This window comes from Bacteroides sp. 1001302B_160321_D4 (assembly GCF_015667765.1).
Classification (GTDB): Bacteria; Bacteroidota; Bacteroidia; order Bacteroidales; family Bacteroidaceae; genus Bacteroides; species Bacteroides xylanisolvens.
In genome coordinates this window covers 1-57,671 of the sequence record NZ_JADPLO010000028.1, presented here as the reverse complement: position 1 = coordinate 57,671, position 57,671 = coordinate 1, and the positions used below count along the sequence as shown (strand labels likewise).

Genomic DNA, 57,671 nt, shown 5'->3' with positions numbered 1-57,671 from the left:
AATCGTCAAACGGCTATTCCAGAAATTCAAGTCCAAACCAAGGTTGAACTGTTTAGTTTCCTCCCATTTCAGATTGTCTTTACCGATACGGGTCGGAATAACGCCGCCCACTCCGTCATAGATAGAATTCGGAGAATAAGAATAAATATAATCATAATTTCCGATCGCTTCATTACCGGTGATACCATAACTTACACGAATCTTACCATCTTCCAGGAATTTCTTCGAGAACTTCATGAATTTTTCATCTGAGAAACGCCATCCCACTGACACTGACGGGAAATTACCCCATTTGTTTTCTTTCGCAAAACGAGAAGAACCGTCACGACGCATATTCGCTGTAAACAGGTATCTCCCCAGATAATCATACGTCACACGTGCAAAAACGGAAGCCATGGAGTGATTACTCAATGTAGATCCCGTAGAGGATAAATCCAGATTGGCAGCAAACGCGTTCATTGTATAAATAAAGTCGGTAGAGGAATTCAATCCCACAAAAGTTTCATTTTCATAACGCCATTGTTGAGCACTGACACCCACCATCGCGCTGAAATTATGTCCTTTTATCTTGCGTGCATAAGTGATGAAATCTTCATTCATCCAGTTCCAGTTGAGGTAATTATAAGAATACCCTTTATTCTGTTTCTGCCATTCATCAGTAATAAGACTAGGTTCGAGTTTTTTGCGCTTGTCCAAATAGAAGTTGGCATTTATATTGGCTCTGAACTTCAGGTACTTGTTGAATTTGATTTCAAAGAACTGGAAGAAGTTAGCCTTATAAGAATCCGTAAAGTCAGTGGTATAATTGACCTGTGCAATAGGATTCTTCTGACCATTAAACACCCCGACCAAAGAGCCATCCGGATAATAAGTATTGAAATAAGGACGACGAGTCAACACTGCGCTCAATAACGTACCTTCATTCAGACCTTTCTTTTTAGAATAAGTAAGAGAAATACGGCTACCCATATTCATCCAGTCTGTCGGTGAATAATCGGAGTTGATACGAGTATTTAATCTTTGGAAACCAGTATTGGAAATAATACCCTTCTCGTTATAATAACCGGTATTGATGAAATATTTCAGTTTCTTTGTACCGCCACCTACGCTGATATCCACCTGATCTTTCTGCGCAGTACTTGTAATCATGTCCAGATAATCATTGTCTACATTGAAGAATGAATTCAACGGATCATCCAGAATATCAATACTTTCATCCGGATTACCTCCGCCGTATGTTTCAAAATACTCTTTACGGTACTGGTCGTACAACAGACGCTCTTTACGATTTGCCTGTGGCACCTTATGAGACAATGTACCCCACGAGTGATTATACTTGATATCAATACGGGCTTTACCCTCCTGACCACTCTTGGTAGTGATAATAATCACACCGTTAGCCGAACGGGAACCGTAGATAGCTGCAGAAGCGGCATCCTTCAAAATCTCCATAGAAGTGATATCATTGGTATTGATACCATCGATACTTTCCAAAGGAACACCGTCTACAATATAAAGAGGAGTCACACCTTCGGCAGAGAAAGTGGAAGTACCACGAATTTTGATAGAAGAAGATTCACCGGGCTGTCCGGAACCGGACACCACCTGTACACCGGCAGTAGTACCCTGCAATGCTTCAAAAACATTAGTAGCCATTTTTTGCTCAATGGCCTCGCTTGAGATGGAAGTAATAGCTCCTGTGACATCACGCTTTTTCATCGTACCGTAACCCACTACCACCACTTCGTCCAATAGCTTAGAGTTCTCTTCAAGCATAATATTCATTGTTTTATCTTTCACTACCACATCTTTAGGGGTATATCCCATGAATGATACAGTCAAAGTAACTCCCTTCTTCGAAACATTCAATGAGAAATTACCATCTAAATCTGTAATTGTCCCATTAGATGTTCCCTTCTCCATCACATTGGCGCCAGGCAAAGGAAATCCTGTTTTATCCACAATAACTCCCTTCACTGCAAACCCGCCTTGAGCATAAGCCGGATTGACAAAGAAAAAGAGACTCAAGGAAATCAAAAGGAACGACTGAAGCAACCGCACTTTTGTCCTACTCTGCAAATTTTTCATAACTAGAATAAAATTAAATTGGTTAATTATCAAGGTTTTACTCACTACTTAATTAATTGGGAAAAATATATTGATTCTCTCCAATAAGATGCTATCTTTTATTTACTACATGGATATTTGTCTTTCATAATACTACACAATAATTATTATATTAGAATAAAGATTACACAGTACCCGGTCTACCAAATGAAAGTGTGTGCGGACACACCTAACCAAAGAAAACTCAAGTACAAGCTGGCATTATCCAACGCCACAAAAGTATCGCATTTGAATATATTGCACCCTATCGAATTGTTCGTTTTATCTAGTCTAAAAATTCAGATGACTTATTTTAATCACTTCACAGAGGGTTCGGAGGAGGTATTATGAGCTTTTCGGTATTGCGTAGGAGCAATATCAAAAAGTTCTTTAAAACATTTATTGAAGTATTGAGGATTTCCAAATCCTAACCGGTAAGCAATATCCGATATATTCATTTCCGGAGAATTCTGCAGAAAATATGCCGCTTTTTTCAGACGCAGATTCATGATAAAATTATTTGGCGTACTTCCCGTGATACCTTTTATCTTCTGGAATAAGACAGTACGTCCCACCCCCATCTCACGTGAGAAGACATCTACACTGAATTCGGGATTTTCCATATTATCTTCCACTACCTGTGTCGCTTGTTCGATAAACCTCTGATCGAGTTCATTCGTTGCAATCTTCTCCGCTTTGCTATCCAGCTGATGGGCATATTTATTCTGTAAAAGTCTGCGGGTATTAATCAGATTATTGCATTGCATCACCAGCCGCCGCATATTAAATGGCTTCACCACATAAATATCCGCTCCAATTCTTAATCCTTCCAACTCACGTTCGGGCGCACTAAGGGCAGTCAGAAGAACGACAGGGATATGACAAGTTTCAATATTGTTCTTAATTTTGGCACACAATTCCGTTCCGGGCATTCCGGGCATCATAATATCCGAAATAACCAGATCAGGCTGCATCATTTTTACTTTTTCATACCCTTCCTCACCATCACTTGCAGTTTCAACCGTGTACAATGGAGAAAAGATATCTACAAGGATATTTCTGATTTCTTCATTATCATCAATCACCAGTAATTTACAGTCAGTAGTCCCGCTTTCACTTTGGGCTGACTGCACCTCTTTAACCAGCAGTTCTTTGTCTTCCGAATAATAAATATATTCCTTATCCTGCTCCGGTTCAACCCGGGCGACAGAAGAATCAAAGTGAGCATCCCCTTTTTTCAGAGTGACCTTAAAACAAGAACCTTTTCCCAGCTGACTTTCTACTGTTATATCTCCCTGGTGGGCTTTCACAATACCCTGACTCAAAGCCAGCCCGATACCAGTTCCTCCATACTGTCCTATATTCTCAACCTGATAGAACCGCTCGAATATCTTAACATAGTCTTCCTCGGATATTCCCGCACCATTATCGGAAACGGAAAACATACATTCCTCCGTTCCATCAGCCAATTCCATACGGATAGTTCCACCGTCTGAAGTATATTTAAAAGCATTAGACAGCAAGTTATTAACCACCTTCTGTATTTGCATCCGGTCTCCCCACACGAGGCATTGCTCGCAGTCGGCATGCAAAACAAACGAAATATTCCTGTTAGCTGCCAATTCTTTGAACAATACATAATGCTCTTTGAGTAAAGAATATAAATCAAATTGAGAAACTTTCAATTTCAAAAGTCCCTGCTCCTGTTTCCGAAAATCAAGCAACTCCGTTATCAATGATTTCAGGTTACCGGCATTTTTATGTATATTCAGTAATTTCGAATAAGCATACGTAGACAACTTACCAGAATTCAACAACAGATCAACCTGCCCCAGGATAAGAGTAATAGGGGTTCTGATTTCGTGTGAGATATTAGTGAAAAAACGCAGTTTGGATTGGTTCATTTCTTCAATGTATTGTTTCTCACGAAGTTCAAAATCCAACGAGGTTTTCAAGAACAGCCGAATTCTATATTCTCTCACCACAAAGAATAGAATCGTCAGAATCACACACACATAAATTGTATAGGCCCACCAGGTGGCATAAAAAGGTGGTGTGATCGTTATATGAAGAGATCTAATTACTTCCGGAAAGTTCTTCAATCTGATCTCAAAAACATAATCGCCCGGAGATATATTTGTATAAGTAATATCATTCCCCAAACGATTCTCACTCCATTCGTCATTAGAACCTATCAACCGGTATTCTACCTCACCACCGCCAATATGCAGAAAGTTATCTGTCGAGAAACCGATAGAAAACACATTCTGCAAATAATTCAATTTAATCCGGTCGGTATAGGCAAAGGACTTATTTAGGATGCCGGTTTGATCGCCTGTGGTAATCTCCTTATTATTGACATACAAATGAGCCAACTCCAAATCATATATTTTCGGAGGATAGGACAAGCTACTTTCACGAATGGCAACCAGTCCGGTAGCTCCTCCCATATAAATATCATGATTGCGGGATACATGCATGGATTTCCTATTAACAAGAGTCAGCGGAAATCCTGTTTTAGAATTGAAGTTTATCACTTTCCCGTCTTTCTGTTCTAACACAGACAATCCATGTCCGGTACCAATCAATAAATTCCCGGAAGGAGTTTCGCCCAACACTCTGATATTTTCTCCCGATAATACGCTTTCAGGAGTATGCAAACGAAACAAATGCTCTTTCTTATCCAACAAGAAAAGCCCGTTGCCATGTGTTCCGACCCAAATGTTTCCCTTTCGATCCTCATAGATGACATTGACCAGCTCTTTTTGAGATCTGACCTGCTTCTTCAGACTTATCCTATACGTTTCAAAGCGTCCTTCATCAATCACATAAGCTACACAACCATCATCGGAAGCAAACCATAGCCGGTTTTTCGAATCAAGCAACAAAGTGTTATAATTATGTGTAAACAACTCCTTTTGATGAAACAACACTTCAGTTTTTAAGGTCTGTTTATCCAGACTAACAACTGCTGATGTTGTACCTACATACAATTTACGAGGAGTGTCGGCCAAGGCAAACAGAGCTTCTCCCACACTTTCCTCTCCGAGCGGTTCGAGGTCATATATATCATTCCGATAGTTATCAAGATGAAAACAGTTGACCTTGTTTGTAAAGTCAGCGGCAATCCACAAGCAGTTATTAGCCTCATCAAAAACGACATCTTTCAGATAATCCGTACTAAAATGATATCCGGTATGCGCATTAAAATGCTTGAATGTTCCTTGTTCCGGTTGATATAAATCCAGTCCTCCACCTTCTGTGCAAATCCATATATTTCCGGATTTATCTTCTGCCATAGCACCCACCACCGGAAAAGACAATCCGGTATCCGAAGCATGATAATGTACAAAATGTTGATATTCCGGTGAGAAGAAATTCACGCCGCCCCAATAGGTCCCCACCCAGACAGTTCCTTGTTTGTCCGTATAAAGAGAAGTCACCGAACGATTGGACATAGCCCCCACCCGGTTAGGATCCGCCTGATAATGAAATATTTTCCCGGTAGCCACCTCAATCTTACTCAATCCGCTTCTGTAACCTACCCATATATTCCCTTCCAAATCCTGACATAACGCTCTTGCCATATCATCCCGGACCGTGTAAACACTCTTGTTGTTATAATCATAATGATGTATGACTGCACCTTGAGGTGAAAAACAGAAAACACCATGATCCTGCGAACCAACCCAAATATTCTGATCGTTACTTTTTATCAGTTTCATCACCTTGATTCCGGGCAAATAAAGCGACATCGATCCACAAGTATCCACACGCATCACCCCGCCATCTTTCAAAGCAACCCAAAGATTTCCTTCCGAACCTTCTACCATTGTCGGCCCGGTGTCCGGCAAATGTACCTCCGCATACATTGGTTTCACGGAACAGGTATTCTTATCATACAAGAAGAGTTTTCCCCCTTCTGCAATCCACACTCCCAACTTTCCTTTGGCAAGAGTGGAAGGAGAAGACACCGGAAGAATATAATATTTCTCCGTTTCAAGGTCGAACTGGAAAAGTCCGGTAGAAGTCAAGAGAAAAAGACTCCCCTGGCCGTCCTCCACCATCTGGGTGACATATAGATTACCATAACTGATGGAATCGTTATGAAAATGATTAAAGACTTTGATATGATTGCCATCGAAACAATTCAGACCATCCAGCGTGGCAATCCATATACGCGACTTCTCATCCTGGCAAATATCGCTCACCGTTATTTGCGACAATCCATCCTCCACACCCAATGTCCTGAACTTATATTCCTGTGATTGAAGAGGAGATATAAATCCTAAAAGAGATAACAGAATAAGAAAATGGATCTTAGATAGTTTTTGTCCGCGCATATCAAGAATGATGGTTTATAGCACATTATCTTCGCCACAAAAGTAACAGTTTTTATGATATTCCCAAAATCAGAGCCAAATAACTAATAGATATGAACTTCATCCTATTCATTCTTCCCGCCCGAACGAACGATACTCCAACGGAGTAAGTCCCGTACGTTTCTTGAAGAAAGAGAAAAAATATTCGGTTGACTGGAAACCTAGAAAAAAAGAAATCTCTTTTACTGACTGGGAAGTTCCCACCAGCATTTGTTTAGCTTTACGAAGTTTCAATTCCTGGAAATATTTAGCCGGAGCATAACCTGTATACTCCTTAAAAACACGTCGAAACCATGAATAACTAATATTGAGTCGCATAGCCAACTCTTCCGGGTCCACATTGCCGGAAACATTTTCATTCATAATGATTTTTGCCTGTTCGATCTTCTGATCCACATCACTCATCTCGAAAACCTTATTCTTGGAGACGGAAAGAATCATCCCTATCATGTGGAGCACAATCCCGGAAAGATATTGTTGCGCGGAAATCTTATCCGCTTCGGCTACGGCAAGAGCACGGGAGAATAATGAGACCAACTCTTCATTAAGGCCAATTTCCAGTATTTGCTGTTTCTGCGACAAAAAAGCATCATCAACAATGGCGTCTATCATAGGCCCCTCGAAACCAATATAATATTCCGTCCAACCAGTCTGCCGCAACGGGCGATAAGTATGCCATTGTCCGGGAAACAATACCATCAGCCGACCTTTACAAACTTGCTTTTCAGAGGTAGAATCAGATGAAAACAAACCACGCCCCTTGGTAATATATACCAATTGATACTCACGAAGCACTCTTCCTTTTTCTGCATTAAAAAAGTAACCGGAAGGATGCTCTTTCAACGGATAAGGTGAATCAGGAGGAATGGATTGATAGCCGACGGTATTTACCCATAGCCCGAATTTACGGTCCATGTCATTTACAATCAGATATTTAAATTCTAATCCCAAACTATTATCCTCGATCATACCGATGTGTTTTCATGTAATTGAGTTGGACAAAAATAGGAATTATTTTCAGAAAAACACCACAGATTACACAGATTTACACAGATTTAATTCTTAAATATCGGCTTCCGATTAGAAAATAATCTGTGTAAATCTGTGTAATCTGTGGTGAAAAGAACTTCCGCAAAAACTAACTTTAGAAAGCTTTGCGATATAGAGCTTCGATATCTGCTACCGAAGTAGGACGAGGATTACCGCCTGTGCAAACATCATTGAAAGCAGCAACAGCCAGTGCAGGAATATCTTCTTCCTTCACATTGATTTCATGTAATTTCTGCGGTATATTGATACTGGCAGAAAGTGCTTTCACTGCCTCAACAGCCGCTTTTACTCCCTCGGCTTCACTCATTCCGGTAGTGTCCACTCCCATTGCTTTCGCAATATGGATATATTTCGGAGCTGCCGGAGATTCAGCATTGTATTCCATCACATACGGCAACAATAAGGCATTGGCTACCCCATGAGGAGTATCATAGAATGCACCTAACGGATGCGCCATCGAATGAACAATTCCTAAACCGACATTCGAGAATCCCATACCGGCAATATATTGTGCCTGTGACATAGCTTCGCGGGCTGCCACATCTTTACCATTATCCACAGCTGCTTTCAAGTTTTGAGCAATCATTTCAATGGCTTTCAATTCGAACATATCGCTCATTACCCAGGCACCCGGAGTGATATAACTTTCGATGGCATGAGTCAAAGCATCCATACCGGTAGCTGCAGTCAGTCCTTTTGGCATTGAGTACATCAGTTCAGGGTCTACGATAGCTACGGCAGGAATGTCGTTCGGGTCTACACAAACCATTTTCTTGCGGGCATCTTCATCAATAATCACATAATTGATCGTTACTTCGGCAGCTGTTCCGGCAGTAGTAGGCAGCGCGAAAGTAGGCACCGCTTTGTGTTTGGTATCGGCTACCCCTTCCAGAGATTTCACGTCTGCAAAATCCGGATTGTTCACAACAATACCGATTCCTTTGGCAGTATCGATGGAAGAACCGCCGCCCAAAGCAACGATAAAATCGGCTCCGGAAGCTTTGTATGCCGCCACACCGTTTTGTACATTTGCAATCGTAGGGTTCGCTTTTACATCACTATAAAGTTCGTAAGGAATCTGATTTTCATCAAATACTTTAATGATTTCGGCAGCCACACCAAACTTGATAAGATCTTTATCCGTTACAAAAAAGGCTTTCTTAAAGCCACGTCTGGCTGCTTCCACAGCAATGACACTACGGCATCCGGCACCGAAGTACGAAGTTTCGTTTAAAATAATGCGATTCATGGTTATCTATTTGTTTAAAGGGTTAACCGCAGCACCTTCCAGGGTAGAAAATGCCACGGTTTCTAAAGTAATTAAAATCAATGACTAGTATAAATCTTATTTAGGAAGATTGAAAGCTACTGACATTTCTTTCATCTGTTCCTGACTCATACCATCCGGTTCGAAGCCCATATTTTTAGCTGCGATATAAATCAGAGCCGACTTATTGAGTACATCAATCTGATCGAATGCCTGCATCGCATCGCAATCCACTGCAAATACGCCATGTTTCTCCCACATCACCACATCGTAATCCTGCAATTCTTTGATGGTAGCTTCAGCCAATTCCACCGAGCTAGGTAATTTATAAGGAATGATACCCAAACCACGCGGGCAGAATGCCTTTGTTTCAGGAATCATACTCCACAACAGATTGGTAGCCACATCTTTTTCCAGAAATTTCGGACAATGTGTCATGGCAATCAGTTCAATCGGGTGTGTGTGTACAGATGCTTTATAAGGAGAGTTTTTGCTCAATAGGTCATTGTGTACGCTCAAGTGAGAAGGTAATTCCGATGTCGGGGCTACAGCTTCATCCGCAATAATCACATAGCTGGCACAGTCATCCAGAATACGGATTACCGAACCATTTTCCATCGGCCAGCGGGCTAAATCACGCATGCGTTTATTAGTTCCCTTGCAGTAGAAATAGCAGCCTTTCAGATAAGGAAGAGTCACACCGATAGATTTTACTTCGCTGATCGGCTTCATCTGACGGATTTCATCGTCTACAAACTCTGTGATATTAACAGTGATATTACCACCATTACGTTCAGCCCATCCTTTCTGCCACAAGTATCCGGCAACTTCTGCTACCTTGTTTACTTCTTTGGCAAGTGCCGGACGATTCTCTAAAATTGATTTCATTATATATATATTTTAATTAGGCACGGATTACATGGATTTTGCCGCAAGTTATAAAAAAACTGCGTAATCCGTGTAATCCGTTCTTGATTTTTTTAAAACAAATTTGGGAATACTAAAGAGAAGATAAGTACGATCAGACCAGCTATCAGCACAGTTATGGTCTTGTTTGACACCCCTTTCCATTCTTTCAGAATTATTCCCCAAACATTACTAAAGGTTACGTTCAATGCCATCAGGATACACCAGGAGAAAGCCAGTAACACCGGGCTTTCGGTGAGGAAGCTCTTACCCATTTCCAATCCGAAAAACTGCATATACCATAGTACACCAGCCAACGCACAGAACACTAGATTATTGCCCCACACTTTTCCTTTAGCATAGTCACCCATCGTTTTGTTAACCACATTCTGTTGCAAACAGTAAGCTGCATTTGTCAGGAAGCCTCCAAGCGTAACCAGAAAGATAACCGGAAGACCGGCATAAAGTCCTTCCACTCCACCAGCCAAAGCGGCTTCTTTGATAGGTGTTCCCGCATCCAGTCCCAAAGCAAAGCAGGCACTCATGACACCAGCCAAAAGTGCAACCAGTAACCCTTTTGTCAATGCAAAGTCTTTTACGGCAGCACGTTTTTCTTCTTCACTCATGTTTTGCGCACGCAAGCTACCGGCATACCCGATAATAGCAATACCTGCCAACGTGATGCAAACACCCAACAAAAGAATCAGCCCGTTACCTTCAAACAAGTTTGTACCGGCAAAAAGAGCCGGAAGAAGGGTACCGAAACCGGCACAAGTACCCAGTGAGATACTCTGTCCGAGCGCAACACCCAAATAGCGCATGGAAAGTCCGAAAGTCAACCCTCCTACTCCCCACAATATACCATAAAAGATGCTCATTCCAGCACCTCCTGCTCCCCACAAGTCGAACAAACTGCTCTCTTGGGGTACACCCAGTAGTGAACCCAGGAACGGGAACACTAACCAGGCAAATACACCTTGTATTAACCAGAAGCTTTCCCAGCTCCATTCTTTTACCTTTTTGATAGGTACATAAGAACTGGACTGGCAAAAGCTACCGATGGCTATAATCAATAAGCCGATTAAGATTTCCATAACTTATCGTTTAGAAGTTACTTCGGCTTCGTACTTTTCAATTTCTGCGATGAAATCTTCACCAACAGGAACATTGTTCTTCAAGCAGAACATATCCCAAACTGCATTCCAAGGAAGCGCCTTTTCTTCTTCGAGCAAAGCCAGACGTTGGAATCCCTGTCCGTTTGCTTCGTATTCGCGCAACTTGGCAATCGGTTCGAGCAGAGCACGAGTCATACATTTCTGTGCGGCACGACTACCGATTACGTATGCACCAATACGGTTGATAGATGCATCGAAGTAGTCAAGACCATAATGTACACGGTCCAAAGCACCGCAGCGAACGATTTCGCTGAACAGTTCCATTGTCGGATCATCCATGATAGTAACATGGTCTGAATCCCAACGAACCGGACGGCTCACGTGCAACATCAATTCAGGCACATAAAGCAACAGTGAAGATACTTTATCAGCTACACTTTCTGTTGGATGGAAGTGACCGGTATCCAGTGTAATCATCTTGTTACGAGAAGCACCATAACCGATATAGAAGTCATTAGAACCCACTGTATAGCTTTCCAGACCGATACCGAACACCTTAGATTCGATACAATCCTTCATATTCTTATATTCGGTAGCGAAGATCTGATCCAAAGAATCTTTCAGCAATGCACGATATTTCATACGATTTACCGTAATATCCTTGCTTCCGTCATGTACCCAAAGATTCATGATACACGGATCCCCCTGTGCCTTACCCATTTCTTCCGCAACGGCACGACAACGTTTGGTATGTTCAATCCAGAACTGACGGATGCCTTCATCAGGATTAGAAAGAGACAAGTCACCTGATTTCGGATGAGAGAAAGAAGTAGAGTTGAAATCGAGCTTCATGTTATGTTCTTTACCCCATTCGATCCAGCTCTTGAAATGTTCCGGTTCTACCTGGTCACGGTCTACCACCTTACCCTGGAAATCTCCATAGATTTCGTGCAGGTTCAGACGATGAGTACCCGGAATATAAGAAGCAGCTTTCAAAATGTCAGCACGCAATTCATCAATATTACGAGCTTTGCCCGGATAATTACCGGTTGCCTGAATACCTCCGGTCAATGAGCCGGCCTGTACTTCAAATCCTGCAACGTCGTCAGCCTGCCAGCAGTGAAGTGACAGATGAAAATCCTGCATCGTTTTCAATACTTGTTCAGTGTCTACACCTACTGCTGCATAACGTTCCACAGCAATCTCATACGCTTTCTGAATCAGTTCTTCTTTTTTCATGATATTCTATTAGTTTAAATAAATGATTATTCTGTCGGTTGTTCAATGCATTATCGAACGCAATTTTTAAAATGGATATAAGCCGCATCCCAAGCTTCCGTGTCTTGTGGTTGATAAGTCTTCAACGGGATAGAACGGTTAATTAACTGCCGCATACCGGCAACATCCGTTGCTTCACCTGCTGCCATTGCCTGAATCATTACATTACCGATAGCTGTTGCTTCGGACGGACCGGCTACCACAGGAATTCCTATCGCATTGGCAGTAAACTGGTTCAGCAAATCATTCCGGCTACCTCCGCCAATCACGTGCAATGTTTCAATCGGACGGGGAGAAAGTGAACGCAAATTCTCCAACACCTGGCGATAACGCAAAGCCAAACTTTCAAAGATGCAACGCACTACTTGTCCGCGTTTCTCGGGAACCGACTGTCCGGTAGCCCGGCAATATTCTGTAATAGCTTTTTCCATGTCCGCAGGATTCGCGAAACAGTCATCATCCGGATTAATCAGACTACGGAACGGTTCACAAGCATCCGCCTCACTGATTAATTCAGGATAACTTGTATCTCCCCAATTCAGACGGCAACGTTCCAGCAACCACATTCCACAGATATTCTTCAATAGACGGATAGTTCCTTCCACACCACCTTCATTGGTAAAGTTCAACGCTTCCGTTTCGGCATTAATCACCGGAGCATCCGTTTCAACTCCCATCAGTGACCAGGTTCCGCTACTCAAATAAGCAAAGTTGCGATCCAATGCCGGAACGGCAGCAACAGCAGAACCGGTATCATGGCCGGCTACCGCAATCACAGGAATTGCACCCAGTCCGGTTATCTTTTGCACTTCTTCCGTCAATACTCCCACCTTTTCACCCGGGAATACAAAACGGCCGAAATTCTTCTCACTCAAACCTACCGCTTTCAACAGCTCCGGTTCTAGACGACGTGTTTGCGCATTTACCAGCTGTGCTGTCGAAGCAATTGTATATTCCGTCACCATCTCTCCGGTCAGCATATAACTTAATGCATCCGGCATAAACAGAATTTTATCTGCCGCCTCCAATGCGCTGTCGTGATTGCGACGTAAAGTATCTAATTGAAAAAGTGAATTAAAATTCATAATCTGAACACCCGTTTTGCCATAGACTTCACTACGCGAAATACGGGAGAAAAGAGCTTCCGGTGCACCTACCGTATGAGGATCACGGTACGCGTATGGCTGACGAAGCAGGTTACCATCTTTTCCGACGCATACAAAATCCACTCCCCAGGTATCAATACCGATAGAAGCAATGGATTCGCCACGATGAGCCACCAACTTCAATCCGTCAATAATATGACGATATAATGCATAAATATCCCAATAGAAATGTCCACCCACTTCAATCAGGTGGTTAGGAAAACGATTAATCTCTTCCAGATTTAATCCGCCTTCGATGAAAGTTCCTAAGATTGTACGGCCGCTCGTTGCGCCCAGGTCGACTGCAAAAAAGTTTTGTTTCATGGTATTCTGTCTATATATTTAAGGTATCCATTTACCTACATGGCAAAGATAGGCGATTCCCTCCTCCCTTTCCTTATGTATTTTGATTGAAAGGGTATACATTTTGACACAAAACAAAAAAGCAGGCTCTCACCGTTTAGCATATTTTTCACTTTTATGCAAAAAAACTTTGGTTTTATGCATGTTTTCTCCAAAATAATGCATACTTTTGCGCCATTCTTAGAATAATTATACAATGAAGAAGAAAGCAAATCGGTTAGACGCCATCAAAATGATTATCTCAAGCAAGGAAGTCGGTTCGCAGGAAGAACTGCTGCAAGAGCTGAACCGCGAAGGCTTCGAACTGACACAGGCCACCCTCTCCCGCGACTTGAAACAATTGAAAGTAGCCAAGGCTGCCAGTATGAACGGAAAGTACGTATATGTACTGCCGAACAACATTATGTATAAACGTTCTACCGACCAGAGTGCCGGTGAAATGTTACGTAACAACGGATTTATCTCTTTACAGTTTTCCGGTAACATTGCCGTTATCCGCACCCGTCCCGGTTATGCGAGCAGCATGGCGTATGACATCGACAACAATGAATTCAGTGAAATTCTGGGAACCATTGCCGGTGACGATACAATCATGTTGGTGTTGCGTGAAGGAGTTGCCATCAGCAAAATACGTCAGCTTCTGTCACTCATCATTCCCAATATCGAATAATTATACCTATTATTATATAATAAAGAAATGGACACTCAACAAATAGATGTTATGGTAGCCGACGCCTCACATGAGGTTTACGTTGACACTATTTTGGAAACTATCAGAAATGCTGCCGCCGTACGAGGAACAGGAATTGCGGAACGTACACACGAATACGTAGCGACAAAGATGAAAGAAGGTAAGGCGATTATTGCTCTTTGTGGCGATACTTTTGCCGGATTCACCTACATCGAATCATGGGGAAACAAGCAGTACGTGGCTACTTCCGGTCTGATCGTTCATCCCGATTTCCGTGGATTAGGACTGGCAAAACGTATTAAACAAGCTTCTTTCCAACTGGCACGTCTCCGATGGCCGAAAGCAAAAATATTCAGTCTGACCTCCGGAGCAGCTGTCATGAAGATGAACACCGAACTGGGTTATGTGCCTGTCACCTTCAACGAACTGACAGACGACGAAGCTTTCTGGAAAGGATGCGAAGGATGTATCAACCATGATATTCTGGTAGCGAAAAACCGCAAGTTCTGCATCTGCACAGCCATGCTGTACGATCCGACAGAGCCGCGGAACATCAAAAAAGAACAAGAAAGAAATAACATTTAAAAGATACAGCACTATGGAAGAAAAGAAGAAAAAAGTAGTGGTGGCATTCAGCGGCGGACTGGACACATCGTTCACCGTCATGTACCTCGCCAAAGAAAAAGGTTACGAAGTATATGCAGCTTGTGCCAATACGGGTGGTTTCAGCGAAGAACAACTGAAAACAAACGAAGAAAACGCTTATAAACTGGGAGCAGTGAAATACGTGACGCTGGACGTTACCCAGGAATACTACGAAAAGAGCCTGAAATACATGGTTTTCGGAAATGTGCTGCGTAACGGTACTTATCCTATTTCTGTTAGTTCCGAACGTATTTTCCAGGCATTGGCCATCGCACGCTATGCCAACGAAATCGGTGCGGATGCCATCGCACACGGTTCTACCGGAGCAGGCAATGACCAGATCCGTTTCGACATGACTTTCCTCGTACTGGCTCCCAATGTAGAAATCATCACATTGACCCGTGACATGGCATTGAGCCGTCAGGAAGAAATTGATTATCTGAACAAACATGGTTTCAGCGCGGACTTCACCAAACTGAAATACTCTTATAATGTAGGTTTGTGGGGTACTTCTATCTGTGGTGGCGAAATCCTCGACTCCGCGCAAGGACTCCCGGAAACAGCCTACCTCAAACATGTTGAAAAAGAAGGCAGCGAACAGCTCCGCCTGACTTTCGAAAAAGGGGAACTGAAAGCTGTCAACGACGAGAAGTTTGACGACCCGATCAAAGCCATCCAGAAAGTGGAAGAAATTGGTGCAGCATACGGTATCGGCCGTGATATGCACGTGGGTGATACAATTATCGGTATCAAAGGCCGTGTAGGATTCGAAGCAGCCGCCCCGATGTTAATTATCGGCGCCCATCGCTTCCTTGAGAAATATACATTGAGCAAATGGCAACAATACTGGAAAGACCAGGTAGCCAACTGGTACGGTATGTTCCTCCACGAAAGCCAATACCTCGAACCGGTGATGCGTGACATCGAAGCGATGTTGCAGGAAAGCCAGCGTAACGTAAACGGTACGGCTATCCTCGAGCTTCGCCCTCTCTCCTTCTCTACCGTAGGTGTAGAATCGGAAGACGATCTGGTGAAGACTAAATTCGGAGAATACGGTGAAATGCAGAAAGGCTGGACAGCCGAAGACGCCAAAGGCTTTATCAAAGTCACTTCTACTCCGCTACGTGTTTACTATAATAACCACAAAGACGAAGAGATATGATTAAAGCAGGAATCATTGGTGGCGCAGGATATACAGCAGGCGAATTAATCCGTCTGCTGCTCAACCATCCGGAAACTGAAATCGTATTTATCAACAGCAGCAGTAATGCCGGAAACAGAATTACCGACGTACACGAAGGCTTGTATGGAGAAACAGATCTAAGATTCACCGACCAGTTACCTCTGGACGAAATCGACGTTCTCTTTTTCTGCACCGCCCACGGCGATACAAAGAAATTCATGGAAAGTCACAACATACCGGAAGACCTGAAGATTATCGACCTCTCGATGGACTACCGTATTATGAGCGACGACCACGACTTTATCTACGGTCTGCCGGAACTGAACCGCCGCGCTACTTGTACGGCAAAGCACGTAGCCAATCCCGGCTGTTTTGCAACCTGCATCCAGCTCGGTTTGCTTCCGCTTGCCAAGAATCTGATGCTGACGGATGATGTAATGGTAAATGCCATTACAGGAAGTACGGGAGCCGGAGTGAAACCGGGTGCTACCAGTCATTTCAGTTGGAGAAACAACAATATGAGTGTGTACAAAGCATTCGAGCACCAGCATGTTCCGGAAATCAAGCAATCACTGAAACAGCTGCAAAACAGTTTCGATGCGGAGATCGACTTCATTCCATACCGTGGCGATTTCGCCCGTGGTATCTTTGCAACGATGGTAGTCAAAACCAAAGTAGCACTGGAAGAAATCGTTCGTATGTACGAGGAATATTATGCAAAAGACTCCTTTGTACACATCGTAGACAAGAATATTGACTTGAAACAAGTCGTTAATACTAATAAGTGCCTGATACATCTGGAGAAACACGGTGACAAACTATTGATTATCTCTTGTATCGACAATTTGCTGAAAGGCGCCAGCGGACAAGCGGTTCATAACATGAACCTGATGTTCAATCTGGAAGAAACCGTAGGACTACGTTTGAAGCCTTCAGCGTTTTAATGAAGAATGAAGAACGAAGAATGAAGAATTGCCACAATAGAACAAATTCATTATTGAATACAAAAAGCTATTCATTTGCACTTCGAATTGTACAAATGACTAAATATCTTCGAGAAATGAAACAAGAGTTCATCCTCAGCAAACAAATTCTTCGTTCCGGCACTTCTATTGGAGCTTCAATTCGAGAATCCGAATTTGCCCAAAGCAATGCTGACTTCATTAATAAACTAAGTATATCATTAAAGGAAGCTAATGAAACCGACTATTGGTTGAATCTTTTAAAAGATTCAGATTATATCGATTCTAATGCTTTTAATAGTATGGAGATTGATTGTGGAGAACTCATAGCTCTGCTTGTTTCTTCAATCAAAACTGCCAAAAATAATCAAATGAACCATGAAGTAACCTAATTCTTCATTCTTCATTCTTCATTCTTAATTCTTCATTTAATTATTATGAAATTATTCGACGTATATCCTTTATATAACATCAACATTGTCAAGGGCGACGGTTGCAAGGTATGGGATGAGAACGGAACGGAATATCTGGATCTCTACGGAGGTCATGCCGTTATCTCTATCGGACATGCACACCCTCACTATACAGCAATGATCAGTAACCAGGTGGCTAAACTTGGTTTCTACTCAAACTCTGTCATCAACAAGCTCCAACAAGAGGTAGCCGAACGACTGGGCAAAATTTCCGGTTACGAAGACTACAGCCTGTTCCTGATTAACAGTGGAGCCGAAGCGAACGAAAACGCTTTGAAGCTGGCTTCCTTCTATAACGGACGTACCAAAATCGTATCTTTCAATAAGGCGTTTCACGGACGGACGTCTCTGGCGGTAGAAGCGACTCACAATCCTTCCATTATCGCCCCTATCAACAATAACGGTCATGTCACCTATCTCCCGCTCAACGATATGGAAGCGATGAAACAGGAATTGTCTAAAGGAGACACATGTGCTGTTATCATTGAAGGAATACAAGGGGTAGGCGGTATCAAGATACCGACCACCGAATTTATGCAGGAACTCCGCAAAGCTTGCAGCGAGACAGGAACGATCCTGATTCTCGATGAAATTCAGAGCGGATACGGACGTAGCGGTAAATTCTTCGCCCATCAATATAATGACATCAAGCCGGACATCATCACTGTAGCCAAAGGTATCGGCAACGGTTTCCCGATGGCAGGTGTCCTGATCAGCCCGATGTTTAAACCGGTATATGGTCAATTGGGAACTACCTTTGGCGGAAACCATCTGGCATGTTCGGCAGCACTCGCTGTGATGGACGTCATTGAGCAAGAAAATCTGATAGAAAACGCAAAGGTAGTAGGTAACTACTTACTGGAAGAACTGAAGAAATTCCCGCAAATAAAAGAGGTACGCGGACGCGGACTAATGATCGGACTCGAATTCGAAGAACCCATCAAAGAACTACGCAGCCGCCTCATCTATGACGAGCATGTATTTACCGGAGCAAGCGGTACGAATGTACTTCGCCTGTTACCTCCTCTCTGTCTTACTATGGAGGAAGCAGAAGACTTCCTTGCCCGGTTCAAGAAAGTACTCTAATCGCTCATTTGATTAATAAACAGCCAACGATAAAAGCAGCCTTTATTAGAAATTTATTTCTTATTCCGGCTGCTTTTTGTTTTTTCGTAATTAACTGTTACCTTTGCCTTTAACAACTCATTAAAAATAAGCGTATATGAAAATAGCCATTATCGGTGCAGGAAACATGGGCGGTTCAATAGCCCGTGGCCTGGCAAAAGGAAGTCTGATAGACGATTCGGACATCATTGTGTCCAATCCGAGTGCCGGAAAACTAGAGAAACTGAAAAAGGAATTTCCGGGTATCTCTATCACCAACAGCAATGTGGAAGCTGCCACAGGCGCAGATATTGTCATCCTTGCTGTCAAACCGTGGTTTATGGAACCGGTGATGCGCGAATTGAAACTGAAAAGCAAACAGATACTCATCTCCGTAGCTGCCGGCATCAGTTTTGAAGAACTGGCTCATTACGTCGTAGCACCGGAAATGGCCATGTTCCGCCTGATTCCGAACACAGCTATCAGCGAACTGGAAAGTATGACGCTTGTTGCCGCCCGCAATACGAACGATGAACAAGACAAATTCATCCTCCGGTTGTTCAGCGAGATGGGAACCGTGATGCTTATTCCCGAAGATAAAATAGCGGCAGCCACCGCATTGACCTCCTGCGGCATCGCTTACGTATTGAAATACGTTCAGGCAGCCATGCAAGCCGGAATCGAAATGGGACTTCGTCCCAAAGATGCCATGCAAATGATAGCACAATCCTTAAAAGGAGCAGCCGCACTGATTCAGAACAATGACACCCACCCCAGCGTAGAAATCGACAAGGTCACCACTCCGGGCGGAATCACAATCAAGGGGATCAATGAACTGGAACACAACGGATTCACCTCCGCTATCATCAAAGCCATGAAAGCCTCCAAATAATACCATAGAATTATTAATCATAAAAATACGAACCACTTGTATGAATGAACAAATTAAACAGATCGCAGAACGCCTCCGCGGATTACGTGATGTACTGGAACTGACCGCAGAGGATATCGCCCGCGACAGCGACATCTCTGCCGAAGAATACCGACTTGCAGAAACCGGAGACTACGATATCTCTGTCAGCATGTTACAAAAAATAGCCCGCACGTATAATATAGCTCTCGACGCCCTGATGTTTGGTGAAGAGCCTAAAATGAGCAGCTACTTCGTGACCCGTGCCGGCAAAGGAGTCAGCATCGAACGTACCAAAGCTTATAAATACCAATCACTGGCTTCAGGATTCATGAACCGTACCGCCGATCCGTTCATCGTCACTGTTGAACCGAAAGCAAACGACGAACCAATCCATTATAACCAACATAACGGACAAGAATTCAACCTTGTCATCGAAGGACGTATGCTTATCAACATCGAAGGCAAAGAAATCATCCTCAACCAAGGCGATAGTATCTATTTTAACTCTAAACTTCCACATGGCATGAAAGCGCTCGATGGCAAAACAGTACGTTTTCTGGCAGTAATTATGTAATAATAAAAAAATGAAGAATGAAGAATGAAAAATGAAGAATGAAGAATTATGTTGCACTGTATAAATAATACGCATGGAAAAATTCTTCATTTTTCATTCTTCATTCTTCATTCACATAATCCATAACATCATGGTAGAAAGATTTTTATCACAGACCTCTTTCAGTTCACAAGAGGATTTTATCAAAAACTTGAAAATAAACGTCCCGGAGAACTTCAACTTCGGCTATGACGTAGTAGACGCCTGGGCTGCCGAACAACCTGACAAGAACGCTTTACTCTGGACAAATGACAAAGGCGAAAGTCGCCAATTCTCATTTGCCGACATGAAACGCTCTACGGACATGACCGCTTCTTACTTCCAGAGTCTGGGTATCGGCCGTGGCGACATGGTGATGCTGATTCTGAAACGCCGTTATGAGTTCTGGTATAGCACCATCGCTCTTCACAAACTAGGAGCAACTGTCATTCCGGCTACTCACTTGCTGACCAAGAAGGATATTATCTATCGCTGCAACGCTGCCGACATCAAAATGATCGTAGCTGCCGGCGAAGGAATCATCCTGCAACATATCAAAGATGCTCTTCCCGAATGTCCCACGGTTGAAAAGTTAGTCAGTGTCGGTCCGGAAATCCCGGAAGGCTTCGAAGATTTCCATCAGGGTATCGAAAATGCTGCTCCGTTTGTACGTCCGCGCCATGCGAACACTAACGACGACATCTCTCTGATGTATTTTACTTCCGGCACTACCGGTGAACCTAAGATGGTGGCACATGACTTTACTTATCCGTTAGGTCATATCGTTACCGGTAGTTTTTGGCACAACCTGGACGAGAACAGTCTTCACCTCACCATTGCCGATACCGGCTGGGGAAAAGCGGTATGGGGCAAACTCTACGGACAGTGGATTGCCGGAGCCAATATCTTCGTCTACGACCACGAGAAGTTTACCCCGGCAGCTATTCTGGAAAAAATCCAGGAATATCATGTCACCTCTCTCTGTGCACCTCCTACCATCTTCCGGTTCTTGATTCACGAAGACCTGACAAAGTTCGACTTGTCTTCACTAAAATACTGCACCATTGCCGGAGAAGCATTGAACCCCGCTGTATTTGAAACTTTCAAGAAACTGACGGGTATCAAACTGATGGAAGGTTTCGGACAAACAGAAACAACCCTTACCATCGCCACCATGCCTTGGATGGAACCGAAACCGGGAAGCATGGGGCTTCCGAATCCTCAATATGATGTAGACTTGATCGACCATGAAGGCCGCTCTGTTGAAGCGGGTGAGCAAGGACAAATTGTAATCCGCACCAGCAAAGGTAAACCTCTTGGACTTTTCAAAGAATACTACCGGGATGCGGAACGCACTCACGAAGCTTGGCACGATGGTATTTATTACACCGGCGATGTTGCCTGGAAAGACGAGGACGGCTACCTTTGGTTTGTCGGTCGTGCAGACGACGTAATCAAGAGCTCCGGTTACCGCATCGGCCCATTCGAAGTGGAAAGTGCGTTGATGACTCATCCGGCTGTTGTGGAATGTGCTATTACCGGAGTACCCGACGAGATTCGCGGTCAGGTGGTAAAAGCTACGATTGTTCTATCCAAAGACTATAAAGCACGTGCCGGAGAAGAACTGATTAAGGAATTACAGAATCACGTGAAGAAAGTGACTGCTCCTTATAAATATCCGCGTGTCATCGAGTTCGTAGAAGAGCTTCCGAAGACAATCAGCGGTAAAATCCGCCGGGTGGAGATTCGCGAAAACGATAAGAAGTAAATCATAAACAACTCTAATCAATAGAAGAACGATATTACAGATGATGTAATATCGTTCTTCTCATATCTACCCAACAATAAAATTCAACAGAAACAATATGACAGTTCCTGTTTATTTGAAACTCTCTTTTTTCCAATAATTATGTCCTTCAATAATATGACTGTTATTAGCTTTATAAAAATCCTTCACAGGAGTCATCTGAAAACAATCATTAATAATAGCATTATCGACATCTTCAAATGTAACAATCGTTTGTTCGATAACAGGATACTTAGATCTAATATTATTCAAAACAATCTGCTTACATTTACTGAATTGCCACGGTGAACCAGTCTGCGATGAGAAATCCACATTATCAAAACGAATATCTTCAGCAATATCAACTATAAATCCAACCTCTGCCTTCATATTAATATTTGAAAAGGACAAGCCTTGTACGGGCATTTCTTCAATCCCTTTAATATAACCAATTTGCTTGATATCAGAACCTGTAATATTGCTTAAATGAATGTTCCGGAAAACAGGAGTCCGCTCACTGACAGGCTCTATTTTTGACTCTTTATCATAGAACAAATCAAAAATGAAGGCATTCCGCTGAATATTCTTCATGACGATATTATCTACCCGAAGCTCTTCAACGACCCCTCCTCTCCCGCGCGAGGACTTTAGACGAATACCAGAATCCGTACCATCGAAAACACAATTAGAAATTGTCACTCTCCTTACACCGCCTGACATTTCACTACCAATAACTACCCCTCCATGACCGGAAAGCATAACACAATTAGTTATCGTTATATTTTCACATGCCTTTCCATATTTCCGTCCATCAGCATCACGCCCCGATTTAATTGTGATACAATCATCTCCCACACTAATAAAACAATCAGAAATACGTACATTCCGGCAAGAAGAAGGGTTTATTCCATCCGTATTGGGACCTTTTGGATCTTTTGAGGGGTTATATATCGTCACTCCATGCACTGTTACATTATCACAAAAAGCCGGATTTATGGTCCAAAAAGGAGAATTGACAATTCTCACATTCTCTATCAACACATTGTTACATTCATAAAACTGAATAAAAGGAGGACGAAACATACGACGCTCTAAAGAAGGTTTATAATAATCCGAGATTTCCAGTTCTTCATTAGCCTCTTCCCACATTCGTTGTAGTTTATTCAAAGCAGGCAATTTTCCTCCGTTTTTTTTAATCAGTTCCCGTGTTTCTTTCTCCCAGCTCCACCATTTAAATCCATTACCGTCCAGTGTTCCACGCCCGGTTATAGTCAAATTCTCCGCATCATGCGCATAAATCAGGGGAGACAAAGTATTCATCACTGTACCTTCCCAACGAATCTTCACAAAAGGAAGATAATCTTCAAAACGATCTGAAAAACGAAGAACAGCTCCGGACTCCACATACAAAGTTATATTACTTTTCATGTAGATAGTGGCTGTCAAATAAACACCTGCCGGGAAATAAATAGTTCCTCCACCTTCAGAAGATGCTTTTTCAATCGTTTGGTTTATTAACTCCGTACAAGATTCAATACCTCGGGGATCAGCTCCAAGCTCCTTCATATTAAAGGTACGAGCCCATGCGGTTACGGCTATAACAAGTCCCACTACACAAATAAATAGACGTTTCATTTATAGTTCTCATTTAAAATTTTACTAGTTCTAATTGTCAAAACAAAAGTACGAGGTATCTTCTCTCTTTATAGGGTAATAATTGTGCTTGATAGAGGATAGACAGGTGGATTAAATATGCAAAAGCGTGCATTTTATGTTCAATCACTATTTTAAATTTCCTTTTTAATCCAGTTTTATTTATTTTTGCTCTACACATAATTTATAATATCATGAAGACACTCTATGTTTTCCTTTTATGCTTATACACCAGTCTGACTATAGCAGCTCAACCTCTTTGCCAGATTAAACACTTCTCTGTCAATAATGGTCTTTCGCAAGGAGTAGTAGTGAATATAATGCAAGACAAAAAAGGATTTCTTTGGTTCGCCACCTGGAATGGACTAAACAAATTCGACGGATACACATTTAAAAATTACAAAGCATTTCCGGGAGACGGCTGTACTTTAACGACTAACCGTTTCTCTTATATTACAGAAAGCAAAGACGGAGATATATGGTGCAAATCTTATGATAACCGTGCATATCTATTTGATATTCAGACAGAGAAGTTTATTGACATACTCCTTCCTATTGAATCATCCCTGCAACAAACCAACATAGTCAGCAATATCTATACCTTAAATAAAGGAATTACGTGGATCACCTGTGAACAAGGTTATGCTTTCAGAATCAATGAGCAAACCTGCAAAGAAGGAAAAGATATCATATTATACAGCAGCTTTAACCAAAATTTAAAAGGAAACAAGATATTCGACATTTACGAAGATTCCGACGGGGACGAATGGATCATGACAGATAAGGGAGTAACCATCATCGGAAAAAAACGAATCAACAGCGATTATCCGTTTAAAATGGTAAAAGAATATAATAAGAAAATATATCTTATCTCAACTTCCGGAAAAATCGCAATATATGATCCCAAGAACGGAAATATAAAATTCCAGGAACTACCATGTTCTGTCACAGATATCTATTCCATATCTTCCATTTCCCCTTCTAATGACAGGATCGGCTTAGGAACTGACAACGGATTTATAACATACGATACAGAAAAGAAAAAATTCCAGCATTTTAATATACAGACAGCCACCCAGCCATCCAATGAAGCTCATTTTTTTTATCAGGACAAAACCGGAGAAGTCTGGATCTTTGCCAATACCTCCGGTGTGATAAAGCTAAATCTGCAAACAGGAGATAAACAGCACTTCACAGCTCCTATACAAAACCTGATCCAATATGAACGCGACAACCGATACATGATCTTTGAAGACCATGAAGGTACACTATGGATGAGTCCTCAAAAAGGGCATTTGTGCTATTATGATCGCGACAGTAATCAACTGAAACTATACTTTGCAGATGAAAACAATCCCGCTTCCCTATTTGCCCCCTCTATTCGTTATTATTATACCGACCGGCAACAGAATGTATGGATTACCAATGACCGGGGCGTAGACAAAATATCTTTCTATCCCAATAAATACAAAATACGCCCCATAGACAATGGATTGGAAATACGTGCTTTTCTTGCCGACAAACAGAAACGTCTCTGGGTTGCTTCCAAAAAGGGAAACGTCAGAATTTACCGTCCGGATGGGACATTAGAAGGCTACCTTTCTCCACAGGGTATAATCACCCCTCAAGAGGTTACTTTCGGAAAAAGTGTGTACTGTTTTATGGAAGATAAACAAGGAAATATATGGATGGGAACCAAAAAAGACGGCCTCATCCTTCTAAAGAAGAAAAACGAACACTCTTATCTTTTACAACAATTCGTCCATCAGCCACAAGATACATACAGTTTAAGTAACAATAGTGTCTATAGTATTATTCAGGATAGCCATGACAATATATGGATCGCATGTTATGGAGGTGGTCTCAACCTATTATCACACGTACCTGATGGTTCTACCAACTTTATTCATAGCGGCAACCGGCTGAAAAACTATCCTGTTTCTACTTCACTCAAAATAAGACATATCGCAGAAGCCCCCAACGGAGTGTTATTGATTGGCACAACCAATGGTTTACTTACATTCTCCAATAAGTTCGATCAGCCAGAAGAAATTAAGTTCTATCATAGCAACCGTATCCCTAACGTAGATTCCAGCCTTAGCAGTAATGATGTCATGCAAATATTTACTGACAGTCGAAAAAACACTTATGTAATAACATTCACCGGAGGAATCAGCCAGGTTATCTCTAAAAATCTGCTCACGGAAGATATACAATTCAAAAGTTATACAATCAAAGACGGATTAGCTTCCGATTTGGTACTTTCAATGCTCGAAGATACTCAAAAACAATTATGGGTAATCTCCGAAAACTCCATATCCAAATTCAATCCACAACAAGGAACATTTGAGAATTATGGAAGTAATTACTTTCAGAGAGAACTGAACCTCACTGAAGCAGTTCCCACACTAACCAGTCAAAAGAAAATCGTTCTCGGAACCAATCAAGGGATACTTGAAATCAACACAGAACAAATGAAAAAAAGTTCTTATGTACCTCCTATTGTATTTACCGGACTCAAAATACAAGGAAGTCAACTTCATGTAGCGCTTGATGACATAAAAGAACTGGAACTAAATCCTTCGGAACGTAATGTCACCTTTCAATTTGCAGCCATTGATTATGTAAATCCCGATGCCATCGAATACGCCTATCGTCTGCAAGGCCTGGAAGAAGAATGGAACGAAGCCGGTAATAACCGCTCTGCAACATACATAAATTTACCTGCCGGAGAATATCAACTGCAAATCCGTTCCAGCAATAGCGACGGAGTATGGACCGATAATATACGCACTCTCCCCATTCATGTTTTACCCACTTTTTGGGAAACATACTGGGCATGGTTATTCTATATTGTCATGTTCGTGTTATTCACTACTATCATTGTATACATTCTGTTCTATATCTACCGTTTGCGGCATCAGGTTGACTTGGAACAACATTTATCCAATATCAAATTACGCTTCTTCACTGATATTTCACATGAATTACGCACTCCTTTAACTTTAATATCCAGCCCTGTATCAGAAATTCTAGCGCATGAAGCAATCTCTCCGACAGTTCGGGAACATCTAAATTTGGTACATAAAAACACAGAACGTATGCTTCGTCTGGTTAATCAACTACTGGATTTCCGCAAAATCCAAAATAAGAAGATGAAAGTGTTGGTAGAAAAGACAGAACTCGTTTCCCAATTACAGAAGATAATGGAAAGCTTCCACCTTATAGCAAAAGAAAAGAGAATTGATTTCCAACTTCAAACTAATACAGACAAAATATACGCATGGGTAGACCGTGACAAATTTGAAAAGATATTCTTCAATCTACTTTCAAATGCCTTCAAATATACACCGAACGGGAAGAAAGTAACGGTAAATATGATAACAGGTTCGGAGCAAGTCACCATCTCCGTATCCGATGAAGGCATTGGCATTGCTCCCGAAAAGCAACAATCCCTATTTTATCGATTTGAAACACTGGCACAATACAATATCTTGCAGCCCTCATCCGGCATTGGGCTTTCACTGGTACGCGAATTAATAGAATTACATCACGGAAATATCCAAGTGAAAAGCGAGCCGGGAAGTGGAAGTGAATTCATTGTCACACTTCCTAAGGAAGAAAAAGCATTTGCAGACGATCAACAAGCCGAATTTATTTTATCCGACAGTGACAATAATTCACCGACGATACAAGCTACTGAAGAAGATTCGGATAATACATCCTTCAAGGCAGCATACGCAGAGAATGAAAATAAAACCGACACAGAGGATGAAAAAACTTCCATTCTTATTGTCGAAGACAACAATGAATTACGTCATTTCCTATGGAATATCCTGTCAGAGACTTACACTGTTCTCGAAGCAGCAAATGGAAAAGAAGGATTAAAATATGCACAGCAGTACATTCCGGATCTGATAATCAGTGATGTCATGATGCCGGTCATGGATGGATTAGACATGGTGAAAGCAATCAAAGCCGATCATAACACCTGCCATATTCCTATTATATTACTATCAGCAAAATCTTCTTTAGATGATCGGATAGCAGGACTGGAACAAGGCATCGATGACTACATCACCAAACCATTCAGCTCTACGTACTTAAAAACCAGAATTTTGTCGCTGCTCCGTCAACGTAAACAGTTACAAGAGCTATATTTATCGAAACTGTCAGAGCATACTCAAGAAGAAGATCATATAAATGGGTGGGAGCCTTCACAACCTCAAGTGACTCCATACGATGAACAATTCATGCAACAAGTAATGGCGTTTATGGAGGAACAAATGGACAATACAGATATCACCATCGACGACTTCGCCAACAAACTAATGTTAAGCCGTACGGTATTCTACCGAAAATTAAAATCTATTGTTGGGCTGACTCCGGTAGATTTCGTATGTGAAATGCGCATCAAACGAGCCGCCCAGCTAATTGAAAAAAGTGAATACAGTTTCTCCCAAATTGCTTATATGACCGGTTTCAATGACCCGAAGTACTTTAGCAGGCGCTTCAAAAAAATCATGGGAGTCACTCCTACAGAATATAAAGAAAGAAAGGGAGATGCCTCATAAGCACCTCCCCTTTCCTTACCAGTTTTCTATATTCAATTACAATACACCTTTTTTACCTTGCGTTCCATATTGATTCACGGCAGATACCTTCAAAGCATAATTCACTTTCGACACCGGAAAAGAGGTATCAGTAGTCGTCCCGAGAATCTGTTCTCCATCATATACAATATATCCGATCGCATTCTTCACAGGGTTCCATTTAAGAGTGCCATGCTGATAAACCAGACTGCGCGGACTTCCTAATTTCTCCATCATAATACGCGGATTCCAGCCATCATTACCCGGAATCATATTTTCGTACGTATATTTGTCCGCCTCCTCTTTCGTTATAGTTGCCTGACAGGTACCCGATACTTCCTTACCGGTTTGGCGGTCTTTATATTGATATTCCGTTTTGCGTTTACTTAAATCCAACACATTACCCTGTGCATCACGACTATTGTATTCGGCAAAAATCCCGGGAACCGTTCCCATATTCGTCCATCCTTCATCAGCGACAGGGATAAGCATGATGGTATTGATATACACCGTCTTCGAATTATTATGCCATGGACGCCCCAACTTCAAACGTCCGTCAGCCGCTTCACTGTTTCCATCTATAGTGCAATTACGAAAAGCATAACCATATTTGGCATTTTTATGGGAAGGAGCCACTATTACTGCTCCACTCCGTACATTATAAAGCGTACAGTTTTCCAGCAACACATCACCACTACCATAAAAATAGTCTACCGCGCCTTCTATCCAGCAATCTTTCACATAGTGCCGACTGACATCATTATTGGCAGTCATCCAAGTATCTTGAAAAGAACGGAACTTACAATTATAAAAGGAAGCACAATCTGCCTGACTATTCATAGCCAAAGCCTGCGGACCATTATCTGATAAAACTCCCCAGTCATTCACATACGAAATGTTTTCCGTATAAAAGTGGTCTCCTTTTACCACCACTACCGATCCCTCGTATTTATAAACTGGAGAGGAAGGATTATGAACCGAGTGTTCCCAATAAGCTGTTTTTCCACCTATTTCTTTACCGGTCAGTTTACTACCAACATTCAAGTTTAAATGAATAATGGTCTTATCCTTATCCTGGCCTATTAAATGTACGTATGGCTTATTCTTAGGGATAATCACCTGCTCATTATACAAGCCATTCTTTATCAGAATCAACCAAGGTTTCGTCTGTCCGTCAGGAACAGCATTGATTGCTTCCTGAACCGTTTTATAATCTCCACTACCATCAACAGCTACAATAGCCTGATAAGGCGATGAGCCCGCCTGTGCATAAATCATTGCACAGGCACTCATCAATAAAATTGATAATACAATATTCTTCATGATATTCTTTATACCTAACAATTATAGGATCAATTAATACCAACGTGGATCACCAGCATTACCCGTTCCGGCAAACCCGGCTCCCGGTTTAATATGGAAATCACCGTTTAATGGATCAACGAACAAGTCATCCGAGCTTTGTTTTATTCTCGTTATTTCTTCAAACCTGTTATTGCCTTCCTGCAGGTCGGAAGTGATATAACAATTATCAGAGAAGTTCAAAATGTCATAAGCACCATTTCCACTATTCATTTTCTTTCCTTTGTTCGGACCGGAGAAAATCAAATTCCGCATTGTAGCAGATTTCGGAGAAGGCGGAGTACTTGCCGCATTATCGAAACGGAAAACCTTAGGCAATTCCTTCTTAGCATCCATAGAATTATAGAAAGTACAATTTTCCAATATCACATCACCGATTCCCCCTTTCACGTCCATCAACTGGTCACCAATATTAATCAATGTACTATTCGTTATAGAAACCTTTTCCAACTGATCGATATTTTTTCCGAAATTAATCATTCCATATCCGTCCGTACCAACTTCGGATATGACACAGTTATCAATCGTAATATCCGTCATGAACACACCACTTCCATCGCTAATACGTACAAGCGTACGTTTTATGTTCTGTATAGCACAGCCTGTGAATGAAATAGACTGGGCATAAGAACTATTTTTCCAATCCGTCATATAACTGGCCTCGCCATTTCCATTCAGGCAAACAAACTCGAATGACAGAGACTGTATCGGAGAAGCCAATGATATTTTATTAGTCACAATAAGCTGTGAACGATTATTTTCATTAGCTTCCGTACTGGTAAACAAAATATTATCCAATCCCGGAATCTTTAGTTCACTTACCTTATACACCGCCCCCGGAGTAAGTTGGACAGTTACATTGCTACATTCTTTCTCTTTCACAAAATTAGATAACAATGTACTTAAATCAATGACTCCGGTTTCCGTAGCCTCCACAAAAAGGATTTCGCTACCACCCAATCCAAGTGTTTTGAATACATACGAACCACGTAATGCATCATTATTATAAATCCGAACACGATAGGTCGCTCCATTCTCCAATTCGGAGAGTGTTTTCGAACAAGCCGCTATATCTTCCGAAGTCAAATCAATCTGTTTTTCCTCACCATATTTCGTATCCACCATTTGAGCCAACGTCAGATGAGTTACTCTGTTCGTTTCTTCCCATATCAAGGTTGCGGAATTAGCTGTAACTTCCACTCCGGTAAATAATTGCTCATCCGGAGTTTTAAATGCTACACTGACATAAGTGCTTGCCTTTCCCTGCGCATCTTCTCCTTTCATACGAACAGAATATTGCGTAGAACCGTTGAACTCCTGAAACAAAGTACGATATTCCACCCTCATAGGCGTATTACTCTCTGAAAATACAGTCAATGTATCTTTCAGAATCGTATCTGTCCTTACATAATTTTCCGCATTAAACTCCAAGCTGTCCGTATAAAACTCAAAAATATAGACTTTTGCATTCACAATCTGCGAATATCTTAATGTAACCGAAGTCGCATCGGTAGCCGACTTATCGAACGTCAACGGACGGAACAAAGCATCATAGTTCTTATTAACTGTCCAGTCATTGGCATCGTCCTCACAGGAAGACATACCCACTATCAAAGCCAATAGTACATACAGGCATGCTCCGGATAATCTATTAACTAGTCTTTTCATTTTTTCCTGCCATTAATTATTTATAACCATACGAATTAGAAACATACCCTTGCGTCTTATTGACATCCTCATAATAAATAGCGAATACATGGCGATAATTACACACTCCATTACCAACAGAATATTTACGGAACTCCGCTTCGGCTTCACCGCCCCAGTTCAGCCTGCCAAACAAATTCGAATAGTCGTAAGACGCATTCAGCCCTGTACCGCAAACCAATATTCTAGCCATTGTTTTCACATAATTAGTATTCAGGGTTGCATTTATATCACCATCCTTATTCAATGTCACCTGCATGCTGATCCAGTTGCACTCATACTGTCCTTTTGATGCAGAAGCAGTACCGGTTCCCATGTCCTCATTGAAATTAACGGACGACATATCAATGTATTCCGGATTATCAGAGTCTTCATATTTATAATAGATTTTTCTCGGTATTTCATCCACTTGATAAGTCTTCCCGAAAATAGTCACCGGCTTGTAGTCATACAACATACAAAGACCTATTTTCATCTCTTCTATTTTCTCCGCCAACAATCCCCAACGTGTCAAATCCTGACGACGAATAGATTCACAACCAAACTCCCATGCCCGTTCATTGACAATAGCCGTGAAGAAATCCGCGTCATACTGCGTGATTTCGGGAGCACCAGTACCAAATGCTCTTTCACGAACCTTTTCCAAAGCCTGTCGGGGAGACATACCGGCAATCGGACTAACTGCATCCGGCCCTGTCAATACATTTTGAGCCTCCGCAAACATCAGGTAAATATCTGAATATCGCATCAAAATCCAGTTGATACCAGTAGCAATACGTGAATTAGCTTTCGGGAAACGGACTTTCATATAATTATCAGTCATCCAATACCAACGCCATTTACCACAAGCCACTCCTAATGGGTTACAGCGAATAACTTCCTTATTTTTTCCATTCTCATTGATATATTCCTGGAAAACACAAGTAACATCCCGACGGGTGTCTGCCGGATCAAATGAATAAAAATAGTAAGCAGTAGTAGCCGCATATCCTGCCCCTCCCATACCTTGGGTGGTATTAAAAACCCCTCTGTTCAGGTTGTATCCCATCGTGGCCCCCACATCTCCATTCTGTCCTTCACCAAAAGCGACTTCAAACAGGTTTTCATTATACTTGTTGTATTCCAGATGATTGACAGTAGACCAAATATTCTCATAACTGGGATCAAGCTCATGAGGATTATCAGTCGCTCCCAAAATCTCCGCACACTGTTTGGCAGCCAGCTCATAATAATCTTTCCAATTCTTAGGGCGACCGACGAAATATCCGTTCATTTCCGGAATGGTCGGATGATGTTCCACATCCAAGTCCGGAAACTGATTTCCATCCCGTACAGACCATCCTCCGGCAAATAGCGCTACTTTTGCCAGCAGTCCTTTGGCAAAACCTTTATTCATGCGTTCTACCGTATATGATTCTTCTCCCATCCAAGGCAGATATTCAATTGCCTCTTTCAAATCCTCTATGATATAATTATAAACAATATCACGATCCACTTTTCCTATATAGACATTTCCCAATCCGCTTTCAGACGCATGCTCTTTATATGGCACATCTCCCCAATAACGGATCAGTTCAAAATAGCCTAACGCTTTTAGTGCTAATGCCTCTCCTAAATATCTACGCATGGCAGCCTTGTCCGAAGTAGATTGCATCAACGGGGACCGACGTATACCATCTACGATAGTAGTGGCGGATTCTGCCAGATAATAAAGTTTGTCCCATCTGGTATTCCGGTTATAATTATCGTCATAAAAATTGCCAGCACCTTCATCACGAAGTGTCGAATTATAGTTTTCCGTAGAAAACGCACCCGAGCCAACCTCCACGTCAGAAGCTCCCTGCCAGTTGACACACAGTTTCTGACCATATATATAGGTGTCCGTCATTGTCGCATACACACCCATCAGGGCTGCTTCCGTCAGAGCTGTCGATTTAAACAGATTCTCATCACTTGGAATAGAAGGACTTTCCGTATCCAAAAAATTATCCATACACGAAGTGCATAACACAGAGGAGGATAAAACCGCTAAAAATAGTTTCTGTATTTTCATTTTTCAAGTATTAAAAAGTAACATTAAGACCAAATACATAAGAATGTGCTTTCGGATATGCAGAATAATCCACACCCGGAGTCAAAGGGGTAGAACGTTGTGTGCTCACTTCAGGATCCTGTCCGGAATAAGCTGTCCAGCAAAATAGGTTATTGGCCGTAGCATACACGCGCAGATTCTTGACTCCTAGCTTACGAGTCACAGTAACCGGAAGCGTATACCCTAACGTCAGGTTACTACAACGCAAAAAAGAACCATCTTCAATCGCCCAGTCCGTCACAAGCGTACGCCCCATCATAGGCATCCAGATAGAGGCTTTGGAATTGATTTCAACAAAGCGCTCCGGATTAGCATCATTACCATACATTACATTGGCACCCGTTTCCGGATCAATAATCGACCAACGGTTTTCCAGGCTCATAAAATCCCTGATATTATTATATCTACGATTCGTATGAGTGGATGCCATAATCTTATTGGCATTATATACTTTATTACCATACGACCAATTGAACATAGCTGCCAGGTCAAACCCTCTCCATGCAGCATTCAGCCCGAATCCGCCAATATGCTTTGGCTGTACACTACCGATCACTTTACGGTCATTATCCGCGTCAATCACACCGTCATTATTCTGATCTTTCAGTTTGATAAAGCCCGGACCAAAGTTAGGCAAGTCGTTAGAGAACAAAGCCCTGTCGTCTACTACCCCTTTATTCAGTATCCATTTTTTCGTATTCTCATCAAACGTAAAGTCGTCTACAGAATAAAAGCCCTCTACTTCGAATCCATAAATCTGTCCTACCGCCTGACCTACAATAGCACGAAAATCATCAGAGCCGATATCCGGTCGCCAGTTGGATTGCGCACTCAATACAGTTGCCGTTCCATCCAGTTTATTCACTATATTTTTATTGAATGATATATTGAAGTTAGCGCCCAGATAGAAATCTTTACTATTGATAATCGTTCCGCTAAGCGTAAGTTCAACTCCCCTGTTCGTGCTGCGGCCTACATTCTGATACTGATATTCATATCCTGAATTTGAAGGAAGATCCATGCGTAAGATTAAATCTTTCGTTATATCATTATAGAAGTCAACCGTCACATTCAAACGGCTATTAAAGAGGCTGGCATCTATTCCCACATTAGAGGATAACTTCGTCTCCCAAGTCAGATTCTCGTTCCGCAAGGTGTTCTGCAATTTCAGGGCACTCTGTACTGTTTCATTTAGATAATATTGCCTATTGGCAGAAGATTCCATTTTATAATCCTGTCTCCAGTATGAATTGACACGCGCATTACCAACTGACCCGTAACTCACACGAAGTTTCAGATTATCCAGCCAGTCTTCCGTCTGCTTCATAAATTTTTCCTGGGAAATGCGCCATGCCAATGCCATACCCGGGAAAAATCCCCAACGGTTTTCAGGAGCGAACACATTCGTTCCGTCGGCACGGGCTGTAAAAGTGAACATGTACCGGTCTTTGAAAGCATAGTTTAAACGACCGAAGTAAGATGCCGTACGGGAAGGTTCACCAAGAGTGGTATACGTTGGTTGGGATTCTCCATAGTTCCACATAGCCAACACTTCGCTCGCCGTAAAATCCATAGGATAATATTTGGATGAGGCAATCATCTGATTTCTGTAATTACTCACCATTTCATGTCCGGCCATCAGATCAAGGCGGTGATTCTTTTTCAGAGAGAACCGGTAACTCAATATGTTCTGCAAGTTCCATCGTGCACCTTTCTCATCCGTACGTTTGGCTACGGGCTGACCGGCATTGGAGCTCGACTCTCCGGTTTTCTTTAACCAGACATTATCGGTATAATTATAAGTGTATGCGTAACTACCTTTCAGCTGATAAGTCAATCCTTTAACAATTTCCCAGTTAAATCCGGCATTATAAGTCATAGAAAACTGGTTTTGCTTCTTATACTCATTCACCGTATTATATACAGGATCATTCAATGATGATAACAATGCATCATCCGAGTAATCAATTTCACCCCCCAAAGCATCTCCCGCATCTATACTTGCAAGGCTGTTGATTGGCGAGAAAAGAACGGCATCTCTCAATTTACCTCCATTGGTACCCGCACCGTCAATCACCATTCTAGTCAGACGGCTGGAAAACTCAAACTTCAATTTATTACTTAACTTTTTATCCATCTTCACACTCAAGTTATCCCTCACATAATTGGAGTTGAGCATAATGTACTTCTCATCATCCCGCGTATAACTCAAATTATAACGCAATGTGGCATCCGTTCCTCCTGTTATACCAACGTTATAGCTTTGTTTGAATCCGGTGTTTCCATATACTTTATCCTGCCAGTTCGTGCCTTCTACCGAACGATAAATATTGCGGTCGTCCCAACGTCCATACATCGAATTAATGCTGCTGGTCAGAGAGGTGCCCGGATCAAGTTCTTTCTGATAACAATAGTATTCGTAAGGTGAAAGTACCCCCGTCAGATTATACACATTACTGACACCCCAGTGAGCATTGAATGAGATTTCTGTTTTTCCCGCCTTACCGCTTTTTGTAGTAACAAGAATAACGCCGTTCGCACCTTTAGCTCCATAGATGGCGGTAGAAGAAGCATCTTTCAAAACATCAATGCTTTGAATATCACCGGGAGGAATATCATTGATATTACTCACCTGAAAACCGTCAACAATATATAACGGTGAATTGTCCTGGGTAATAGAACCACCGCCACGTACTGTAATCTGGATTGTTGCATCGGGCGATCCATCAGTAGCCACTACATTCACACCTGCCAGTTTTCCTGTAATAGCCGCAGCCGCAGAAGTTATCGGAATATCCTTCAAAACCTTCTCACTCACTGAAGAAATCGCACCGGTCAAATCTCCGCGACGTGAGGTTCCGTATCCTACCACTACCACTTCGTCCAAAGTCTGATTGTCTTCTTCCAACACAACTTTCAGATGTTTTCCTGGTTTCACAGTCGCAACAACTGATTTCATTCCTACAAAACTAATTTCCAACTTTGTTGCATCTTCGGGAACAGACAAAGTGAAATTTCCATCCAAGTCGGTAATTGTACCGACGGAGGACTTTTTCAACACCTTCACACTAGCACCAATAATAGCATCGCCGTTGGTATCCACCACCGTTCCTTTCACAGATACCTTCTGTGCATATACTGTTGTCGCCGTTATAAAGCACAAGAGCAAGCAACATATATACGCAAAGCATCTTCTCAAAAATAAATGTCTTTGTACATCCATAGTATTATCTTGATTAATTTGTTTCATTTTTTATGTTACAAAAGTCACACTTTTACAGCTGTTTTCCACTCATTATTTATGCAAAAGCGTGGACTTTTTATATAGAATGCCTTATTTTACTGTAACAATAATCACCTCTCCTTCGCGTGTATCCACATCATACAAATAAGTATCACGTAATGCCACTCCTTTTAAAGGCGCTTTCTCACTAATCATCGGGCGTGAGATTTGCTGTACTTTAAATAATGCGTTCGGATTCGTTTCTTCTTCCTTCTTCTGTTTCAACGATGCTCCTTCAGCAGCCAATTTCCAGTAAGAACGCAGGCGCAGATTGCCTCCGATTTCCGAACGTAACACAGCTTTTACCAGCTTACCGTCCTTCCAGGTCAATTCATCAATCAAAAAACCTCCCCGGGCACGCAACCCTTTCACTGTCCCACTCTTCCATTCCGAAGGCAACGAAGGCAACAGATGAATCGCACCATCATGACTTTGCACCAGCATTTCGGCAATACCAGCCGTGCAACCGAAGTTACCATCTATCTGGAAAGGTGGATGCGCGTCGAATAAATTAGGATACGTTCCGCCTCCCTGTCCTTTTTGTATTTCAGGGCTGACATAAGTCAGCTGATTCTTTATCAACTGATAAGCATGATCCCCGTCAAGCATACGAGACCAGAAACAAACTTTCCATCCCATTGACCAACCGGTAGAAGGATCTCCCCGTTGTATCAATGTGTTTTTTGCCGCTTCAAAAAGTACCGGAGAACGATAAGGAGAAATCTGATAACCGGGATATAGTCCCCAAAGATGAGAGATGTGCCGGTGACGATCATTAGGATGATCCCAGTCTTCAAACCATTCCTGCAATTGTCCGTACTGCCCTACCTGCATCGGAGGCAACTGCCGGCGCATATTCTTCAATGTATCACAAAAATCGGTATCTGCGTTCAGCACTTTGGCAGCTTCGCATGTATTTGAAAATAAATCAAAAACCAACTGATTATCCATCGTGATTCCTGCAAAAAGATTACTTTTCTTCTTTATCCAGCGCGGAGAATTCTCGGGTGAGTTGGAAGGAGTGACAACCAGATAACCCGTGTTCGGGTCGCGTACCAGAAAGTCGACAAAGAATTCCGAAGCACTTTTCATCATCGGATACACTTCCTCCAAATACTTCTTATCACCGGAAAACAAATAACGGTCCCATAAATGCTGACAAAGCCATGCATTAGCCACAGGCCATGTCCCACAATAAGGACGGTCCACCGCACCCGTCATACGCCACAAATCCGTATTATGATGCAACACCCAACCACGGCAACCATACATTCGACTGGCAGCTTCACGCCCATTCTCGCTCAATTCACGTACCATCTGGATGAATGGTTTATGAAGTTCGGCCAAGTTAGTGATTTCCGCCGGCCAGTAATTCATTTCAGCATTAATATTCGTTGTATAATTGCAGCTCCAAGGAGGCCCCGGGTTATGATTCCATTTGCCCTGCAAGTTGGCGGGCTGGCATCCGGGCTGTGAAGATGAAATCAATAAGTAACGTCCATACTGGAAATACAATGCTATCAATGCCGGATCATAGGATGAAGAAAACTCCTTGATACGTACATCCATCGACTTATTGGCTTGGGAAGTTTCACCCAAATCCAAAGTTACACGATTGAATTGTTTCTGATAAGCAGCAATATGAGCGGCTTTCGCTTTACTATAATCTTTCGCTGCATTTTTCAAATAAGCTTTATTCCGTTGATACGGATCGCCCGATATATCTTTATAGTTGACAAAGTTAGTCGCCATCGAGATATACAATGTAAGTTCACTGGCTCCTTGAACGCTAAGCAACGTGTCATTGGCAGTTATCACTTTCCCACCTTTATGTTTCACATCCAAATCGGCACAATAGTGCACTTTACCCGAAAAATAACGGCTGCCATGCGTAATACCTTCCAGCCGCAAACCTTTCTTTCCATAAATACTACGTTTCGGATCTCTCATCGGGGTATTAAAAAACAGTTCGCAATTGATTGTGCCCGGTTTGGATGCTTTGATATGCCTGATAACCAGTTGATCGGTAAATGATGCAAATGTTTCTTCGGTAAATTCCACTCCGTCTACTTCGTAGCGAGTCACAGCTACTGCATTGCTTATATCCAGATCACGATAGTAATTATTTACTTTTTTGTGATCTGGATAACGGATATTCAGACGACCCACTGTCTGGTAAGGCATTTCATTCCCCACTTGTGAAAGAATCTTCGTTGCCGCCATGTTCTGCGCTTCTTCGTACTTTCCTTCAAAAATCAACCGGCGCATTTCCGGCAAAGCCGTTTTTGCTTCTTCATTATAGTTCTGGTAAGGAGAGCCCGCCGACACTGTTTCTTCGTTCAACTGTATTTGTTCCAGTTGAGGATTACCGAACACCATTGCTGCAATCCGTCCATTACCAACCGGGAGCGCTTCTTCCCAATAAGAAGCGGGTTTGTCATACCATATTCTATAGATGTTTTGTCCTTCCACATTCCCCAACAGAGAAGAAAAAGCCAACATACAACTGAATACTTTACTTATCATTTTCATATTTTAAAGTTTTAATTGTCATCACTCTTCTAAAGGTTCACTCAAAGACCCATACTCACTAACGGCCTTCACCTGATATGTCTTTCCTTCCTCAACATTACAAGACGTTTCCTTGGTTATTTGTACAGTTTCATCGTTCGCAATTACCAAATAACAAATCGCATATTTCGAAGCATCCCAACTTAATATGCCGTTTTCTCTTTTCAGATTTTCCGGTGCGGATATTTGTTCCATATATTTCTTCGGGTCCCAATTATCGCCCTCACGAACAACGTTTTCGTACGTATACCGAGCTGCCTCACCTGCCGTAAGGACAGCCTGACAAATGCCTGTCACCGGATTCTCTTGTTCATCCTGATAGGTATATTGCGTTTTACGCTGGCTTAAATCTACAGTATTCCCCTCCTTATCTTTACTGTTATATTCAGCAAACATTTGAGGAATAGCTCCCATATCCGTCCATCCTTCCGGGGCTATCTTTATATTAAAAATCGTATTGAGATATACAGCTATCGGAGAATTGTGCCAGGGACGCCCCAACTTGACACTTTCTGTATCAGCCAATTCATTTCCATCCACAATGCAATTATTCAACACATATCCCCAACGTGTTCCTACTTTATGAGAAGGAGCAACAATAATTGCGCCATCCCTCATATTATAAAAGGTGCAATGTTCGAGAAAGCAATTCCCGTTTCCATAGAAGTAATCAACGGCTCCTTCAATCCAGCAATTCTGTGCATACAGTCTGCCGTTATCCGACTTAGGCCCGGTCTGCCAGGTGTCTTGGTACGAGAGGAATTTGCAATTATTGAATGAGTTGCGGTCATTCTGGGTATACATTGCCAATGCCATAGGACCTTTCTGTAATTCTTTGCCATATCCGTTTACAAAAGACATATTCTCTGCGTAAAAATCCGTAGCTTTCACTGATACCATAGCGGCTTCCGTTTTTCCTAAGTTCTTATAAGAGTACTTCCACACATCCGGATCAGTCGCACTGGCTTCGGTTGAGCTGTTAATTCGTAACTTGACAATTGTCTTATCCACATCCTGTCCGATGAGATGAATATACGGTTTGTCTTCAGGAATAATAATTTGTTCTTCATACGTTCCGTTCGCCACGAAAATGAGCCAGGGTTCTGTTCTTTTCGAGGGGACATTATCTATTGCTTTCTGTATACTGGTATAGTTTCCTTTTCCGTCAGGACTGACCACCGCATCAAATATACGTGCTTCCGGTTGAGGACGTTCTCTGATTGTAAACTGAATACTGACACCTTCGAATACATTTCCCTGAAAGTCTATGACTGCACCTTTGGGGAGGCTGAACTGACAGGCCTGATTATAGTCCAAAGCAGTATAAGCGTAAGACGCTGTTTTACCTTTGAAAGTCAACTCCACTTCCTCGCCATTAAAATTCGCCTTCCCTTCTCCCGCTTTCACATACTCGTTAAAAGTAAGCAAAATCGTATTGTTTTCTTCGGCCGTTTCACCATTTGCAGGAGTTACAGACACCAAAGAAGGGGCTTCATGGTCGGGAACAAAAAAGTTATTGCTACTTTCCTTGCAACTTGTTGCCAGCAAAGCTGATAACAACAATAGTCCTTGGGACATCTTTGAAAATAAATGTGCTTTCATAAATTATTTGTTATATTCTTAATGATAGATTCTTATTCCATTATTATTTGGTCGTCCTGCCTTGAGCAGTTACTATTTCACGTTACAAAAGTATACGGAACAACATGAATACTTTCTCACTATTTGTTTGTTTGCGTGGACTTTTTTAATATCATTCAAAAGTTGCGGACTTTTTGTGCAATCTGGTGCACTATCTATGCAACCAGTTGTCTATCAAATTCTATCCGCTTACATTTGTATCAGTATCACTATCATCACACTTTATAAAAAATCAGGTAAGATATGAAAAACAACAAGGTAAAATTCATTTTCGTGGCACTACTGTTTGCCACACAAGTAGAAGCGTTCTCCTCCTGTTCCACATCTTCAGTCAATGAAGATAATAAAGAACAGGAGACTCCACCGGATTCTCCCTCCGTATCTCCACCAGTGGAAGAAACAGCATATGCCTTTCCCGGAGCTGAAGGAGGAGGAATGAACACTACAGGAGGAAGAGGTGGAAAGGTATATATTGTCAGATCCCTGGAAGACTCCAAAGCACCGGGTACCCTCCGGTATGCCATCGAACAAAAGGAGCCTCGTATAATTGTCTTCTGTATATCCGGCACCATTTATCTAAAATCGACACTGGACATTCGGAACGGTGATGTCACGATAGCCGGACAGACAGCTCCCGGAGACGGTATCTGCCTGGCTCACTTTCCAGTAAATGTATCGGCCGATAATGTAATTCTACGATACCTGCGTTTCCGTATGGGAGATACGGATTTGCTGGGCTCTTCGGCTTCCGACGGTGCAGATGCTCTGGGAGGACGCCAGAAAAACAATATCATGATTGACCATTGTTCCATCAGTTGGAGCACTGACGAATGTGCTTCATTCTATGATAATACTAACTTTACTATGCAATGGTGTATTATTTCAGAAAGTCTCCGCTTATCGGGACATACCAAAGGCCCTCATGGATATGGCGGTATTTGGGGAGGAGTCAACGCTTCCTATCATCATAATCTGATGGCCCACCATGACAGTCGCACACCACGTTTCGGTTCCGGAGTAAAATATCAAGGTCAGGAACGTACTGATATGCGTAATAATGTTATTTATAACTGGAGCGGTAACGGATGTTATGGCGGCGCAGCAATGGGTATTAACATTGTGGACAACTACTACAAACCCGGACCCGCTACGGATGCCAAAGTGGCCAACCGTGTGATGGCTATCGACATCAGCTCTTCTGATGGAGATTTTGCACCGATCAAAGGGGTATTGGGACAGTATCATATCAGCCGGAATTACTTCGAGGCAGGAAACCAACTGACAGAAGCATCCGCCGCAAAAGTGAACAAAGACAACTGGACTGGTATCCGTAACAACACCGGTCACTCTCTCGATGAACTGAAACGGGATACTCCGGTAGAAGTAGATGCGGTAACTACCCACACGGCACAAAAAGCTTACGAACTGGTGTTGAAATATGCGGGTTGCAGTCTCAAACGAGATGATATAGATACTCGTATCGTTGAAGAGACACGCACAGGAACGGCACAATTCATCGGAAAGAACGAACACAACGGATTAGGAGATGCCCCCTGCCCGAACGGTCCTTGTGAACATTGCGACAAAGGTATCATCCATTGGAAAAGTCAGAATTATCCTAAGGGCGGACTTATCGATAGTCAGAAAGACCTAAAGCCTTCCGGAGCTGGTAGCAACTGGAGCGCATGGCCAACATTAAAATCATTGCCACAAGTTACCGATTCTGACAATGACGGCATGCCTGACGAATGGGAAACCGCCAACGGATTGAACCCAAACAAATATGATGCAAACGGAAGAAATCTAAGTACTGCCTATGATAATATAGAGGTTTATATCAATAGCCTTGTAGAAACAATAACAAATACGCAAAATAAGAAATGAATGATGTGAGGGAAAACAACTCTTATTAACGCAAAAAACTGGTCAATTAATACAAATCCTGATTCAATGAATCATTTGTATACTATATATGAAACAATATTGCACCTCTATGTTGCTTTTCTCTCTTATCTTTGTCGCAGTAAAAACAAAAACACACTATAAAGATCATGATTACAAGTAGAAAGATTTCTCAAGTCAAAGTTTTTGCTGGTAGTCCTTGGGAGGTAGCCAGCGTAAAGAGTTTGTTGAATGCAGCTTATATTCAAGTGTCAACGAAAGACAATGGTTTAAACAGTATTTTGATTTCTGTTCCTTGCGAATACTATACTGCGGCCATGCGTGTAATTAATAACAGAAAAGTTTCATAGGTTTTAGGTTTACATATAAATTGGAGGGTTCTTATTGTCAGCAGGAGTTTTGGCTGGATAATACGGTGACTAGCAACTCATTGCACCCTGACAATAAGCTATGACAATAGGCTGACAATAAAAAGATCGTACTTTTATTGTCAGCCTGTTATTTAATAGATTAAATTCACAGCAGAATTATAGAATTCGTTTCAATCTCCTGCATATCTTTCTGATCCAGCAGTTGCTACAAATAGCATTGTCCGACATAGAATTCTTCTCGAAGGAGCGCAGTCTTTCGTATTGTTCCTCCACCATTTTCCATAAACCGTCCAGTCGCGAACTTTGTCCTCTAATTGCCATTAATTCCTGATCCCGCATATTCAAGAGTGAAGCATACAATCTGCTGGTTTTGTTTTTTTCCATGCAAAGTTGCTCTAACTCATCGATATATTCAGACGTAATTCCCAGCTTAGTCCGTTTTATGAATTGCTGAATACTATCATCATCTATGGAAACTGTATCGTTCTCATAAGACACTGTGATTTTTTTCATTTCCACCCAGAGCCAGATATACTCTTTTTCGAGTCGGTATTTCTCGGCTGCCGCTTCTATGCTAATCCATTGTGACATAGTGTTTGTTTTTAATTTGTTATACAACAAGGAATAAATAGTGCTCTGTTGATGTTGATTCAACAAACATTCGCGCTTTTTGTATTCCGGGCGGACAGGAGATTGGGGTTGGGGATTTATAAGGATCATGAAACCAACCGGGTACAATAAAAGCGTGAATGCTGTTGAATCATTATCTGTCCTTGAGGCCTAGCAAACCCGTCCATAAGATAATGATAACAACAGACATCCACGCTAATCGTTTATATATAACACATCTTCCATCAATATGTTGATATACGACCGTTCACGTGGAATATCTGTTGAACCACCCCTCTACGGACAGAAACTTGCTAGATTTCAAGGACGAGGGATAATGCAATAATATTCCTATTTCAAAATAAATAACGCTTCTTACCTGTTTTCACCACGCTGGTGAACAGAAAGCGTATGACAAAGATATGCTTTTTTTTCGAAACAAAGTGGAAATACGGAAATAAATACAGGAAGTTTTGTATTGAAAGAGAGGAAGTTCAATATTAGCAAAGAGCGTATAAGAAATATAAACTCGCTACGAAGTGAATGTCGCCCCCATTAAATGAATGCTGCACATCTGGTATCTTTCACTAAAGAAGCAGGTATTGTTCTGCTAAAGTAACAGTATTGTTCAGCTAAAGTGCCGGTATCTTCACCTTCCCACGGCCGTGGTGACTTCTTTCCACAGCCGTGACGAATTCCTACCACGGCCGTGGGAAGATCTCGTCACGGCCGTGGCGAACTACCAATACCGGTAAGTTAACGTAAGAATAACGGTGTCTTTATGCAACAATACACAGTGGCGAGCATATCTTTACTTACTTGTTAATGTTTCAAGTCCGCCTTCTTGAATAGAGTATAACAAGAAAACACATTCTTTATCGCGATAAAGCGCAAATAGTTTGTTTTACAAGTACCTTATCCGTACCTTTGAAACCAATAACAAACACTTACTCTCATTAAATATCAAGAGAAGAAAAATGAAGATTACACAAATCAGGGAAAACGGAGATACGGAGGCACTAAGCGTGACAGACATCGACTTGCTGATAGAAAAAATGAAAAAAGAAACCAAGCTCCGCCCGGTAACCGGATTACGTCAGGCCCTGCATTTTGTTCTACCCGACGAGCCTTGTTCCCTCGCCAACAAACTACCACGAGTGATTCCCGCAGCAGCCTTCGGGCGAGTGAACGGAGTGAAACGAATGAAAACCTACAATGGCATTGTAGAACTGACCATCGGCCCGCTAGCCGGAAAGACAGAAGTGGAAATCGTGAAGCAAAAGGCAGCCGAACTTCCCCAAACAATGCTGGCTTTTATGGGTGCAAGTGGTAAAAGTGTCAAGATATGGACTTGCTTCACCCGTCCGGATGGTACTTTACCGCAAACAACGGAAGAAGCCGAAGTGTTTCAGGCACATGCTTACCGGCTTGCCATTAAATGTTATCAGCCTCAACTTCCCTTCAACATTCTATTGAAAGAGCCGAAACTGGAACAATTCTCACGTCTTAGTTATGATCCGGACTTGATTTACCGTCCCACTCCTGTCCCCTTCTATCTTTCACAACCCATCGGTATGCCCGGCGAGATGACTTATCATGAGAAATCGAGCACTGAAGCATCTCCACTGAATCGAGCACTGCCGGGGTATGACACGGAAGATACAGTAGCATTGCTTTATGAAGCAGCATTGCGGAAGACATTCGAAGAAATGGAAACAGACTGGCATCGGAATGATCATGATTTGCAAACGTTAGTAGTCCCGCTTGCCGAAAATTGTTACTACTCCGGCATCCCGGAAGAGGAGGTAACCCGACGAACCATCATGCGTTATTACAAAAGAAAAAATCCGATGCTGATACGCGAGATGATAAGAAACGTATACAAAGAATGTAAGGGAGTGCCCAAAAGCAACTGCCTGACTAAAGAGCAACGCCTTAGCCTGCAGATGGACGAATTTATGAATCGCCGTTATGAGTTCCGTTATAATACGCAGATCGGGGAAGTGGAATACCGGGAGCGTTTCTCGTTTCAGTTTTATTTTCATCCTATTGACAAACGGGCACAAAACAGCATCATGCTTGATGCCCAATCCGAAGGTATTGGCGTATGGGACAGGGACATAGACCGATACTTACATTCCAACCGTGTGCCGATCTACAATCCATTGGAAGAGTTCCTGTTCCATCTGCCTCATTGGGACGGCAAAGACCGTATTCATGCTTTGGCAAACAGGGTTCCTTGCAAAAATCCGCATTGGGAATTGCTTTTCCACCGTTGGTTCCTGAATATGGTTTCACATTGGAGAGGGGTAGATAAAATGCACGCAAACAATACGTCGCCCATATTAGTGGGCCGACAGGGAACTCATAAATCAACTTTCTGCCGTGAAATGATTCCGCCTGCGCTTCGCGCTTACTATACAGACAGCATTGATTTCAGCCATAAACGGGATGCAGAACTGTATCTGAATCGGTTTGCGCTCATCAATATCGATGAGTTTGACCAGATAACGCTGCCACAACAAGGATTTCTGAAACATATTCTTCAAAAGCCTGTGGTCAATCTACGGAAACCGCACGGTCGCTCGGTACTTGAATTGCAGCGGTATGCTTCATTTATCGGCACAAGCAATCAGAAGGATTTGCTGACTGATCCTTCGGGAAGCCGCCGTTTCATTTGTATTGAAGTGACGGGAAACATCGACACTACACAGCCGATAGATTATGAACAGCTTTATGCACAAGCCATGCACGAGATTCATCATGGCGAACGCTACTGGTTTGACAGTGAGGATGAGCAGATTATGACGGAAAACAACCGTGAGTTTGAGCAGACACCGGCTATGTTGCAATTGTTTTACCAGTATTTCAAGACTGCACAAACGAAAGAGGAAGGGGAATTTCTTACTCCGGTTGAAATATTGAATTATCTGAAGAAGAAAAGCGGTATGTCATTGTCTGATAACAAAGTATACCACTTCGGGAGATTGCTGCAAAAATGCGGTATTCCTTCGAAGCATACTTATAAAGGTACTGTTTATCAGGTAATAAAGCTATCATAAGAGATAAAAGCAAGGCTGACAATAAAAGTCTGGATATTTTATTGTCAGCCTATTATCAATGGTTATTGTCAGGTGATAGAAGGTTGATATTCATCTACTTGAATGTATTCCTGACAGTATGACAATAAAACAGGTACAAATCATTATGAGATCTAAATTTGAGAGTTTTGTTTCATAGATGAATAGGGGTAATCTTATTTAATTTCATCCACAAAGTCTAGTGTATCACCAGTATTAAACTTGTCGAAATCAGACTGAAACAAACAGTCCTGAATGATACGATATTTCTCAAATTCAGTTTCCGCATATTCTTTCGCTTGTTCAGTAGAAACTTTTCCTGAATCATTTAAAACCGGGCGGTCATCGCTATCCAAGAATTTGTCTATGCGTTTCGCCCAGTCTTCCATTGTCATAGGAATATGCCGCTTTGCCCGGTCTTCTGCCAAATCCAGAAAAGCATTGACCAACCGTCCCATTGACTCCAGTTCTTCTTCTTTCAAATAATTCTTTGCTATCGACACATCTGTTTTTACAATCTTTCCGTTAGGAGCTTTCTCCCAGGTAGTTAGTCCCATGTGTTCCTTCTCTGCATCGGCACGCTCTACAATAAGTTCTGCCGCCGTGTGTCCATGAACTGCATAGTGCATTTTGTTCTGGACTTTTTTGAAAAACAAACGTGTGGTCGGGGCATTGAGGTTATAGTCTATGCTGGTAGCATAAATATCTGTTAGCTTTTGGTAGAAACGTCGCTCACTCAATCGTATTTCCCGGATTTCAGCAAGCAAATGTTCAAAGTAATCTTCATTGATGAATGATCCGTTCTCCATTCGCTTTTTATCAATGACATATCCACGAATGGCAAACTGCCGAAGTATAAATGTACACCATTGCCGAAATTGAGTGGCGCGCACGGAGTTGACGCGATAGCCGACTGAAATGATGGCATCAAGACTATAAATAAAAACTTCACGAGAAATATTCCGATTACCTTCTTTTTGAACTATCCGGTTTTTCCGGATAGTTGTATTCTTATCTACTTCTCCTTGCGAATATATATTTTTCAAATGTTCATTAATTGTGCGTATATCAACATCGAACAATATCGACATCGTCTTCTGCGTCAGCCACAAAGTTTCGTCCTGATAAAGCACTTCAATGCCTTCTTCTTTATTCTCTATCTGAAAAATAAGAAATTCAGCCGTACTATTGCGTATTTGCAGTTTCTTGCTTCCGTTATTACTTTCTTCCATATTCATCTTGAACATTCATTTCTTTTAGAAGAAACAAATGTACTTAGAACATATCGAACTGCCAAAGATAATATCTCCTATTTTATCTCCACCTTCGTCTGTAATCTTATGTCATTGGAAGCAGCGCCAATCATTATCTGAAAAGTTCCCTAAAAAGATCATAATTACAGTAGAAAGCTTTCTCCGTAATATCTTCGCTTTATGGATTCAACAGATTTTATTCGTATTTTTCCGGTTTACATATTGGTTTACATGAACCGCATAAATTATATGTATAAAGGTACTGGCAAAAACATTTAGATGGAAAAGATATAAACAGGGGAAATAGTAACTTCTTCATAAAACAAACATAAATAAAAGAAACCTGCTTACCAAAAGAATATTATCTTTTCAGTAAGCAGGCTTTCACTCATATTCAAAAATGCAAAGAGCAAAATCTCTCACAAATTTGTGTGTTCCATTAATTGATAGCTATCGGAGCATCCAACGTCTTAATAGTAATTCCATTTGTAGTACCGTTTATACGCCCTGTGGCATCTTTGATAACTCCACCTTCCTGAGTCTCCGATCCGTCTAGTTTATAATAAAGTGCCAAGCCTTCTGAAGCAGGGTCAACACCCAGCATATTCTGCTTAAGTTGATTTTCCGTACGGGCTACACTCCAAACACGGACTTCACTCATTTTACCATGGAATGGACGTTCACCCCACTTGAAACCATAGATTCTACCAATATAAAAACCCATATCCGAATTCGGATCAAAACCGTCAATCCCCCAATCTGAACCAGCCCATTTCTCACCATTTACATAAATGCCTGTTTTTCCTGTCGGTTGATCATAAGTCAACGCTACATGATACCAACGATTTGTTAACAACGGTTTCGTTACACGGTAGTTCTGTCTTCCGGCCACTTCCAAATAATCTTTAGGAGTAATTCCTCCTCCCGCATCACCGATACGGAGGATCATCACACCTTCAGTTCCCATAATCGTATTATTATCGAGGAAATAATCCACATTAATCAATGCTTCGTAAGTGAATGACGAAAAGAAAGTACCGACAGGGAACTTCACAGAAATATAGTGATTACTGAAGTTACCAGCTTTGGTAATTTTCAACGGTTTGGAGAAAAAGAAATATGCAATGTTTGTTCCGGAAAGAGTCGACACCGAAGACGAATGCACCCGCATAGGCAAAACATACGAGTTCCCGGCTTTCAAAGCTTCTAACCCGGAAAGTTCGACTTCTACATTATCCGCATACAATTTTCCACTCGAAATAGAAGATGTCGTACTGCTTAGCTTTACCTGCGAAACATCAAGCATCTCATAATTTGTGCCATACTTTGCATTGTATTCGTCTACTACACTTGGTTCGGCTACACTATATGATACGTCTACCTGAGAGGAAGTTGCTGACGAGAGTCTTGAAACCAGATCAAATGTCATTACATCCATTTCATCTTCCACCGAGAAATTATATTCCTTGCTTTCGAAATAAACCTTAGGCTCCAGCAGGTCATTCATGCTGTCGTTGCAAGCGCCCAACAATAACGCCATACTACCTACCATCAAATAATAGAATATATGTTTATTCATCATCTTTTTACTGTTTTAGAATTTTATAAGTCCACTTATTCCTGCGGTTTATTTTCCGCTTCGTTTTGTTTCGCTTTCCATTCATTGAAAACCCGCTGATTGATTTGAATAGCCTGACGCATCCATTTATAATTTGGCGTATTGTCATAATCATTATCGAAGCGATAAGCTCCTACTCCACCTTTATAACCTTCTCGCGGCATAGCAGCAGCCTGCTTCAGCAATTGACCTCCATTAGTGGCATACTTTTCAAAGTTCTCTGTGCAGATTATTTTCTTAGGATCAACGCCATAACCATCAAAACCGGGATTGGAACTACCATAACTTTGTATAATCCAATAATCGACATACTCATCCAATTCACGGGTAAGCCCATAAATATTTCCATCAATACAGATCATTTTATGTCCTTTACCTTCCGGATCGCTTTTCGGGCCAATGTAATTGTTCATTTCTTTAACCAAATGAATCAAATGCTTATTCTGACTCAATGTGCCATCCATATCAAACACACCACTACCGATTTCCCAGTCTACATCATAACCGTCCCATTCGTTTGCATACAAAGAATCGCACAGAGCTTTGGCAAACTTCGCCAGACATGCATAATGGTTTTCACTTTCAAACTGACCTTCAAATCCCCAATATTTCCAACGGGCTTGTTTCTTCGCCGTTTCCAATTGAGCCGCCGACCAGCCTTCTTCCTCCGCTTGTTTTTCCACTTCGAGGTATACCGAATTTGGTGTCGCACCCTTACCAAGATAAGAAAGCAGACTTACCTGCAACAGTTTCGTTCCTTTCACCTTTTGCACAAACTCTTTATCTGCCTTCTGCTCCGGAGTGATTTCATAACGTCCTGGAGCGCCACTCCACATTGAAACAAAATCCATACTATCGGGCATAGCAGAGAGATATCCTCTTCGATAAGCTCCAGCAGGCGCCCAATTGGAATACCATCCGAAAGCTACGGGACGATTGTAATTCCAAGCAGTCGCCTTATAGGCGCGCAGATTGGCATAATATGCCTCACTCTCCGCATTGTTCATTGTGGCATACCCGCCTATATGGTCTATCTCAATATTCTCCACATCCATGCAAGAAGTTACCATCATGCCTGTCAATGGAATAATATATAACAATTTTCTTAATGATTTCATATTCTTCATCTGTATTAAAATGATACATGTAGGTTATCTCTTACAATCCCACCACAAACGGGTAGAAGACTTATCTTCGCCACCTGCACCGTTATTGAACAACTTCAAGGCTGCTTCATAAATAGCCTTTCCCTCGTTAGTCTGAGAAAAACTGGTGGGATAAATCATACGGCGAATACCGCCCTCAAGAGTTGCGCCTTGCACTGCTCCTTTCAAAGTCTTAATGACATTCAACTTCGGATAACCGGTTCTTCTCCATTCCGTCCACGCTTCCTGTCCGTTAGGAAACAAAGCAATCCACTTCTGAATCATAATTTTTTCCAACTTCTGCTCTGTTGTTCCTTCAAACTTGACAGTAGTCTCACACGGAGCAGAAAGTGTTTGCCCATACTGATAATGGGAAAAAACATATGCCCGAGGTGACAAATTGGAATTCATATAATCGTCTACAGGATCGGTCACACCATTCTCCTGAAAAGACATATCAATGCCCTGTTTATACCATGAATCCGCACTGCCGAAACCTTCCCACACTAAAGCTGCTTCCGCACGCAAAAAATAAACTTCCGATGCACGCAGCCAATATGTAGGAGTTCCACTTTGAATATTGGGCTTTGAGCAAGATTTGTAGATGTCATTCTGCGCATTGGCATGCCCTGCCGGCACCGCTTGATACGTTTTTCCGTCGAAAGCCTCAACACCATAAGAGGCATTACCATCCATCGGCAAAAAATAAACGCTCAAACGCGGGTCTTCATATCCCATCAGATAAGAAAAGATGGAAGAACCCATACGAGCTTCATTATAGTTGCCTGCCAGCCATTCAATGTTGTTGCGGAAAGTCATACCCGCTCCTTGACTCATTTGAGCCGCATCATCCTTAGCCGTCATCACGCCGATAGAATGATTTACTGCTTGAGTAGCATACTTTTTCGCCAGTTCCGCATCAGCGAAGCGGACACGCATAGCCAAACGAAGCATCAACGAATTGCCGTATTTCACCCATTTGGTAGCATCTCCGGCATATACCGCATCATAAGCGCCCATTACATTCACCCCATTTTCCGCCTTTTCTGTTAATTCTTCAATGGCTGCGGTCAATTCTTCAAACATCGCCGTATACACCTCTTTCTCCGAATCGAACGGAATGTTCATTGTAGCGTCCGCCGCATGAGAATAAGGCATCGGACCGAAACTTTCAAGTGTCTTGTGCCAAGCGGAAATCTTCAGAATTTGAGCCAAAGCAAAGACTTCGGGCGTACCATTTTTCTCGGACGCTATTTTCAATTTCTTCCAAGGATCAAGAGCATTGGTATAAGACTGTGTATAGGTCGCTTTTATCCAATTGTCCAACAAATAATAAGTAGTATTGTTACTACCTGCGTTCCAACCGTTACTGTTGTTCTCGCCAAAAAATCCACTCCAATTATCGGCCGACAGATGATAAGCTATTTGATATTCATTGATAACATCTGTATCATCAGCCTGTGTGCCTACGGGAATCACTGTCCGTTGCATAGCTGTAATCAGCCCTCCGACTTCAAAACCATCCATCGCACCTTCTCCGTCGCTCATCTCAAATTGGTTGGTATTGATTTCTTCAAAATTGCATGAGGCAAATAGCGTCATTGCGCATATCACCGCTAATAGTTTAAAATGATTCATTTTTCTCATAATAAAGAAGGTGTATTATAATTTAAATTTAATACCGAAGCCAAAGCTACGAACACTCGGTTGCATAAAATAATCATTACCTTGTCCGTAAGTACTAGTGGAAGGAGTCAGTTCCGGATCGAACGGAGCTTCGCAATACAACATCCAAGGATTGTTGGCTATAAACGAAACTGTAACATCTTTCAACACGTTACCAAACCACTTATTAGGCATAGTATAGCTAAAGGTAAGTTCTTGCAAACGAATATTGGTGGCACTGTATACATAGTAACCGGAAGTTTCATAATTTCCCGTACCTGTCATCTGATAATAAGACTTCGCATCTACCAGACCTTGTCCCTTCAACAATACGCCTCCCGCTTCACGAGCCTCAGCCGAACGTTTGGACACACCGAAACGATCAAGCAATGCCTCTGTAGAAGAGGTCACCACGCCACCAAAACGTCCGTTGATTTGGAATCCGAGTCCAAAGCCTTTGTATGTCAACATATTACTCCATCCCAGATTAAAGTCAGGAGAAGTTTTTCCCAAATAAACAGGTTCCCCCTTTTCCATTCCAAAGGTTCCGTCGCTCTTTACCTCAACATATCCCAGGTGGTCTTTCTTCAAGAAGGTGTTGGCATAAATATCGTGGATACTTCCGCCTTCTTTCAAGATGACACGACCACCATCCTTCAAAACCTCCGGAATATTAATCGGTTCATCCATCAAATCCGTATGATAGTTTTCAACCATCTCCTTAATCTCGTTTATATTTCGAGAGAATGTCAATGTTGAAGAGATTCCTAATCCGAACTTAAACTGATCGGAATAGCTTAATGAAGCCTCCCAACCACGATTTTCCACATTACCGGCCTGCAAATAAATCTGCTTGTATCCGGTATATTCCGGAAGATCACCCAAGAAGGTCTGATTGTATGTATTAGAATGATAGTAGGTTACCTCCGCACTTAATTTATTCCACAACTTCAGACTTAATCCAAATTCGTATGACTTTGTACGCTCTGCCTTGAAATCAGTAAACGGATAGATACCGGTAGGATCTAATGCACCACCCACAATAGGGGTAGTTACCGTACCCGGAGTCAGTCCCGAACGGGATACAGGCGCACCGACTTCCGTATACGAACCACGAACTTTCAGGTAAGAGATAAATTCGGGCAATTTGACCATCTCGGAAATAATCCCGGACAGACCGATTGAGGGATAGAAGAAAGATTCTTCATCGGTATTCACCAAACGTGAATTCCAGTCATTACGTCCGGTCAGCGTCAAATAAAGCATACTCTTCCAACCAAGTTCCAAATTGGCAAAAACAGCATGATTACGTACACGACTATCACCACCCTTTTCTGAGATACGACCATTAGCCGGATCGATATTAGAAGCCGCAAATTTATTGGGCACTCCCAATAATGTCCCTTTGTATCCTCTCTCCAATGCCCAATAGTTAGAATAGTTCCAACCCGCATTGGCAGAAATACTGAAATCAGCTATATGTTTATTTACGTTCAACATAAAGTCGGCATATTCCTGACGGTCTTCATAGTTATTGTATCCATACAGTCCTTTCTTTCCTTCCGCAAATTTATCGTCGGATGAAGCGTAAATCTTGCGTTCAAACAATACATGTGTGTCATCCATTCTGAAACGGGCTGTCGCATTCAACCAATCGGTAATATTATAAGTCAACCCTACGTTGAACATATAACGACTCTTTTCATTCGTAGCTACATTGCGATAAGCAGTCCAGTAAGGGTTCTGTGAAGCATATACCGGATCTGCCACCGGCCAATACTGAACCGGAAGTTGACGGCTTTCATCGAAATGTTCGAATGACTTAATTCCATCAAAGTCTTCACCACGAGGGAACAAATAGGCGGCCATCACCGGATTCCAATATTGTCCTTGCGATACCATATTCTTGTCTTTCTGTTTCACATACGACGCACCTAAATCGAGTTGTAATTTATCATTAAGGAAAGTTGCCGTATTACGGATTGTGAAATTCAAACGATCATATTCATTATTAGGCACAATACCTTTGGAATTGGTAGAAGAAACAGAAGCAAAAGTCTGATTCGATTTCGTACCGGTGGTCAACGTAACCGAATTAATAAAGTTTGTTCCGGTATTAAAGAAATCCTTCTTAGGATCATAACTTGTAGGAGTCAACAGTTTCTCACCCCAGCTTTCATACATATCTTTTTTGTTACCATACGTATTTTGAAACTCAGGAGTCATATAAGCTTTGCTGAACTCTGAAGAAGAAGAGAACTGCACTGAAAGTTTTCCTTCTTTTCCTTTTTTAGTGGTAATCAAAATTACACCGTTAGCGGCACTACTACCATACAACGCAGCAGCCGAAGGACCACTCAAAACAGAAAGACTTTCAATATCTTCGGGATTGAAGTCGGCGATTCCTTCTGTTCCGGCCTTACCTTCACCCATAATACCACTGTCGGTATTTCCCATATTGGTATTGAACAAAGGAATACCGTCCACCACATACAAAGCATTATTATCACCTTCAATAGATTTTGCACCACGCATTACAACACGTGTCGCACCACCAACTCCACTAGCACTTTTGTTTATACTCACTCCGGCTATCTTACCGTTCAGCGAGTTTACGAAGTTAGCATCTTTTACCGTAGTCAAAGCATCTCCCTTGACTTGTTGTACATTGTAAGACAACGCCTTTTCTGCACGTTTGATACCCAATGCCGTCACAACAACTTCATCGAGCACTTCTGTATCCTGCTTCATTACAACCGGATAGAAATCTTTCTTGGAAACAGGAATTATCTGTGCAGCATATCCGATATAAGATACTTTGAGAATAGATTTCTCTGCCGCCTTGATCGTAAAGTTACCATCGAAATCGGTAATCGTACCTGTAGAACTACCATCCACAGATATATTTACTCCAATCAACGGTTCACCGCTTTCATCAGTAACCTTTCCTTTGATATTTTTAAGGGTTTGTGCAACTACAGGCTTCTTTTCAGCTATTATGATGTAGTTACCTTGAATCTGGAATGAAAAGCCCGTCCCTTTTAAGATGGTATCAAGTGCGGTTTCGAGGGATGCGTTCCGCAAGTTTAACTGGGCTATTACTTTTCCTTTTAATTCGGAATCACTATAATTTATAGACTTTTTGGACTGTTTTTCCACAGTTTTTAAGGCATCAATGACAGTGATGTTTTTTTGCTGGATAGTTATTTTACTATCATTTTGAGCCAAAGCGAAAGTCTGTATAAGAATAAGACTTAAAAAAGTGAGAAAGACCCGCTTATGAGCTATTTTTTCTGCTATTTTTTCGTAGATTTGTAGCATCTTTAGTATTAGTTAATTGGTTATTATTCTAGGATCATTCAGAATAGCGTCAATATTACGCTAATATTAAAAGAGATTGATTTCATATCCGGGAGGAACGGCCATTCCTTCCGGGTATTTTTTTGCATTACGTATTAAATTTAAAAGGTTCTACAATATATTTATTCTTTACTAGTTACATAGCACTTATTTCCCTTGATAACATAGTTTACATTTCCTACAACTTGCGATATAATCTTCATAACTTCCTCCAGATTCGCCTGTTTGGAGAAGCGGAAACTATATGTATTCTTTTTCAAGCTATGAAGGCTATATACAAAAGCATAAGGAAATTTGCGTTCAAGACTTGTAAAAATATCCTCCAGATACATATTACTAAAAACCAATTCCCCACGTTGCCATGCTGTCACATCATCTATCTCAGGCATCCGCAGATTGTGCGCTTTCGTATGTTTGTCATATACCAACTGTTCATTAGGCTTTAAAATAATATTGGACAGCAAGTTATTGAATTCAACTTTCACACTACCTTCCAGCAAAGTAGCCATCAGTTCGCTATTTTCCGGATAAGCATTTACATTAAATTCAGTACCTAAAGCAGTAACTTGATAATCATTGGCCTTTACAATGAAAGGATGCTTCTTATCCGGTTTCACTTTAAAGTTGGCCTCACCAATCAAATATACACTTCTAGTCTCTCCTGTAAATTTTTCCGGATATAGTAGTATACTCTTCGAATTCAGCATGACATTTGTACCATCCGGTAATGTAAGTTCACGAATTTCCGCTGTCGGTATATAGCATTCAACTAAATCTTTTTCCGGCCGTTCCTTTTCCAACATCAAATAAATAGAAACGGATGAGACTGCTAACAAGAAAATAGCTGCAGCTCTCCATATAAGCAACTGGTAATTTCTACGTGAAGTGATAGACTGCATTCCCAGATTCTGCCGCATTCGTTGTATTGATTGTTGCATGCCATCAGGCACTTTCTGTTCTCCTGCTTGTTTCCAAAGCTCACGAAGAGCCTCACTCTTTTCATCAACATGCTCCTCATCAGCCAACCACTGTTGCACTTTCTTCTGTGTTCCGGCTGAATAGCTATTATGGCCGAATAATTCTACGAGTTGTTGAATATAATTTTTCATGAATCTTTTTCTTTCTTTTTTGGGCTTTATACACTAAATACAACTACTACATACATACTACTTAAAAATATTAGAGAAAAAAAATAAAAAAGAGGAGTACCTTCTTTAATTCGATCAATGCCAAATAAACCTGATGCTCTATTGTTCGGATAGAAACATCGAGTTTATCAGCTATTTCTTTATGACTTAATCCCCTGAAACGACTAAGTTCGAATATCAACCTCCGACGCTTCGGCATTTTCTCCAGGGTGAGTTGAATAATCATCAACATCTCCTTATAATATACGTTATTCAAGATCTCTTCCTTTTCTGTTAATTCATAAAGAAGAGTCTTCTCTATAACTTCCGACTGATATTCCTGTTCTACTTGTTGATGTTTAAAGATATTCAGAACTATATTTCTAGTCATTATAAAAATATAATTGTCTAGTTCTTTATCATTATCCAGCCACAACTCAGGCTGCAACCAGAGCTTACAGAAAACATCTTGAGCCACATCTTCTGCATCCGCTTCCGATTTTAGCAGCATTTGAGCAAAGTTCTTTACCTTTGGAAAATTTACAGTGAAAAACCTCTGAAACTTTAATTCAATCTGCCTGTCATTATTCTCCATCTCTCTAGTATTTTTCAGTGTTAGCGGTTAAATCAAATATTACATATATTTAGGTCTAAGGAATGATTCAATATAATATTATAC

The 57,671-nt window shown here is 41.6% G+C and carries 36 protein-coding genes (1 of these 36 running past the window's edge); 13 read left to right on the top strand and 23 right to left on the bottom strand.

The window, feature by feature from the left end; translation table 11 throughout:
• The 8 genes from KFO40_RS12455 to rhaB all read right to left on the bottom strand — a co-directional run.
• A protein-coding gene (locus tag KFO40_RS12455) for a SusC/RagA family TonB-linked outer membrane protein (protein ID WP_211146415.1) crosses the window boundary here: on the bottom strand, nucleotides 1-2,088 show its 5' portion. The gene continues 1,050 nt to the left of window position 1, outside the view; only the first 2,088 of its 3,138 coding nucleotides appear in the window; the start codon lies at nucleotides 2,086-2,088; the stop codon falls past the left edge of the window.
• Between the two features lie 335 nt (nucleotides 2,089-2,423).
• Entirely contained in the window at nucleotides 2,424-6,449 is a 4,026-nt protein-coding gene (locus KFO40_RS12450) for a two-component regulator propeller domain-containing protein (RefSeq protein ID WP_211146414.1), read from the bottom strand.
• A 108-nt stretch (nucleotides 6,450-6,557) separates the two neighbouring features.
• A complete protein-coding gene (locus KFO40_RS12445) occupies nucleotides 6,558-7,457 on the bottom strand; it encodes an AraC family transcriptional regulator (protein WP_118219806.1) in 900 nt (299 codons plus the stop codon).
• Between the two features lie 175 nt (nucleotides 7,458-7,632).
• Complete coding sequence (fucO, locus tag KFO40_RS12440; RefSeq protein WP_004299884.1) at nucleotides 7,633-8,787, bottom strand: lactaldehyde reductase; 1,155 nt, start codon at nucleotides 8,785-8,787, stop codon at nucleotides 7,633-7,635.
• A gap of 96 nt (nucleotides 8,788-8,883) precedes the next feature.
• Nucleotides 8,884-9,693 (bottom strand): rhamnulose-1-phosphate aldolase, encoded by an 810-nt coding sequence (gene rhaD / locus KFO40_RS12435; protein ID WP_004299882.1) that lies wholly within the window; start codon nucleotides 9,691-9,693, stop codon nucleotides 8,884-8,886.
• Between the two features lie 92 nt (nucleotides 9,694-9,785).
• Entirely contained in the window at nucleotides 9,786-10,805 is a 1,020-nt protein-coding gene (rhaT, locus tag KFO40_RS12430) for an L-rhamnose/proton symporter RhaT (RefSeq protein ID WP_087316971.1), read from the bottom strand.
• A 3-nt stretch (nucleotides 10,806-10,808) separates the two neighbouring features.
• Nucleotides 10,809-12,065, bottom strand: coding sequence for an L-rhamnose isomerase (locus KFO40_RS12425; RefSeq protein ID WP_008018351.1), 1,257 nt, complete (start codon nucleotides 12,063-12,065; stop codon nucleotides 10,809-10,811).
• Between the two features lie 50 nt (nucleotides 12,066-12,115).
• Nucleotides 12,116-13,573 (bottom strand): rhamnulokinase, encoded by a 1,458-nt coding sequence (gene rhaB, locus KFO40_RS12420; protein WP_211146413.1) that lies wholly within the window; start codon nucleotides 13,571-13,573, stop codon nucleotides 12,116-12,118.
• A gap of 235 nt (nucleotides 13,574-13,808) precedes the next feature.
• Between rhaB and KFO40_RS12415 the strand changes: the two genes are divergently transcribed.
• From KFO40_RS12415 to KFO40_RS12375, 9 genes are all read left to right on the top strand, one after another.
• Nucleotides 13,809-14,282, top strand: a complete 474-nt coding sequence (locus tag KFO40_RS12415) for an arginine repressor (protein ID WP_004310466.1) — start codon at nucleotides 13,809-13,811, stop codon at nucleotides 14,280-14,282.
• 27 nt (nucleotides 14,283-14,309) lie between these two features.
• Nucleotides 14,310-14,888, top strand: coding sequence for a GNAT family N-acetyltransferase (locus tag KFO40_RS12410; protein WP_004299851.1), 579 nt, complete (start codon nucleotides 14,310-14,312; stop codon nucleotides 14,886-14,888).
• Nucleotides 14,889-14,901: 13 nt separating this feature from the next.
• Nucleotides 14,902-16,110: an argininosuccinate synthase gene (locus KFO40_RS12405; protein WP_004310468.1), complete on the top strand. Its 1,209-nt coding sequence runs from the start codon at nucleotides 14,902-14,904 to the stop codon at nucleotides 16,108-16,110.
• Nucleotides 16,107-17,075, top strand: a complete 969-nt coding sequence (gene argC / locus KFO40_RS12400) for an N-acetyl-gamma-glutamyl-phosphate reductase (RefSeq protein WP_004313800.1) — start codon at nucleotides 16,107-16,109, stop codon at nucleotides 17,073-17,075. The genes KFO40_RS12405 and argC overlap by 4 nt, the downstream gene beginning before the upstream one ends.
• Nucleotides 17,075-17,485: a four helix bundle protein gene (locus KFO40_RS12395; RefSeq protein ID WP_004310471.1), complete on the top strand. Its 411-nt coding sequence runs from the start codon at nucleotides 17,075-17,077 to the stop codon at nucleotides 17,483-17,485. The genes argC and KFO40_RS12395 overlap by 1 nt, the downstream gene beginning before the upstream one ends.
• Nucleotides 17,486-17,530: 45 nt before the next feature.
• The gene (locus KFO40_RS12390; RefSeq protein ID WP_008649668.1) at nucleotides 17,531-18,652 is read left to right on the top strand and encodes an aspartate aminotransferase family protein; all 1,122 of its coding nucleotides are present in this window, start codon (nucleotides 17,531-17,533) and stop codon (nucleotides 18,650-18,652) included.
• Between the two features lie 136 nt (nucleotides 18,653-18,788).
• The gene (proC, locus tag KFO40_RS12385; RefSeq protein WP_004310476.1) at nucleotides 18,789-19,562 is read left to right on the top strand and encodes a pyrroline-5-carboxylate reductase; all 774 of its coding nucleotides are present in this window, start codon (nucleotides 18,789-18,791) and stop codon (nucleotides 19,560-19,562) included.
• A 40-nt stretch (nucleotides 19,563-19,602) separates the two neighbouring features.
• Nucleotides 19,603-20,157, top strand: coding sequence for a helix-turn-helix domain-containing protein (locus tag KFO40_RS12380; protein WP_004313803.1), 555 nt, complete (start codon nucleotides 19,603-19,605; stop codon nucleotides 20,155-20,157).
• Nucleotides 20,158-20,287: 130 nt separating this feature from the next.
• On the top strand, nucleotides 20,288-21,943 hold the full coding sequence (locus KFO40_RS12375; RefSeq protein WP_008645207.1) for an AMP-binding protein: 1,656 nt from the start codon (nucleotides 20,288-20,290) through the stop codon (nucleotides 21,941-21,943).
• Between the two features lie 111 nt (nucleotides 21,944-22,054).
• Here KFO40_RS12375 and KFO40_RS12370 read toward each other — a convergent pair whose 3' ends face one another.
• Nucleotides 22,055-23,596 (bottom strand): glycoside hydrolase family 28 protein, encoded by a 1,542-nt coding sequence (locus KFO40_RS12370; RefSeq protein ID WP_087322789.1) that lies wholly within the window; start codon nucleotides 23,594-23,596, stop codon nucleotides 22,055-22,057.
• Between the two features lie 212 nt (nucleotides 23,597-23,808).
• Here KFO40_RS12370 and KFO40_RS12365 point away from each other — a divergent pair, with 212 nt between their 5' ends.
• On the top strand, nucleotides 23,809-28,188 hold the full coding sequence (locus KFO40_RS12365) for a two-component regulator propeller domain-containing protein (protein WP_120144482.1): 4,380 nt from the start codon (nucleotides 23,809-23,811) through the stop codon (nucleotides 28,186-28,188).
• Between the two features lie 36 nt (nucleotides 28,189-28,224).
• Here the strand turns inward: KFO40_RS12365 and KFO40_RS12360 are convergent, their stop codons facing one another.
• From KFO40_RS12360 to KFO40_RS12335, 6 genes are all read right to left on the bottom strand, one after another.
• Nucleotides 28,225-29,529: a pectinesterase family protein gene (locus KFO40_RS12360; protein ID WP_008649665.1), complete on the bottom strand. Its 1,305-nt coding sequence runs from the start codon at nucleotides 29,527-29,529 to the stop codon at nucleotides 28,225-28,227.
• 33 nt (nucleotides 29,530-29,562) lie between these two features.
• Nucleotides 29,563-31,236, bottom strand: a complete 1,674-nt coding sequence (locus KFO40_RS12355; protein WP_117683209.1) for a DUF5123 domain-containing protein — start codon at nucleotides 31,234-31,236, stop codon at nucleotides 29,563-29,565.
• Between the two features lie 16 nt (nucleotides 31,237-31,252).
• Entirely contained in the window at nucleotides 31,253-33,328 is a 2,076-nt protein-coding gene (locus KFO40_RS12350; protein WP_004322178.1) for a RagB/SusD family nutrient uptake outer membrane protein, read from the bottom strand.
• Nucleotides 33,329-33,338: 10 nt separating this feature from the next.
• Nucleotides 33,339-36,590: a SusC/RagA family TonB-linked outer membrane protein gene (locus tag KFO40_RS12345; RefSeq protein WP_050428289.1), complete on the bottom strand. Its 3,252-nt coding sequence runs from the start codon at nucleotides 36,588-36,590 to the stop codon at nucleotides 33,339-33,341.
• A 111-nt stretch (nucleotides 36,591-36,701) separates the two neighbouring features.
• On the bottom strand, nucleotides 36,702-39,182 hold the full coding sequence (locus tag KFO40_RS12340; protein ID WP_008649662.1) for a glycosyl hydrolase family 95 catalytic domain-containing protein: 2,481 nt from the start codon (nucleotides 39,180-39,182) through the stop codon (nucleotides 36,702-36,704).
• A 21-nt stretch (nucleotides 39,183-39,203) separates the two neighbouring features.
• Entirely contained in the window at nucleotides 39,204-40,823 is a 1,620-nt protein-coding gene (locus KFO40_RS12335) for a pectinesterase family protein (protein WP_087316986.1), read from the bottom strand.
• Nucleotides 40,824-41,105: 282 nt separating this feature from the next.
• On the opposite strand from KFO40_RS12335, the gene KFO40_RS12330 reads away from it, so the two are divergent.
• Together KFO40_RS12330 and KFO40_RS12325 are read left to right on the top strand one after the other, a co-directional pair.
• On the top strand, nucleotides 41,106-42,746 hold the full coding sequence (locus tag KFO40_RS12330; RefSeq protein WP_049701770.1) for a pectate lyase: 1,641 nt from the start codon (nucleotides 41,106-41,108) through the stop codon (nucleotides 42,744-42,746).
• Nucleotides 42,747-42,913: 167 nt separating this feature from the next.
• On the top strand, nucleotides 42,914-43,114 hold the full coding sequence (locus KFO40_RS12325; protein WP_004299812.1) for a DUF2007-related protein: 201 nt from the start codon (nucleotides 42,914-42,916) through the stop codon (nucleotides 43,112-43,114).
• Between the two features lie 177 nt (nucleotides 43,115-43,291).
• Here the strand turns inward: KFO40_RS12325 and KFO40_RS12320 are convergent, their stop codons facing one another.
• The gene (locus KFO40_RS12320; protein WP_004305010.1) at nucleotides 43,292-43,726 is read right to left on the bottom strand and encodes a hypothetical protein; all 435 of its coding nucleotides are present in this window, start codon (nucleotides 43,724-43,726) and stop codon (nucleotides 43,292-43,294) included.
• 995 nt (nucleotides 43,727-44,721) lie between these two features.
• Here KFO40_RS12320 and KFO40_RS12315 point away from each other — a divergent pair.
• On the top strand, nucleotides 44,722-46,806 hold the full coding sequence (locus KFO40_RS12315) for a BT4734/BF3469 family protein (protein ID WP_211146412.1): 2,085 nt from the start codon (nucleotides 44,722-44,724) through the stop codon (nucleotides 46,804-46,806).
• A gap of 194 nt (nucleotides 46,807-47,000) precedes the next feature.
• Here KFO40_RS12315 and KFO40_RS12310 read toward each other — a convergent pair whose 3' ends face one another.
• From KFO40_RS12310 to KFO40_RS12280, 7 genes are all read right to left on the bottom strand, one after another.
• Nucleotides 47,001-48,071, bottom strand: a complete 1,071-nt coding sequence (locus KFO40_RS12310; protein WP_211146411.1) for a virulence RhuM family protein — start codon at nucleotides 48,069-48,071, stop codon at nucleotides 47,001-47,003.
• A 445-nt stretch (nucleotides 48,072-48,516) separates the two neighbouring features.
• Nucleotides 48,517-49,659, bottom strand: a complete 1,143-nt coding sequence (locus tag KFO40_RS12305; protein WP_004310490.1) for a DUF1735 and LamG domain-containing protein — start codon at nucleotides 49,657-49,659, stop codon at nucleotides 48,517-48,519.
• Nucleotides 49,660-49,691: 32 nt separating this feature from the next.
• The gene (locus tag KFO40_RS12300) at nucleotides 49,692-50,813 is read right to left on the bottom strand and encodes a glycoside hydrolase family 18 (RefSeq protein ID WP_117811326.1); all 1,122 of its coding nucleotides are present in this window, start codon (nucleotides 50,811-50,813) and stop codon (nucleotides 49,692-49,694) included.
• 33 nt (nucleotides 50,814-50,846) lie between these two features.
• On the bottom strand, nucleotides 50,847-52,487 hold the full coding sequence (locus tag KFO40_RS12295) for a SusD/RagB family nutrient-binding outer membrane lipoprotein (RefSeq protein ID WP_087316993.1): 1,641 nt from the start codon (nucleotides 52,485-52,487) through the stop codon (nucleotides 50,847-50,849).
• Nucleotides 52,488-52,502: 15 nt separating this feature from the next.
• A complete protein-coding gene (locus KFO40_RS12290; protein ID WP_008776416.1) occupies nucleotides 52,503-55,826 on the bottom strand; it encodes a TonB-dependent receptor in 3,324 nt (1,107 codons plus the stop codon).
• 161 nt (nucleotides 55,827-55,987) lie between these two features.
• On the bottom strand, nucleotides 55,988-56,974 hold the full coding sequence (locus KFO40_RS12285; protein WP_008645190.1) for a FecR family protein: 987 nt from the start codon (nucleotides 56,972-56,974) through the stop codon (nucleotides 55,988-55,990).
• Between the two features lie 70 nt (nucleotides 56,975-57,044).
• On the bottom strand, nucleotides 57,045-57,587 hold the full coding sequence (locus KFO40_RS12280) for an RNA polymerase sigma-70 factor (protein ID WP_004314638.1): 543 nt from the start codon (nucleotides 57,585-57,587) through the stop codon (nucleotides 57,045-57,047).
• Between the last annotated feature and the right edge of the window lie 84 nt (nucleotides 57,588-57,671).

Coding starts and splice junctions, on each gene's coding strand:
- KFO40_RS12450 (WP_211146414.1), bottom strand. CDS start 6,449: ATGCGCGGACAAAAACTATCTAAGATCCATTTTCTTATTCTGTTATCT.
- KFO40_RS12445 (WP_118219806.1), bottom strand. CDS start 7,457: ATGATCGAGGATAATAGTTTGGGATTAGAATTTAAATATCTGATTGTA.
- fucO (WP_004299884.1), bottom strand. CDS start 8,787: ATGAATCGCATTATTTTAAACGAAACTTCGTACTTCGGTGCCGGATGC.
- rhaD (WP_004299882.1), bottom strand. CDS start 9,693: ATGAAATCAATTTTAGAGAATCGTCCGGCACTTGCCAAAGAAGTAAAC.
- rhaT (WP_087316971.1), bottom strand. CDS start 10,805: ATGGAAATCTTAATCGGCTTATTGATTATAGCCATCGGTAGCTTTTGC.
- KFO40_RS12425 (WP_008018351.1), bottom strand. CDS start 12,065: ATGAAAAAAGAAGAACTGATTCAGAAAGCGTATGAGATTGCTGTGGAA.
- rhaB (WP_211146413.1), bottom strand. CDS start 13,573: ATGAAACAAAACTTTTTTGCAGTCGACCTGGGCGCAACGAGCGGCCGT.
- KFO40_RS12415 (WP_004310466.1), top strand. CDS start 13,809: ATGAAGAAGAAAGCAAATCGGTTAGACGCCATCAAAATGATTATCTCA.
- KFO40_RS12410 (WP_004299851.1), top strand. CDS start 14,310: ATGGACACTCAACAAATAGATGTTATGGTAGCCGACGCCTCACATGAG.
- KFO40_RS12405 (WP_004310468.1), top strand. CDS start 14,902: ATGGAAGAAAAGAAGAAAAAAGTAGTGGTGGCATTCAGCGGCGGACTG.
- argC (WP_004313800.1), top strand. CDS start 16,107: ATGATTAAAGCAGGAATCATTGGTGGCGCAGGATATACAGCAGGCGAA.
- KFO40_RS12395 (WP_004310471.1), top strand. CDS start 17,075: ATGAAGAATGAAGAACGAAGAATGAAGAATTGCCACAATAGAACAAAT.
- KFO40_RS12390 (WP_008649668.1), top strand. CDS start 17,531: ATGAAATTATTCGACGTATATCCTTTATATAACATCAACATTGTCAAG.
- proC (WP_004310476.1), top strand. CDS start 18,789: ATGAAAATAGCCATTATCGGTGCAGGAAACATGGGCGGTTCAATAGCC.
- KFO40_RS12380 (WP_004313803.1), top strand. CDS start 19,603: ATGAATGAACAAATTAAACAGATCGCAGAACGCCTCCGCGGATTACGT.
- KFO40_RS12375 (WP_008645207.1), top strand. CDS start 20,288: ATGGTAGAAAGATTTTTATCACAGACCTCTTTCAGTTCACAAGAGGAT.
- KFO40_RS12370 (WP_087322789.1), bottom strand. CDS start 23,596: ATGAAACGTCTATTTATTTGTGTAGTGGGACTTGTTATAGCCGTAACC.
- KFO40_RS12365 (WP_120144482.1), top strand. CDS start 23,809: ATGAAGACACTCTATGTTTTCCTTTTATGCTTATACACCAGTCTGACT.
- KFO40_RS12360 (WP_008649665.1), bottom strand. CDS start 29,529: ATGAAGAATATTGTATTATCAATTTTATTGATGAGTGCCTGTGCAATG.
- KFO40_RS12355 (WP_117683209.1), bottom strand. CDS start 31,236: ATGAAAAGACTAGTTAATAGATTATCCGGAGCATGCCTGTATGTACTA.
- KFO40_RS12350 (WP_004322178.1), bottom strand. CDS start 33,328: ATGAAAATACAGAAACTATTTTTAGCGGTTTTATCCTCCTCTGTGTTA.
- KFO40_RS12345 (WP_050428289.1), bottom strand. CDS start 36,590: ATGGATGTACAAAGACATTTATTTTTGAGAAGATGCTTTGCGTATATA.
- KFO40_RS12340 (WP_008649662.1), bottom strand. CDS start 39,182: ATGAAAATGATAAGTAAAGTATTCAGTTGTATGTTGGCTTTTTCTTCT.
- KFO40_RS12335 (WP_087316986.1), bottom strand. CDS start 40,823: ATGAAAGCACATTTATTTTCAAAGATGTCCCAAGGACTATTGTTGTTA.
- KFO40_RS12330 (WP_049701770.1), top strand. CDS start 41,106: ATGAAAAACAACAAGGTAAAATTCATTTTCGTGGCACTACTGTTTGCC.
- KFO40_RS12325 (WP_004299812.1), top strand. CDS start 42,914: ATGATTACAAGTAGAAAGATTTCTCAAGTCAAAGTTTTTGCTGGTAGT.
- KFO40_RS12320 (WP_004305010.1), bottom strand. CDS start 43,726: ATGTCACAATGGATTAGCATAGAAGCGGCAGCCGAGAAATACCGACTC.
- KFO40_RS12315 (WP_211146412.1), top strand. CDS start 44,722: ATGAAGATTACACAAATCAGGGAAAACGGAGATACGGAGGCACTAAGC.
- KFO40_RS12310 (WP_211146411.1), bottom strand. CDS start 48,071: ATGTTCAAGATGAATATGGAAGAAAGTAATAACGGAAGCAAGAAACTG.
- KFO40_RS12305 (WP_004310490.1), bottom strand. CDS start 49,659: ATGATGAATAAACATATATTCTATTATTTGATGGTAGGTAGTATGGCG.
- KFO40_RS12300 (WP_117811326.1), bottom strand. CDS start 50,813: ATGAAATCATTAAGAAAATTGTTATATATTATTCCATTGACAGGCATG.
- KFO40_RS12295 (WP_087316993.1), bottom strand. CDS start 52,487: ATGAGAAAAATGAATCATTTTAAACTATTAGCGGTGATATGCGCAATG.
- KFO40_RS12290 (WP_008776416.1), bottom strand. CDS start 55,826: ATGCTACAAATCTACGAAAAAATAGCAGAAAAAATAGCTCATAAGCGG.
- KFO40_RS12285 (WP_008645190.1), bottom strand. CDS start 56,974: ATGAAAAATTATATTCAACAACTCGTAGAATTATTCGGCCATAATAGC.
- KFO40_RS12280 (WP_004314638.1), bottom strand. CDS start 57,587: ATGGAGAATAATGACAGGCAGATTGAATTAAAGTTTCAGAGGTTTTTC.